General features: G+C 44.8%; 52 protein-coding genes and 1 riboswitch (1 of these 53 only partly in view). Of the genes, 34 read left to right on the top strand and 18 right to left on the bottom strand.

All coding sequences use genetic code 11. The features are described 5' to 3' along the window. From TTER_RS06150 to TTER_RS06135, 4 genes are all read left to right on the top strand, one after another. Window positions 1–346: the 3' end of a CapA family protein gene (locus TTER_RS06150; protein WP_012875153.1), read on the top strand. Its footprint begins 629 nt before the window's first position; the window shows 346 of its 975 coding nt (coding positions 630–975); the start codon falls outside the window, past its left edge; its stop codon occupies window positions 344–346. Window positions 347–439: 93 nt separating this feature from the next. Further along, window positions 440–1,189 carry a TerC family protein gene (locus TTER_RS06145; RefSeq protein WP_012875152.1) on the top strand — a complete coding sequence of 250 codons (750 nt, stop codon included), beginning with the start codon at window positions 440–442 and terminating at the stop codon, window positions 1,187–1,189. A 13-nt stretch (window positions 1,190–1,202) separates the two neighbouring features. Next, the gene (locus TTER_RS06140; RefSeq protein WP_012875151.1) at window positions 1,203–1,874 is read left to right on the top strand and encodes an alpha/beta hydrolase; all 672 of its coding nucleotides are present in this window, start codon (window positions 1,203–1,205) and stop codon (window positions 1,872–1,874) included. A gap of 110 nt (window positions 1,875–1,984) precedes the next feature. After that, a complete protein-coding gene (locus TTER_RS06135; protein WP_083768812.1) occupies window positions 1,985–3,838 on the top strand; it encodes a L,D-transpeptidase family protein in 1,854 nt (617 codons plus the stop codon). A 67-nt stretch (window positions 3,839–3,905) separates the two neighbouring features. Here the strand turns inward: TTER_RS06135 and cysS are convergent, their stop codons facing one another. Further along, on the bottom strand, window positions 3,906–5,084 hold the full coding sequence (gene cysS / locus TTER_RS06130; protein ID WP_012875149.1) for a cysteine--tRNA ligase: 1,179 nt from the start codon (window positions 5,082–5,084) through the stop codon (window positions 3,906–3,908). A 132-nt stretch (window positions 5,085–5,216) separates the two neighbouring features. Between cysS and TTER_RS06125 the strand changes: the two genes are divergently transcribed. Genes TTER_RS06125 through TTER_RS06115 form a run of 3 tightly spaced genes read left to right on the top strand, consistent with a single transcriptional unit; the run spans window position 5,217 to window position 6,946 of the window. Continuing rightward, complete coding sequence (locus TTER_RS06125) at window positions 5,217–5,849, top strand: cyclase family protein (RefSeq protein ID WP_012875148.1); 633 nt, start codon at window positions 5,217–5,219, stop codon at window positions 5,847–5,849. A gap of 29 nt (window positions 5,850–5,878) precedes the next feature. Continuing rightward, entirely contained in the window at window positions 5,879–6,490 is a 612-nt protein-coding gene (gene def, locus TTER_RS06120; protein WP_012875147.1) for a peptide deformylase, read from the top strand. A 6-nt stretch (window positions 6,491–6,496) separates the two neighbouring features. Continuing rightward, the gene (locus tag TTER_RS06115) at window positions 6,497–6,946 is read left to right on the top strand and encodes an NUDIX hydrolase (protein WP_012875146.1); all 450 of its coding nucleotides are present in this window, start codon (window positions 6,497–6,499) and stop codon (window positions 6,944–6,946) included. Here TTER_RS06115 and moaA read toward each other — a convergent pair. After that, window positions 6,943–7,950 carry a GTP 3',8-cyclase MoaA gene (moaA, locus tag TTER_RS06110; RefSeq protein ID WP_012875145.1) on the bottom strand — a complete coding sequence of 336 codons (1,008 nt, stop codon included), beginning with the start codon at window positions 7,948–7,950 and terminating at the stop codon, window positions 6,943–6,945. The genes TTER_RS06115 and moaA overlap by 4 nt on opposite strands. A gap of 108 nt (window positions 7,951–8,058) precedes the next feature. Further along, window positions 8,059–9,843: an ABC transporter ATP-binding protein gene (locus TTER_RS06105; protein WP_012875144.1), complete on the bottom strand. Its 1,785-nt coding sequence runs from the start codon at window positions 9,841–9,843 to the stop codon at window positions 8,059–8,061. Window positions 9,844–9,907: 64 nt separating this feature from the next. Here TTER_RS06105 and TTER_RS06100 point away from each other — a divergent pair, with 64 nt between their 5' ends. The 3 genes from TTER_RS06100 (at window position 9,908) to TTER_RS06085 (ending at window position 13,067) form a co-directional block, all read left to right on the top strand. Next, the gene (locus tag TTER_RS06100; RefSeq protein ID WP_012875143.1) at window positions 9,908–10,954 is read left to right on the top strand and encodes a hypothetical protein; all 1,047 of its coding nucleotides are present in this window, start codon (window positions 9,908–9,910) and stop codon (window positions 10,952–10,954) included. An 8-nt stretch (window positions 10,955–10,962) separates the two neighbouring features. Then, window positions 10,963–11,805, top strand: a complete 843-nt coding sequence (locus TTER_RS06095; RefSeq protein WP_012875142.1) for an alpha/beta fold hydrolase — start codon at window positions 10,963–10,965, stop codon at window positions 11,803–11,805. A gap of 317 nt (window positions 11,806–12,122) precedes the next feature. Beyond that, window positions 12,123–13,067, top strand: a complete 945-nt coding sequence (locus TTER_RS06085) for an ROK family protein (RefSeq protein WP_012875140.1) — start codon at window positions 12,123–12,125, stop codon at window positions 13,065–13,067. Between the two features lie 49 nt (window positions 13,068–13,116). Here TTER_RS06085 and TTER_RS06080 read toward each other — a convergent pair whose 3' ends face one another. After that, complete coding sequence (locus TTER_RS06080; protein WP_012875139.1) at window positions 13,117–13,986, bottom strand: Rieske (2Fe-2S) protein; 870 nt, start codon at window positions 13,984–13,986, stop codon at window positions 13,117–13,119. Window positions 13,987–14,094: 108 nt separating this feature from the next. Between TTER_RS06080 and TTER_RS06075 the strand changes: the two genes are divergently transcribed. Both TTER_RS06075 and TTER_RS06070 read left to right on the top strand, forming a co-directional pair. Continuing rightward, window positions 14,095–16,305 (top strand): MMPL family transporter, encoded by a 2,211-nt coding sequence (locus tag TTER_RS06075; RefSeq protein ID WP_169302639.1) that lies wholly within the window; start codon window positions 14,095–14,097, stop codon window positions 16,303–16,305. Further along, window positions 16,292–17,374, top strand: a complete 1,083-nt coding sequence (locus TTER_RS06070; protein WP_012875137.1) for a lipocalin family protein — start codon at window positions 16,292–16,294, stop codon at window positions 17,372–17,374. Before TTER_RS06075 ends, TTER_RS06070 begins: the two co-directional genes overlap by 14 nt. Before the next feature lie 3 nt (window positions 17,375–17,377). Here TTER_RS06070 and TTER_RS14690 read toward each other — a convergent pair whose 3' ends face one another. Next, window positions 17,378–17,956, bottom strand: a complete 579-nt coding sequence (locus TTER_RS14690; protein ID WP_012875136.1) for a phosphatase PAP2 family protein — start codon at window positions 17,954–17,956, stop codon at window positions 17,378–17,380. A 561-nt stretch (window positions 17,957–18,517) separates the two neighbouring features. Between TTER_RS14690 and purF the strand changes: the two genes are divergently transcribed. Further along, complete coding sequence (purF, locus tag TTER_RS06055; RefSeq protein ID WP_012875134.1) at window positions 18,518–19,975, top strand: amidophosphoribosyltransferase; 1,458 nt, start codon at window positions 18,518–18,520, stop codon at window positions 19,973–19,975. A gap of 24 nt (window positions 19,976–19,999) precedes the next feature. Here the strand turns inward: purF and TTER_RS06050 are convergent, their stop codons facing one another. Next, complete coding sequence (locus tag TTER_RS06050) at window positions 20,000–20,794, bottom strand: nucleotidyltransferase family protein (RefSeq protein WP_012875133.1); 795 nt, start codon at window positions 20,792–20,794, stop codon at window positions 20,000–20,002. Window positions 20,795–20,896: 102 nt separating this feature from the next. Here TTER_RS06050 and TTER_RS06045 point away from each other — a divergent pair, with 102 nt between their 5' ends. Then, window positions 20,897–22,084 (top strand): citrate synthase/methylcitrate synthase, encoded by a 1,188-nt coding sequence (locus tag TTER_RS06045; RefSeq protein ID WP_012875132.1) that lies wholly within the window; start codon window positions 20,897–20,899, stop codon window positions 22,082–22,084. 53 nt (window positions 22,085–22,137) lie between these two features. Here the strand turns inward: TTER_RS06045 and metE are convergent, their stop codons facing one another. After that, window positions 22,138–24,441: a 5-methyltetrahydropteroyltriglutamate--homocysteine S-methyltransferase gene (metE, locus tag TTER_RS06040; RefSeq protein WP_012875131.1), complete on the bottom strand. Its 2,304-nt coding sequence runs from the start codon at window positions 24,439–24,441 to the stop codon at window positions 22,138–22,140. A gap of 16 nt (window positions 24,442–24,457) precedes the next feature. Further along, entirely contained in the window at window positions 24,458–26,347 is a 1,890-nt protein-coding gene (locus tag TTER_RS06035; RefSeq protein ID WP_012875130.1) for a bifunctional homocysteine S-methyltransferase/methylenetetrahydrofolate reductase, read from the bottom strand. A gap of 82 nt (window positions 26,348–26,429) precedes the next feature. Further along, a riboswitch (SAM riboswitch) is annotated at window positions 26,430–26,531 on the bottom strand. Between the two features lie 141 nt (window positions 26,532–26,672). Here TTER_RS06035 and metK point away from each other — a divergent pair. The 3 genes from metK (at window position 26,673) to TTER_RS06020 (ending at window position 29,319) form a co-directional block, all read left to right on the top strand. Then, complete coding sequence (gene metK / locus TTER_RS06030; protein ID WP_012875129.1) at window positions 26,673–27,917, top strand: methionine adenosyltransferase; 1,245 nt, start codon at window positions 26,673–26,675, stop codon at window positions 27,915–27,917. A gap of 27 nt (window positions 27,918–27,944) precedes the next feature. Continuing rightward, window positions 27,945–28,271 carry a hypothetical protein gene (locus tag TTER_RS06025; RefSeq protein WP_012875128.1) on the top strand — a complete coding sequence of 109 codons (327 nt, stop codon included), beginning with the start codon at window positions 27,945–27,947 and terminating at the stop codon, window positions 28,269–28,271. A 109-nt stretch (window positions 28,272–28,380) separates the two neighbouring features. Next, window positions 28,381–29,319 (top strand): SIR2 family protein, encoded by a 939-nt coding sequence (locus tag TTER_RS06020; RefSeq protein ID WP_169302638.1) that lies wholly within the window; start codon window positions 28,381–28,383, stop codon window positions 29,317–29,319. Here the strand turns inward: TTER_RS06020 and TTER_RS06015 are convergent. Together TTER_RS06015 and TTER_RS06010 are read right to left on the bottom strand one after the other, a co-directional pair. Next, entirely contained in the window at window positions 29,316–30,488 is a 1,173-nt protein-coding gene (locus TTER_RS06015) for an acyl-CoA dehydrogenase family protein (RefSeq protein ID WP_012875126.1), read from the bottom strand. The two genes, TTER_RS06020 and TTER_RS06015, sit on opposite strands and share 4 nt — an antisense overlap. 24 nt (window positions 30,489–30,512) lie before the next feature. Beyond that, window positions 30,513–31,481: a UDP-glucuronic acid decarboxylase family protein gene (locus TTER_RS06010; RefSeq protein WP_012875125.1), complete on the bottom strand. Its 969-nt coding sequence runs from the start codon at window positions 31,479–31,481 to the stop codon at window positions 30,513–30,515. Window positions 31,482–31,670: 189 nt separating this feature from the next. Here TTER_RS06010 and TTER_RS06005 point away from each other — a divergent pair, with 189 nt between their 5' ends. From TTER_RS06005 to TTER_RS05990, 4 genes are all read left to right on the top strand, one after another. Then, window positions 31,671–32,408, top strand: a complete 738-nt coding sequence (locus TTER_RS06005) for a sugar transferase (RefSeq protein ID WP_012875124.1) — start codon at window positions 31,671–31,673, stop codon at window positions 32,406–32,408. A gap of 22 nt (window positions 32,409–32,430) precedes the next feature. Next, window positions 32,431–33,954 carry a Wzz/FepE/Etk N-terminal domain-containing protein gene (locus tag TTER_RS06000; protein ID WP_012875123.1) on the top strand — a complete coding sequence of 508 codons (1,524 nt, stop codon included), beginning with the start codon at window positions 32,431–32,433 and terminating at the stop codon, window positions 33,952–33,954. Window positions 33,955–34,538: 584 nt separating this feature from the next. Beyond that, window positions 34,539–35,309, top strand: a complete 771-nt coding sequence (locus TTER_RS15770; RefSeq protein WP_169302637.1) for an O-antigen ligase family protein — start codon at window positions 34,539–34,541, stop codon at window positions 35,307–35,309. A gap of 28 nt (window positions 35,310–35,337) precedes the next feature. Next, on the top strand, window positions 35,338–36,633 hold the full coding sequence (locus TTER_RS05990) for an MATE family efflux transporter (protein WP_041424394.1): 1,296 nt from the start codon (window positions 35,338–35,340) through the stop codon (window positions 36,631–36,633). Here TTER_RS05990 and TTER_RS14685 read toward each other — a convergent pair. Further along, window positions 36,602–37,579: a sulfotransferase family protein gene (locus TTER_RS14685; protein WP_012875120.1), complete on the bottom strand. Its 978-nt coding sequence runs from the start codon at window positions 37,577–37,579 to the stop codon at window positions 36,602–36,604. The genes TTER_RS05990 and TTER_RS14685 overlap by 32 nt on opposite strands. A gap of 36 nt (window positions 37,580–37,615) precedes the next feature. Between TTER_RS14685 and TTER_RS16365 the strand changes: the two genes are divergently transcribed. The 8 genes from TTER_RS16365 (at window position 37,616) to TTER_RS05945 (ending at window position 45,928) form a co-directional block, all read left to right on the top strand. Further along, window positions 37,616–38,917: an O-antigen ligase family protein gene (locus TTER_RS16365; RefSeq protein ID WP_012875119.1), complete on the top strand. Its 1,302-nt coding sequence runs from the start codon at window positions 37,616–37,618 to the stop codon at window positions 38,915–38,917. Between the two features lie 16 nt (window positions 38,918–38,933). Next, the gene (locus tag TTER_RS05975) at window positions 38,934–39,671 is read left to right on the top strand and encodes a class I SAM-dependent methyltransferase (RefSeq protein WP_012875118.1); all 738 of its coding nucleotides are present in this window, start codon (window positions 38,934–38,936) and stop codon (window positions 39,669–39,671) included. A gap of 35 nt (window positions 39,672–39,706) precedes the next feature. Next, window positions 39,707–41,095: a hypothetical protein gene (locus TTER_RS05970; protein WP_041424392.1), complete on the top strand. Its 1,389-nt coding sequence runs from the start codon at window positions 39,707–39,709 to the stop codon at window positions 41,093–41,095. After that, a complete protein-coding gene (locus tag TTER_RS05965) occupies window positions 41,095–42,270 on the top strand; it encodes a glycosyltransferase family 4 protein (protein WP_012875116.1) in 1,176 nt (391 codons plus the stop codon). Before TTER_RS05970 ends, TTER_RS05965 begins: the two co-directional genes overlap by 1 nt. 77 nt (window positions 42,271–42,347) lie before the next feature. Next, window positions 42,348–43,343, top strand: a complete 996-nt coding sequence (locus TTER_RS05960; protein ID WP_012875115.1) for an NAD-dependent epimerase/dehydratase family protein — start codon at window positions 42,348–42,350, stop codon at window positions 43,341–43,343. 10 nt (window positions 43,344–43,353) lie between these two features. Then, the gene (locus TTER_RS05955; protein ID WP_012875114.1) at window positions 43,354–44,139 is read left to right on the top strand and encodes a WecB/TagA/CpsF family glycosyltransferase; all 786 of its coding nucleotides are present in this window, start codon (window positions 43,354–43,356) and stop codon (window positions 44,137–44,139) included. Beyond that, on the top strand, window positions 44,129–44,779 hold the full coding sequence (locus TTER_RS05950) for a DNA-3-methyladenine glycosylase (protein ID WP_012875113.1): 651 nt from the start codon (window positions 44,129–44,131) through the stop codon (window positions 44,777–44,779). The genes TTER_RS05955 and TTER_RS05950 overlap by 11 nt, the downstream gene beginning before the upstream one ends. Window positions 44,780–44,893: 114 nt before the next feature. Then, complete coding sequence (locus TTER_RS05945) at window positions 44,894–45,928, top strand: magnesium transporter CorA family protein (RefSeq protein ID WP_012875112.1); 1,035 nt, start codon at window positions 44,894–44,896, stop codon at window positions 45,926–45,928. A gap of 2 nt (window positions 45,929–45,930) precedes the next feature. On the opposite strand, the gene TTER_RS05940 is transcribed toward TTER_RS05945, so the two are convergent. Further along, window positions 45,931–46,608, bottom strand: coding sequence for a transglutaminase-like domain-containing protein (locus TTER_RS05940; RefSeq protein ID WP_012875111.1), 678 nt, complete (start codon window positions 46,606–46,608; stop codon window positions 45,931–45,933). A 172-nt stretch (window positions 46,609–46,780) separates the two neighbouring features. On the opposite strand from TTER_RS05940, the gene TTER_RS05935 reads away from it, so the two are divergent. From TTER_RS05935 to TTER_RS05925, 3 genes are all read left to right on the top strand, one after another. Next, window positions 46,781–48,562, top strand: a complete 1,782-nt coding sequence (locus TTER_RS05935; protein WP_012875110.1) for a M3 family oligoendopeptidase — start codon at window positions 46,781–46,783, stop codon at window positions 48,560–48,562. 19 nt (window positions 48,563–48,581) lie between these two features. Further along, window positions 48,582–50,348 (top strand): ABC transporter ATP-binding protein, encoded by a 1,767-nt coding sequence (locus tag TTER_RS05930; RefSeq protein ID WP_012875109.1) that lies wholly within the window; start codon window positions 48,582–48,584, stop codon window positions 50,346–50,348. 147 nt (window positions 50,349–50,495) lie between these two features. Further along, window positions 50,496–51,809, top strand: coding sequence for an ATP-grasp domain-containing protein (locus TTER_RS05925; RefSeq protein ID WP_012875107.1), 1,314 nt, complete (start codon window positions 50,496–50,498; stop codon window positions 51,807–51,809). Here TTER_RS05925 and TTER_RS05920 read toward each other — a convergent pair. Further along, window positions 51,806–53,224: a CUAEP/CCAEP-tail radical SAM (seleno)protein gene (locus tag TTER_RS05920; protein ID WP_012875106.1), complete on the bottom strand. Its 1,419-nt coding sequence runs from the start codon at window positions 53,222–53,224 to the stop codon at window positions 51,806–51,808. The genes TTER_RS05925 and TTER_RS05920 overlap by 4 nt on opposite strands. Next, complete coding sequence (locus TTER_RS05915) at window positions 53,221–53,538, bottom strand: oxidative damage protection protein (protein ID WP_012875105.1); 318 nt, start codon at window positions 53,536–53,538, stop codon at window positions 53,221–53,223. Before TTER_RS05915 ends, TTER_RS05920 begins: the two co-directional genes overlap by 4 nt. Before the next feature lie 68 nt (window positions 53,539–53,606). On the opposite strand from TTER_RS05915, the gene TTER_RS14680 reads away from it, so the two are divergent. Next, window positions 53,607–54,485 (top strand): formyltransferase family protein, encoded by an 879-nt coding sequence (locus TTER_RS14680; RefSeq protein WP_012875104.1) that lies wholly within the window; start codon window positions 53,607–53,609, stop codon window positions 54,483–54,485. Window positions 54,486–55,404: 919 nt separating this feature from the next. On the opposite strand, the gene TTER_RS15760 is transcribed toward TTER_RS14680, so the two are convergent. Beyond that, on the bottom strand, window positions 55,405–55,974 hold the full coding sequence (locus TTER_RS15760) for a phytanoyl-CoA dioxygenase family protein (RefSeq protein WP_049822970.1): 570 nt from the start codon (window positions 55,972–55,974) through the stop codon (window positions 55,405–55,407). A 73-nt stretch (window positions 55,975–56,047) separates the two neighbouring features. Here TTER_RS15760 and TTER_RS05900 point away from each other — a divergent pair, with 73 nt between their 5' ends. Further along, the gene (locus tag TTER_RS05900) at window positions 56,048–56,335 is read left to right on the top strand and encodes an SRPBCC family protein (protein ID WP_012875102.1); all 288 of its coding nucleotides are present in this window, start codon (window positions 56,048–56,050) and stop codon (window positions 56,333–56,335) included. Between the two features lie 76 nt (window positions 56,336–56,411). Here TTER_RS05900 and TTER_RS05895 read toward each other — a convergent pair whose 3' ends face one another. From TTER_RS05895 to TTER_RS16360, 3 genes are all read right to left on the bottom strand, one after another. Further along, entirely contained in the window at window positions 56,412–57,032 is a 621-nt protein-coding gene (locus tag TTER_RS05895) for an MFS transporter (protein ID WP_148211900.1), read from the bottom strand. Beyond that, window positions 57,017–57,244, bottom strand: coding sequence for a hypothetical protein (locus TTER_RS16200; protein ID WP_338131986.1), 228 nt, complete (start codon window positions 57,242–57,244; stop codon window positions 57,017–57,019). The genes TTER_RS05895 and TTER_RS16200 overlap by 16 nt, the downstream gene beginning before the upstream one ends. A gap of 172 nt (window positions 57,245–57,416) precedes the next feature. Continuing rightward, the gene (locus TTER_RS16360) at window positions 57,417–57,611 is read right to left on the bottom strand and encodes an MFS transporter (protein WP_420894135.1); all 195 of its coding nucleotides are present in this window, start codon (window positions 57,609–57,611) and stop codon (window positions 57,417–57,419) included. Window positions 57,612–57,671 lie beyond the last annotated feature (60 nt).

The raw sequence follows: 57,671 nt of genomic DNA, 5'->3' as shown, positions 1-57,671 counted from the left end.
CGTCATCGAATTGGGCGCTGATGTTTTCTATGGCCACAGTGCTCACATATTTCAAGGTATAGAGATATATCAACATAAGCCAATACTCTACGATACAGGAGATTTTATTGATGATTATGCTGTTGATCCCGTTCTTCACAATGATTGGTCTTTTGTATTCGAATGCTCGTTTGATGGCTATAGCTTTTCATCCCTGACCCTTTATCCAGTTAAGCTTTCTTTTGCACGTGTGCAGAGGGCTAGGGGCCAGGAGTGCCAACAGATAATGCAAAGGATGTTAGAGCTATCTGCTGAGTTAGGAACCAAGTTAGAGGTACACGATGAGTTCATGATGTACCAAGCATAGCGTTGTTTTTACATAACATAGAGGAGTGATGGTTCTTCTACGGGTTAGGGGATTACAATAGGTTGTGACTTGTTATATCTGGAGTTGTGCTAAATGGATTTACTTGAGCTGTTAGGAAGGGTATTAGGGATAGTTGTCATCGATTTGGTTTTGAGTGGAGACAATGCAGTTGTCATTGGAATGGCTGCTCGAAAGCTCCACGGTAAGCAAAGAAGAAGAGCTATAGTTCTTGGGGGAGCTGCTGCCATAGTACTTAGGATGACATTTACTGCCTTGGCCGCCGTATTGCTCAATATTCGTCTTCTGATGGCTGTAGGCGGTGCTATCCTTGTATGGATAGCTTTTAATCTCTTGTCTCCTGAGTCCGAAGGTGTTGGCGAAGTAGAGGCAGCCCGAGGAATCTTGGATGCCATGAGGATAATCATTCTAGCTGATCTGATAATGAGCCTGGACAACATACTGGCTGTAGGGGGAGTATCTCATGGCCATATTGGGCTATTGATCTTTGGGCTCGCACTGAGCATCCCCATACTTATGACGGGAGCTGGCTTGGTTGCTCTACTTGTAGACAGGTTTCCATGGCTTGTCTGGCTTGGGGCAGTTATTCTTGCTTATACTGCTGGTCAGATGATTATAGAGGATCCCATAGTGCATGATTTGCTAGGGGGTATACCTCATATATCCAAGCTATTTCCCTTCGCTGTAATACTTTTCGTAGTGCTTATCTCAATTTCGAGAGGCCATATCCCGACGCTATATTCTCACAAGTCTCAACAGCACGACGAGGAAGACCCTTCGCCTGGCAAACCACCTGCTGATTCTCACGTCAGCGTAAAACACTAAGGAGTACTTAAGTATGAGTCAGTCTTATGAAGCTGCTAGCCTTGCTTTGCACCATATAGTAATAAGACCAGCTAAACGTACTTCAGGGCCAAACCCCTGTGTTGTTATGCTTCACGGTAGAGGTAGCAATGAGGAAGACCTGGTTAGCCTGGCACATGAGCTCGGAGAAGATCTATTTTACATTTCTGTCAGGGCTCCGTTTGAACTTGGCTTTGGCTATCATTGGTATGAATTCATAAGTGTTGGTACTCCTGAAAAGACGACGTTCATGAGGTCTATAGGGCTGCTCAGGGAGTTCCTAACTCAATTACCTCAATCGTATCCCATAGACCCAAGTAAGATCTACCTGCTTGGTTTTAGCCAAGGAGCTGTTATGGCTGGGTCTATCCTGCTTCAGGAACCAAGTGTTGCTGCAGGAGCAATTATGCTAAGCGGTTACGTAGTCACACCAGGACATGACATGGGAGATTCTTCACTTGCTAGCAAACATTGCTTTGTTGCCCATGGTCTGTACGACGATGTTATCCCCATAGATTTGGGAAGACAAGCATCGATAGTTCTTAAAGAGCATGGTGCAGACGTTACCTACAAAGAGTATCCCATAGCTCACTATGTATCAGACGAAGAAGCAGCTGATTTGAAATCATGGATCGCTCGTAACTTAAGTGCATCTTTCTCTGATTAGTTATTGAGTGAGTCATTAACATCATATAGCTTATGATAATCTACCCACAGTCTGATACACTGTCTAATTGTGAGGTGAATGTGGCGTTAGGTTAAGTGTTGTTAGGGGGGATGATGTTCATTCGGACTATTAGGGTAATACTTGCGTTTCTTATATCCGCAGGACTAATTCTTTCTTACATAAATACCTCCCAAGCTTCAGGGGACGAATATTACTTGGTAATAGTCAAGAATAGGCAAAGGCTCTACCTAGCCAGAGGCAATCCTGAGTCTCCGCTTTGGTCGGATGTCATAAAGGAAATCCCTGTCGCTACCGGAGCTCTTTGGACACAGAAGGGTCTGGAAACGCCCAGTGGATATTTCAAGGTTATAGAGAAATCTAACAGACCTAATCAAGGTGGTTATGATTTCTCTGACACAGGGGATGTTGTGCTCACCCCTTATTTCATGAGGTTAGCCATACCAAATAGAGGCGGGATAGGTATACACACCTACAAGGGTTATACGCTAAAGATATGGCGATTTGGTGTCCCTGGTGGAGAGAGTACTCACGGTTGTATTGCAGGTCCACCCAACGACATTCAGGATCTTTATAAGAATTACGTAATACCTGGAAAGACTAGGGTCTGGATAGTAGATGATGCTTCCGAGGCTTTCAAGGATGTAAAACCACCCGAACCGGCTAAAGTGACTGTGGTAAATGGTAAAACTTGGGAAACTGTGGAAAGTCCTACCAATGAGCAGTTCTACGCAATAGATATGCTATCCGATGATCTAGGTTGGGCCGTGTCAGGAGATGCTTATTATAATCCTCGCACTAACAAGTACGGCTGGAGAAGCCATATATGGAAGTGGGATGGTAGTAAGTGGACATTGGAACAGACCATACCTTATTGGATACACAGCATCTACATGTACAATCCTAATGAAGGATGGGCCGTAGGACAAAACTATATGGGTGGTTTTCACTATGACGGCACTAAATGGACCAAGGTAGATAGACCAATTCCCAGGGTACCATACATGAGCGATGTGGACATAATATCTCCAGATAATGCATGGATGGTAGGAGGGGGTGGAGAGATATTCCACTGGAATGGTCGTGGATGGAAGGTAGATGTAGAGCCTGACGTCATGAAGACTTTGAGGGCAGTGTCTATTCTCCCGAATGGTAATGGCTGGGCAGTTGGGGGAGGATGGGATACGGTTACAAAAGAGACAATTCCAATGGTGGCACGTGTTGTCAATGGGGATTGGAAAGCCGTTGATGTGCCCGTGAAGGAGCTGTTTTATGGAGTCGATACTCTAAGTGATGACGATGCATGGGCGGTGGGCTCCGGTGGAACGATAATCCATTGGAATGGACTTCAGTGGAAGCAAGTTTCGAGTCCTACCAAAGACAGACTTAGTGATGTGGTTATGCTGAGCTCCAATAACGGTTGGGCTGTAGGTGACGAGAAAGGAGTAGCCTTGCACTGGGATGGTAAATCCTGGTACAAGGTAAAGCTACCACTGAATGAAAAGTTCTATGAGCTGGATGCTTTACCTAGTGGTACTGTTTGGGCTGTGGGTAGTCATGGATCCATAATCAGGTTGACCAATGTCAGCGAGTCCTCTAGTTCAAAGAATATTGCTGGTAACCCTTCTTCATCGAATAAAGGACCAAGCAAAGATAATAATGTCGCTGATAATAATAGCGCTGAGAGTCCTAAGCCTTCGCCTGAACCCACACAGATCATACCTGATGATGGCAAGTCGAGTGGAAACAGCTCTGCTGCCGGTACAGAGGCTCAGGATGGTAATTCCTCTAAGGTAATCCCAACGCCACAATCAAGCGATAGTGGGTCGGATCCGGCATCGTCTACAGTATCTTCGGGGTCTGGGTTACCAGTCATGCCCGCTGTAGCCACTGGAGGGCTGTTGATAGCTTTGGTTGTTGGGTTAATCCTCAGAAGGCTGTTATAGAATAACTGGTCGGAGCCTTAGAAAACATGTAACTTTTGCTAGGCTCCGACCAGACTTTTTTATTTAGCTAACGCAGTGTGAGTCCCAAAGTTGTGGCTATTTGCCTAAGCACACATGCTTTGTTGTTGTCGTCGTTCTGAATGATCTCTTCCGATAAACTTCTTAGGAGCTCTACTGCCCTAGGGGTGTTCAAGTTATCTTCCATTGCTTGCCTGAAGAGATCAAACTCATATGTATCTTGAAACTCTGCATCATGTGCTGGTGCTAGGCTTGCGGCTATCCTAATCTTTTGTGCAAGCTTTTCTGCTTCTTCAATCATGCTGTCCTGGTATTCCCAGCTTTCTTGATAATGGTGAGATATTAGTACTAGCCTCACAGCATCGGGAGAATAATTCTGTAAAAGCCTATCTACAAGCACTAGATTGCCCAGGCTCTTGCTCATCTTTTCACCTTGATATCTCAGCATGCCCACATGCATCCAATGCTTTACAAAAGGTGAGATTCCGGTGTAGCACTCGGATTGTGCTCTCTCACACTCGTGATGAGGGAATATAAGGTCAGCCCCACCTCCATGAATAGTTAGAGAAGCTCCTAAATACTTTAGGGACATAGTTGAACACTCGATATGCCATCCTGGTCTCCCCTTGCTCCATGGGCTATCCCAGGCAGGCTCACCTTCCGCGCTCCTTTGCCAGAGTAAAAAGTCCAGAGGATCATCTCGCAGAGGATCCTCTGGATTTCCGCCCCGTTCGCGAGCTATAGCTATCATCTCTTCTCGGCTCAGCTTACTCAGCTGACCAAAGCCTTCATACGTGTCTATATCGAAGTATACGTTGCCGTCCCTGACGTAAGCATGCCCCTTATCTATTAGCTTTGAAACTATCTCCACCATACCATCTATTTCTTGGGTGGCATGAGGATAATGATCAGGCATCCTAACATTCAAAGCCCTAAGGTCAGAGAGAAATCTGTTAGTTTCTCTTTCTGCGAGGTCAAGATAGAACATATTAAGTTCTTTAGCTTTTCTTAGTATATCGTCGTCTATGTCTGTTACGTTTTGGGTATAGATGACTTGGTATCCTGTAGATTCCAGATATCTTATCAATACATCAAAAGTTACATACAGAAATGCATGTCCTAAGTGAGTAGTGTCATATGGTGTAATACCACAGACGTAGACGGACACCCTACCATCTTCGCCAGCTAAGGGTTTGATCTGATTTGTGAGTGTGTCATAAAGTTTCATACAGTAAGATAAAATCCTCCTCTCTTGGCGGATGGGTGTTGTGATTAACAACCTGCGGACCTATTATACACTTACGTACAACTAGTACTATTCTAGGTATCATGCAGCACTTTCGGCATGTTTGGAGGCGCTATGACAATCTATGATGTTACTGTGCCTATACAAGATGGACTTCCGGTATGGCCTGGTGAAGAAGGTCCAACAATTAAACGCACGTCTGACATAGATAGTGGTGACAAGGCCAATGTCAGCCTAATTAGAATGGTGACTCATACGGGCACTCATGTGGACGCGCCCCTGCATTTTTTTGCCAGGGCTAGAAGCGTTGATCGTATTCCGCTAAGCGTACTGTGTGGTCCGTGCCTTGTAATAGATAAGATAGGTAATGGTCATATATCTGCAGGTGATATACCAGAATTACCTTCTCATATAACACGGGTTTTGTTCAAAACCACAAATTCTACCTTATGGGAAAATCCAACCCATGATTTTGTCAACGAGTATGTGTGTCTTGAACCGGAGGCGGCTGAATTACTAGTTAGAAAGGGGATTCAGCTAGTTGGTATGGATTATATGTCTGTAGAGCCGCCCACAAACCAGGAAAATCCAATACATAGGCTGCTTTTAGGGAACGGTATAGTTATTATCGAAAACTTGGATTTACGTAATATTTCTCCCGGGGAATATAACTTAGTGTGTCTGCCATTAAAGCTATCAGGGGCAGATGGGGCACCTGCGAGAGTGATACTCATATCTGACAAGTGATAGAATTGTCGTGTAAGGAGTGTGTATCAATGGCTGTACGAAGAATATTACAAATGGAAAATCCCGATGATCTAAGCGTCCTTCGGAAGAGGTCCTCGCCTGTAACTAAATTTGATAGCGAGCTGAGGAAGCTTGTTGAGGACATGATTGAGACAATGCGCGAGGCCGATGGGGTGGGACTTTCCGCAGTTCAAGTTGGTGATCTACGCAGGGTCGTAGTGATGGAGATGCCGGGGAAATACGAGCAAGATGAAGATGGTAACCAGATTGAGGTATCTCCACCTAAGTTGTATGTAATGATAAATCCTGAGATTACAAAGGTGTCACATGATAGGATTCCTATGCAGGAGGGTTGCCTTAGTCTTCCAGGTAGGTATGCTGAAGTTCCCAGAGCCCCGTGGGTAGAGGTACGTTACAAAGACCTGAATGGCAAGGAACATAAGCTTCTAGCTGAAGAACAACTTCTTAGCCAGTGCATACAACATGAGGTGGACCACCTCGATGGTATCTTGTTTACCGAGAGGATAGTTGATTGGAGTACCTTTAGAGACGAGCGCCAAAAGCAGAAGAAGTCTCGCTTTCCTCTACCTAGAAGCAAGAAGATAGATCTACCGGATGAATTATTAGTTAGCAGGCGATAGTTTTCTATGCAGCATATGGAATCGAGAGGCCCCGTCGTAGCTATAGGGGCTATCGTACTTAAGGATGACCGGATACTTTTGATTCGTAGGGGTAATCCACCTAACCAGGGGCTATGGAGTGTGCCTGGGGGCAAAGTTAGGTTGGGTGAAAAGCTACAGGAAGCCGTCAGGAGGGAAATTAGAGAAGAATGCTCTATTGACTGCATCCCTCTAGATCTGTACGAAGTAGTTGAGCGCATTTATCACACTCCGGATGGTGAGATATCTTATCATTACGTTATTGTAGACTTTCTGGCGTTGTGGGCTGGTGGAGAACCAATTGCGAGGGATGATGCACTAGATGTTGGATGGTACGGATTAGAGGATCTTAACGGCATTCAAACTACTGAGGGATTATCAGAGGTAATTCACAAACTGCTACTGAGATACAAATCTCAATTAAAGGCGATATCCTAACCACCTATTTGGCTCATAGTCCTGCTAGCCCTCACGAAGCCTGGCTCATTTATCTTATGCTTCATTTCTTTCTTCTTGATAGCTTGCAGCATTATTTCCCCTATCTGATCATCTGACATGCCTGATCTTAATGGGGTACGTAGATCCGTCTCCCAGGTAGAAAACAGACAAGTCCTCAGTTGACCATCTGCAGTTATCCTAATTCTGTTACATGTAGAGCAGAAAGGCTCAGAGACTGGATTTATAAATCCTATCTCCCCTTTACCGTCAGCAAACCTGTATACCCTGCTGGTGGAGGATGGGTCCGTGTCAACTGGTACCAGGGGATAGACGGCATTAATCATCTCAAATATCTCTCTGCCGGTCAGGATCTTGTCCGGGGACCAGGTTTGATCCGCGTCCAAAGGCATAAACTCAATAAATCGGACTACATATGGCTTTCTTCTAGCAAGTCGAGCGAAATCGAGTACTTCTGGCTCTGTGAATCCTCTTATAGCTACTGTGTTGATCTTGATTGGTCTTATGCTAGGATACTTCTCAAGTTCTTCCAGCCCTGCCAGCACCTCAGAAAGGTGGTCCCGCCTCGTTATGTGCTGGAACTTCTCCCTTACCAGAGTGTCCAAACTTACATTTATGCGAGTGAGACCTGCTTCTGCCAGGTCTTTCGCCATCTTTCTAAGAAGGAAACCGTTCGTTGTCAAAGATACGTCTTCTAGGCCTGGGATGTTCACCAAGCGATGTATAAGCTCCGGTAGGCCAGCCCTCACCGTGGGCTCGCCCCCTGTGACACGTACAGACTTAATTCCTCTCTCTACAGATATTCTTACGAGGCGCTCTATCTCATCGAAGGTCAGCAGCTCAGATTTCTTCAACCACGGCAAACCCTCTGCTGGCATGCAATAAGTACACCTGAAGTTGCATTTATCTATGACGGATATTCGCAGGTCTTCTATATGTCTACCAAAGCTATCTATGAATTTTTGAGGATGATGATTGAAACTCATATCTTTATGCTCATTATACAACTGAGGGACTTTAAATTCTTCAGTTACTAAGAACTATTGCAAGGTTTGTCTAGGTATAGATGGACATCAAGTACGATGCCAAGAGTCCTAAGCTATAGCCTCTGAACGGTACTGGAGTTCGTAGAGTCTATAGTAATAACCTCTTTGGGCAAGTAACTCCTGATGATTGCCCTGCTCGACTATTCGACCTTTGTGCATTACTATAATGCGATCTACATTCTGTACAGTTGATAACCTATGAGCTATTACTATGCTCGTCCTACCCTTCATGATCTTAGCAAGAGCTTCTTGGATAAGCGCCTCCGTCTCAGTATCTATGCTTGAAGTTGCTTCATCTAATATCAGCAGCAACTCTGGATTGAAGGCTATAGCCCTAGCAAACGATATAAGCTGCCTTTGCCCGTGAGAGAGTCCCGCCCCCCTCTCGAGAACAGGTTCGTTATACTTCAGGGGCAGCTTTTCTATAAATGTGTGAGCATTTACATACCTGGCAGCTTCCTCGACCTGCTGATCACTAATACTGGACTCATGCAGGCGTATATTACTAGCTATAGTCCCCGTAAACAGAAATGGATCCTGTAAAACTAACCCTATGTGTCTTCTGAGATCTTTGATTGAGATCTCTTTGATATCAATACCATCTATAAGTATCTGCCCTTTCTGTATGTCGTAGAATCTACATAACAAGCTTATTATGCTAGTCTTGCCTGCTCCAGTGGCACCAACTAGAGCAACACTTTCTCCCGGCGATACTTTGAAACTCACGTCCTTAAGAACCCACTCTTCATCGTTATAGGCAAACCACACATTCTTAAACTCAATCTCTCCTCGAATATGCTGCAATGGTTTGGCATCGGAAGCATCCTTAATTGCTGGCTGCTCATCTAGCAGCTGGAAGATACGTTCGCAGGCAGCCATGGCACTTTGCAAGGCATTATATTTTTCCGACAGGTCTCTAATGGGTAAGAAGAATCTATCTACATACTGGAGGAATGCCACTAGGGACCCTATGGTAAGGGTTTCTGCTATTACGCTCCTTCCTCCGAACCATATAACTAACGCAGTGGCCGAAGCTGTAATTAGTGAGAGCAATGGTCCAAAAAGGGCAAAATAGAAGAGTGAGCGCAGTGCTGATTTCTTATAGTCCTGATTAAGGTCATTAAACTGTTGAAAGTTCTTATCCTCTCGATTGAATAGTTGAACTATATGCATACCACTAACATTTTCAGATATGAATGCGTTGATACGTGATAGCCTGACTCTTAATGCCCTGAAGGCTGCACGCATTCTCTTCTGAAGAAAATTAGTGATTACCACTAGTACGGGGACAACTAGCATAGTTACTATTGCTAGCTTCCAGTTAAGCCAAAATATAAGGACCGTGATCCCTAGCAATGTAAATGTGTCGCCGATAATCGTGACCATACCAGATGTCAGAAGCTCGTTGAGGGAGTCTACATCATTGGTAACCCTTGTTACGATCCTGCCTACTGGTGTCCTATCGAAGAAAGACAATGACAAGCTTTGGATTTTACTGAATAGCTCCATCCTCAGGTCATACATTATCTTTTGCCCGAGGACACCTGTTGCATAGCTCTGAAGGTAGCGAAACAAGAAGCTAAGCAAATTTATGATAAAGTAAACAACGGATATGAAAAGGAGCCCTCTAAAATTGCCTCGAGCTATATAGTTGTCAATAGCTATTTTGATAATATAGGGACCTGCTAGATCTGTTAGGGAGGTACTAATAAGTAGAAATACGCCTAAGATAACTAACCCCTTGTAGGGAACAACGTAGGTAAGCAGCCTCCTAATTAAATTCAGATCATACTGTTTGGCAACTATTTCCTCTTCTTGAATGACCTGACTCAACTTCAACTTCTCTTTCTAATTCTTTCTTCTAAGTATAACAGTACCTATATAACAGGAGGTATTGATGATAAGACAGCTCTGGAGGCTTACTTATGCCCTTAGCTTGGACGAAGTAAGCATGTGTGCTCCTGCTGTATATGCAGAGAGAAAAGGCAGAGCGTGGGTATTAGAAAGGGCGGATGAAAGCGGCTATGAAGGGGTTGCTTGTGTAGATGATGCTGCCAGATTAGCAGTTCTACTACTTAGAGCTTATAAGAGATTTGGACTACCTTGGGCTAGAGATTGGGCTCATGGATTGATCGAATTCGTCAAGTTTATGCAAGAAGATGATGGTAGTTTCGTGAACTTCATACTCGATTGGGATGGAAAGAAGAATTATCATGGGCCCACAAGTTATCCTGGTGGTCAACCTTGGTTAGCTCGAGGTTTATGGGCCTTAGCCTGGCATTACATCGTGTTTGAAGACATGGACTCTCTGGATCGTCTAAGGCGCGGTGTTGAGCTATACCTAAGCCAATCTCATAAGTTTATGGATGTAAATGCTCTGGTCGCCTATGCTCTCTTAGAATTATATGATCACACTCACAATCAAGACTTTCTTGGGGTTGCTCTGTCTATATGTGAGGAGATCGCTTCTCATCATAATCATGGACTACTGCTCATAAGTGAGCATGACGTTTATCCCCACTTGTGGGGTTACATTCAGCCAGGAGTACTTTTCAAGGCTTGTCAACACACCGCTAATGCGGAGTGGTTAGATCTTGCCAATTACAGCTTGAGATCATATTTGGCTCCGATGGTAAGAAGCGGCTTTGATAAAACTACCACTATTCCTTACGAGGTTAGCTCTGCTGTGCTTAACTTCCAACTTGCATACGAACATACGGCTGACGAAGAGTTTAGCACTCTATATACAAAGGCTAAATCCTGGTTCTATGGTGATAATCCTGCCAAATCACCGGTGTATGATCGTAACCTTGGCATGGTGTACGATGGGATCGATAACAAAGTAGTCAGTAAAAATTCAGGTGCAGAGAGCAATATCGAAGGTGCCATGGCGTTGTTTGATGATCTGCCCTGGCATCAATACAAGTTGAGTGAAATAGAGTAGAGATAACTGTGGAACCAATTTGGACGGAAAGATATATCCATGATATATGGGTGCGATCCTTAGAAACTAACCCTGAGAAGAAAGCAAGTCTAGTCTTTCTCCATGGTATCCCAGCTACTTCTTATATTTGGCACCCGATTATGTCAGAGATCGGGGGCCAATATCCTTCTAAGGCTCCCGATCTCCCAGGGATTGGCAGATCGGACCCTATTAACCCACCTACATTGTCTTCCTATCATTATTTTATCGATCGTTATCTTCAAATATTTGCATCTGAGAGTGTCGTCTTAGTAGGACACGACCTGGGAGCTCTATACGCCTTAACCTATGCTGCTTGGAAACGAAGGCGGCTATCAGGCTTGATACTAATGGATACTACCGCGTTCCTGCATCTTGATATCCTGGCATCTCTAGGACTTCTTGCATGGCCGATAGTAGGGGAATTATATCCTCATTTCATAAGTAACCCTAGGTATATGTCCTTGCTTCGAAAATATATCCGGTCTATCTATCCAGTTCAGACCGATGAACTAGTAATTAGGGACGTCATAAGTAATTACTCCAGGCTACTTCCTTGGCAACACATAGTTAAGTCCATTAGGGGCATAGACCCAATAAGATGCCTGATTGCTAGAAGGTTGGTCTGGAAATTGAATTTGCCTGTATTGATCCTTTGGGCGGCGGATGACCCTTATTTTCCTGCTACAGATGCCTACAAACTGAAAGCTTTGTTTCCCAACTCAAAGTTAAAGCTTATTGATGAAGGTGGGCATTTCTTGATGCTCTCTAAGAGTATGGAAGTTGCCGATGCCATATCCGATTTTTTGCAAGAGACAGATATCTTAACCTAGTTTCTGTTTTTGCAGATTTATTACCTGTGAGGTGCTGGATTTTCCTTCTTGTTTATCCTTGCCGTTTTATCCTCTTGTCGACTCGTGAATTTATTAGGAGGATTAGTATGAGTGCTAAATACTATGCAGATACTCTTACTGCTAGAGGATATACCAGACAGTACTCACTGCCAGCAACAAAGAAATCTACAAAAGTTCTGTGGCTTGTGCTGACATTGCTGGTGCTAATCTGCTCCACGATATTTCTCACTCTATTAACTCACTGGGGATATGATATCCTACTCCTGCTGGGTAAGTTTTTATCATAGGGGGATATTTTGGGTAAGACGAGAGCAGTCCTCGCTCTTGACATTGGCGGAAGCAAGCTAGCTTCCGCTGTGGTTACTTTGAAAGGTACTATCATCCAGAAATACGTTCAGCCTACCCATAATCCTAATGACGGCGTTAGCGTCTTTAATCAGCTTGTAGCACTGTCCCGCGCTTGCCTGGCAGCCACATCTGATGATATAGATGTAATTTCTGTCGGTGTCGGAGTGGGTGGGCCAATGATATTACCAGAAGGGGTCGTCTCTACCCTTAACATCCCGGGTTGGCGTGATTTCCCCCTAAAGTCTCGTCTACAGTCTGTACTGGGCTTACCGATCTATATGGATAATGACGCTAAAGCTTTCGCCTTAGGCCAGTATATGTTCGGTGAGGGCAAAGGCAGTAGCTACATGATGGGCATAATTCTTTCTACTGGAGTTGGAGGAGGGATTATAGCTTTAGGTAAGCTTCTGCATGGTAAATCTTACAATGCTGGACATATAGGCCATATGGTTGTCGAACAAGATGGGCCTCAATGTGCTTGCGGTGGTAGAGGTTGCCTTGAGGCCATAGCTTCCGGTCCCTCTATAGCTAAGCTTTACGTTGCAGCTTTACACCCAGGCTCATCTCAGGATACCTCTCAAATCACTTCTGAGGTAGTAGCCCGTAAAGCTTTGCAAGGTGACGAGGACGCTAGAAAAATATTTGAACGAGCAGGCACAGCTACGGGAAGAGCAATAGCTAGTGCCGCCTCTCTACTTGATGTAAACCTGTTTGTCCTTGGGGGAGGAGTCATGCGTTCTGGAGACTTGATACTTAATCCTCTGCTTAGGACAGTTAGAGCTCATGCTAAGCTCTCATTTCTAAATAACCTGGAGATAAGAGTGGCAACAGACCCAGGCGAGGCGGCGCTCATCGGTGCCGCCTCCTTAGCGATAAGTGAGATTATTAGCTAACATAAGGTACTGCTGGGAGTCCTAGGATATGAGCTAAAACGCACACGCTTTAGATCTCAGCAAGCCTCACTTCTACCTGACCGTTACTGATCCTAGTTTGAAATCTCTTGGCGGGGTAAGCTGTAGGCCCGTCTATTATGCTTCCATCAGTAACATCAAATTTAGAGCCATGCCAAGGACAGGTGATTATCCCAGAATCGAACTCCCCTTCACATAAAGGACCCCCTAAGTGCGGGCAGGTGTTAGCTAGTGCATAAATGTTTCCCTGCCATCTGACTAGCATCAATGGCACGCTATCTACGGTAACACACACAGGAGTATTATCTTCCAGCTTGGATTCTTCTATGACGGGCTTGAAATCTTTTGGCTCTTCTAAGGTGCCTACCCAATTGACTCCAGAATGATATTCCATTACTAATTCTCCTCCCAGGTAGGAGGAGGCAATGACAGTTGCATATCCCACAGTAGATAGTAGTTTGCCTGCACCTCTGTGTCCTTGAGATCTAAGCACCAGAGATAGAGAGTAAAGGGCTGTGCTAGATAGGTTCAACAGACCATGCATTAGTCCTACTCTCTTAGGCTTATCTATTAGATGCTGCCAGTCGGTTAGCCCGCTAAGAGAGGCTGGAACGCTTGCCAACAGACCAAGTAAGATCGCCCTATCAGAAGCTTTTGCTAGGGAATGGTCTCCATTTTCAACCATGTCGAGGAAGATAGAAGTTGTCCAAGCACCAATGGGTACATCTGATAGGGCTGGATGTAGAGCATGGCCTAGCCATGTGCCGTTTAGTAGATTTTGAGTTTCCTTTCCTATCCTGCCTGAGCTCTGGAAGGCTTTACCTATGGATTGCTGTATGGCGTCTCCTAAGCTATCCAGCCAGGCTTGCCGGTCTATTGCATCAACTAATTTCTTGAACATAATTGGGCCTCCTCAGGGGGACTTGCCAAGCATTTCAGCAAGAAATAAGCCAAGTAAAGTTTTGCAAAACTCTTCTAAGTGTTATCCTCAAATATGGGCGATCACATAATGAGCGTTGTAATCGAAAGGATCCTGCGTTACAGGTACATAGTTTGTTTGCTCTGGCTGTTGCTCGTTGTTATTTCTCTCCCATCTGCTGTTACTTTGCATGATAAACTCAAACTTGGCGGTTTCACTACCGATAATCTCGAGTCAGTACAGGTTGAGAAGATACTTCAGGAGGATTTTAAGCAATCACCTACTGCTCTAGCGATTGTATTTTACAGCCCAGACCTAACTGCAGATTCTCCTCAGTTCGTTTCGGAAGTAAAAAGGTCTCTTAGCAAGGTATCTAAGCTACCTTATGTAACCGAGATACTTTTTCACGATATATCGCCGCAACAAGTATCGCCAGATAGACATACTGCCATAGAAGTAGTGGGATTAAGTATACCTGCTGAAGAAAGTTACAAGGTTATTGATGAAATTAGAGACAGTATCCGACCAACCTCTCTAGAGGTACAAATAGGTGGTGCTCCTATATTCTATGCTGATATAGAACGCGCTAGCCAGAAGGATCTTCGTCGCGCAGAGCTATTAGCTATACCCATAGGTGCAATAGTTCTCTATTGGGTTTTCGGATCGATCGTTGCTGCAGCTCTACCCCTCATAGTAGGGGGTGTATCAGTGTTTATAGCTCTTGGTCTTCTCAGCCAAGTGGCAGACCACACTGATATATCTTTGTTGGCAGTTAATGCTGTCACCATACTAGGTTTGGGATTGGCCGTAGATTATTCGTTGTTTATTGTTACTAGGTTTAGAGAGGAGTACGAAAACTCAGAAGACGTAGAACAATCTGTCGCTATAGCTGTGACTACAGCTGGCAAAGCAGCGTTCTTCTCTGGGCTCACAGTAGGACTTGGGCTAACAGGCCTGATACTGTTTAAGTTCATGTTTCTAAGATCGGTTGGCATAGCTGCAACTGCCGTAGTCACCTTATCGATATTGGCATCCATTATTCTACTTCCCGCCTTGATAGCTATTCTAAGCAGGTTTGTTGTTAGAGGTACCCTTTCAAGATCTATAGCAGGCAGTTATATCTTCTGGCGATCCCTAGCTGAGAAAATGATGAGCAAACCACTACTAGTAGTATTCCTAGTAATGCCTGTGCTTGTGTCGATGGGGTTACCTTTTTTGAACGCACGCTTTAGCTCACCTGATCCTAGCATATTACCCACTCAATATGAGTCTCGGAGAGTATTCGACCTAGTTAACGAAAGCTTTGGCCCAGGTAGTTCTGCACCAATTACAGTTGTAGTGGAAGCGAATAAACCCCTTACTTCACCCAGTTCCCTGGATTTACTTTTTAGGCTCTCGCGTGCTGTTCAACAGGAAGCGGGAGTGACAAGAGTATTCAGTATAGTTGATATTGATCCAAGGTTAAGCTTAGAGCAATACAAGCTTATCTATGCTAATGCTCGTAACATAAGGGATCCATTTGCGGATACTTTCCTTCGATCCTTTCTCTCCGGGAACAAGACTTACATGCAAATATTTACTGAGTATGGATGGAATGATCCTAAATCTAAGGATATTGTTACTAAGTTGCGAAATACACAACTACCTGCGGGTTATAAGCTATTGGTGGGGGGCCCTACAGCTCAGGTAATGGATATATCTTCCGAGCTTTGGAGGGAATTTCCCCCTGTGTTCTTTTTTGTTATTGCTAGCACTTATATAGTGCTTCTGTATCTCCTTAGATCACTGCTACTTCCCCTGAAAGCGATAACTATGAATCTGTTGTCTATATGTGCAAGTTTTGGGGCACTTGTATGGATCTTCCAGGAAGGGCACCTAAGCAGGTTGTTTAGGTTCGACCCGCAAGGATATGTTGAATCCACGCTGCCTATCCTCATGTTTTGCATCTTATTTGGTTTGTCCATGGATTATGAGGTGCTATTACTAAGTCGTATCAAAGAAGAATGGGATAAGCATAAAGATAACAAGCAAGCTGTGATATCTGGCCTTGCAAGAAGTGCAAGAGTAGTTACATCAGCTGCTCTTATAGTGGTAGTAGTGGGGCTGTCTTTTATATCAGCTGAGATTATCCTTACAAAAGCCTTGGGTTTGGGTACTGCTCTGGCGGTTTTGATAGATGCGACTCTTGTACGGATGATCCTTGTGCCGGCACTGATGAGACTCTTGGGTGATTGGAACTGGTGGATGCCTAGATTAAGTGCGGTCTCACAGAGGGAGCATAGTATTGATGCTGAAATGTAGGTATCTTTTTATTATTTGTGTACTTATATTCCTTATGCCAGCATGCTCAGCCGGATTACAGACAGCACCGGAGGGACAAATTCAAGGATACAACCTGGATAGCATAAACACTACTCCAGTTCCCGATTCCTTACCTAGGCTGACTTTGCCAAAGGATGATCTTCCTCATGATTACCTAACTGAGTGGTGGTATTATACAGGACATTTGACAAGCCAAGATGGCCATAGACAGTATGGCTTTGAGTTCGTCATATTTCAGGTGGATCGAAAGAGTTTTCCCAAGATATATCTAGCCCACTTTGCTATCACCGACTTGAATCGAAGATCCTTTAGTTATGATCAGCGTAAGCAATTTGGAGGAAATACTAACACAACCCATAGGTTGAACTTAGCCTTAGGTTCCTGGACTCTGGAAGGCCTTGGTGGGAATTATAAGATCCGAGCAGACATGAAAGGCTATTCTATAGATTTAAACCTTAGCACTCAAAAGCCTCCTGTACTCCATGGGGACGATGGAGTAATATCTTTTGGCCCTGCTGGAGATTCGTATTATTACAGCTATACCAAGCTACTAGTTAGAGGAATCCTAATAGATCGTGGAGTAAAGTATGCCGTAAATGGGCGAGCATGGATGGATCATCAGTGGGGCAACTTCCTTACGAATCTAGGAGGGGGATGGGATTGGTTTAGCCTTCAATTAGACAATGATACTGAATATATGATCTTTGTTCTGCGTGATAATAGGGGCAGATGGCTGGGCCAATTTGGCACCTTTATCGATAAACTTGGCAGAAAGCGTGAACTAAAATCTAGTGATTTTTCCATACGAGTTACTGATTATTGGACTAGTTCACTTACAGGGGCAAAGTATCCTTCGGGCTGGCAAATACATATCCCAGGAGATAACAGGCAAATAAGGATAAAACCACTAATAAAAAACCAAGAACTGAATACTGAGCAAACTACCGGGGTAACATATTGGGAAGGTGCTGTAGGAGTCTTTGAAATATCAGGTACAGGATCAACAATTGGTAAAGGATATGTGGAACTAACAGGGTATGCTGATTAGCACTTACGCTAGACCTAAGTTCTTGGCAGCTAAGATCAATCTCTCTATAAATGGGCGCAGAAAATTAGTTATAAGAAGGGCTATGAAAGCTGCTAATGCGCCTACAATCCACCCAGCTAAGACGTCACTGGGGTAGTGAACTCCCGCCATAACACGAGCTATACCTATTGAAGCTGCCAGAGGCAACACCAAAGGTGCAAGCCTCTTATCATGTAAGGATATACCTATAGCTAGTGCCATTGCCACTGCGGCTGCGTTGCTGGGGAAAGACGAATCAGTGGGCCTATAAAACAAAAGGTTGACATCCAGATGCATGAAAGGTCGATCTCTGAAATAGAATATGTTGCTAGTAGCCACTATAATGTTAGCAATCCCAACTCCGATCGCAGCATTGATTGCGCCTAATTTCCATCTAAGGTTTTCTAATTCCTTAGCCCCAAACCACATAAATAGAAGCACCAGTGATAGGCTAACGGGAACGAAGTATTCGTTTACCAAAAGCTGAACCAATACATCAACTACTGGGTTCTTACCCACCATACTGTTTAGTTTGAGCAAGAGTTGAGTGTCTATGGAGTTCATTAGCTACCTCTGTAATTGCTCTCTTTCTTGTAAGTTCTGGGACTTATAGCAAGTTTAATCTCCTCATAGGCTTGTGAAATTCGTGAAGAGGCTAAGGATAGGATTTGTTCTTTGTTGCTGTGCCTGATCAGATTAATAAATAAACAAAAAATCACGGACAGTAAAGCGGAGAATAAAAACACACCGAATAGTTGTGCTCCCTCTAACCTTGGCCAAGGGCATTGATAGAAAGGCGACATGGGAGGATAGAATTTTGGATGCAATACTATGCCTTTTATGCTTTTGATGGCGTAACTGGCTTGTGTGAAGAAAAGCACATAAGAAATTAATACACACGCAAGTCCTACGAATATGTTAGCTGGTTTACTACCGAATAGCTGGAGATACTTCCTGCCTGCCCTTACTGCTGCCAGCTGTAAAATCCCTAGGCAGGAAAAGAAAGTCAACAAAAAATATTGCCAAGTTATCTCGTGAAACAAGAACGACATTTAGTTCTCCTCGCCAGAGACTAAGGCCATAACATTGCAATACTACGTTAGGAAACTCTATTATAGGATTGCAATGCTCTGTAAACCTGTTGATTATAACTTACTCCAGATGGATGCGCTCCATGAAGAGTGTGGAGTAATAGGGATATGGCAGCCTCGGGAGGTGTTCGATACAGCTAACTACTTAGTACTTGGTTTGACAGAGCTTCAGCACCGAGGACAAGAGAGCGCAGGGATAGCAGTATATGATGGGAACTCCATACATACCCATATAGGGATGGGTAAGGTAAGGGAGGTATTTAGGGACGGCCCCCCTCCCATCCAGGGCAAAACAGGTATTGGCCATGTAAGATACTCCACTACAGGATCCAGCTGTGTCGAAAACGCTGGTCCTTTTCTTGTGGGGCAGCATCCTCTGCAGATGGCGCTAGCTCATAACGGTAATATCTCAAATTCTGAGGAACTCAAGGCTTTAATGCCTGACGAGACATTCGTCTCTAACACTGATAGCGAAGTAGTTGCACGTCTCATAATTCGGGCGCCAGGTAGTAGTCTAGCAGAGAAGCTATGTAGTGTGGTGCCTATGCTGAGAGGCGCATACAGCTTTGTAATGCTTTATGACGGTAAACTTTATGCTCTACGCGATCCTCTTGGCATGAGGCCTCTTGCCTTCGGCAAGATAGGTGATGCTTGGATACTGGCTTCTGAGAGCGCTGCGATAGAGAAGTTGGGAGGCGAATATATACGCGATGTTCTCCCCGGGGAATTGGTAGAGATAGGACGTGATGGCGTCAGGAGTAAGATAATAGCTTCAAGTGATCGCCATGCATTCTGTGTTTTTGAGTACATTTATTTTGCTGGAGCCGCTACTACCATAGAAGGCAAATATGTATATTCAGTTCGGCAAGCCCTTGGCAGGAAGTTGGCTCAGGAGCACCCTGTATTTGATGCTGACCTGGTGGGCGGAGTCCCAGATTCGGCTATTCCCGCAGCTATTGCATACGCCAGTGAATGCGGTCTTCCCTACGAGGAAGTATTCATCAAGAGCCGCTACGCTGAGAGGTCATTTATAAAACCTGATCAAAGGCTAAGGCGTTTGGAAGTAGATCTGAAATTTTCTATAGTGAAGCCAAATGTAGAGGACAAAAAGATAGTTATTGTGGATGACTCCATCGTCAGAGGCAATACCATGAAGCGGGCAGTAAGTGCCCTAAGAAGATATGGCGCAAAGGAAGTTCACTTACGGATAACGTCTCCTCCACTCAAGCATCCATGTTACTACGGGATCGACATAAAGTCGGATGAAGATCTGATAGCTGCGCATTCTACTGTGCAGGAGATTGCCGATTACATAGGGGTTGATTCGTTAGGATATCTCAGCTTGCAAGGTCTGGCCGAAGTTATAACCGATAAGTTAGGTCAGGAGGCTTTGTCCTTATTCCATGCAACACACTGCTACGGCTGCTTTGATGCCGTAGGGTATCCATACAGCAAGCTGTCACCAGAACCAGCTTATAGCTCTTCTACATAGATGCATTCCTCTTGGTGCATCGGACTATATATTCCTTGCTATTTTTATTTTTCTGCAGTCGATAAGGCCCCAACTTTCTACGTCCACGTTGTAAGAGAAAGGGTCTATAAATACACCGTTACATGCTTTACTTTCATCTTGAGTCTCGAATAGCTCCTGAATCAGACTCCACATAATATCCTTTGGAATTAGATGTCGGTAGCCTGGATATACGTAAGAGAATAAGATTAGATGCCATAATAGCAGTGCTCTATGCCTTCCAAGCCTGTCTATAACCTTGTTCCAGTCAATATTTCCCTGAAGAGCAAGTATTATATGAGCAATATCATGCCCATCGAATCTGTGTCTTACTGCCACGAAACACTTGGAAGCGATAATCTCCTCAGGTGAAAGTATGCTAACCTTGTACCCTAGAAAATCAATACAGGAGCCTCCCTTTATGTGCTCCCTTTCGATTACTAGCTCCCCGTTGTCGTTGCCAAATATCAGATCTATGAATAAATCATCTATATAGGCTTTTATTAGCCAATGCGTAAATTCTACTTTGATGGTAAATCCTGCCTCTTCAAGAGCCTTAGTAGCTTGCTCTACATCTCTGTGAGATATAAAAATATCTATATCCTTTGTTCCTCTCCAGAGGCCAGTGTAAGCGTTTAGCGCTATTGCCCCTCCAAGAGCAAAAGGTAAGCTGGACCTGGTTAGGGCACTTACCGCTTTACGGTATACTTCTTGCTCACGCTCACTAAATGAAATAGCTTTTTGGTGAGAGGTAGATTGTAATTCTTGTTTGCTTATAGTGTGAGTTTTGGGTGTGCTCATAGGTAAATGCTGCCTATATAACCAAGGAAAATATAGTATCATCTTGAAGAGCATAAATCGTGCCGGAATATCTATCAAAGACAAAGATGCGGGAGGTTCTTGATGTCAAATAGCGGTGCTACTAATAGCGATGCCTCTGACCGTAGCCATCATGCTGTTGCTAGTGGCTTGGAAGGCATCGTAGTGGCGCAGACCGAGCTTAGCGATGTGGATGGATTACATGGAAAGCTATGTATCAGGGGGTATGATGTAGAGGAGATAGCGACTAAGGCAATTTTTGAGGAAGTAGCCTTCCTGCTTTGGCATGGCAGACTTCCTAAGAAGCCTGAACTGGAGGAATTACACTCAAACCTTGCAGTAGCCAGAAGACTTCCAGAGGAAACTATCGCAGCATTGAACTTTGCTGCTAAACGTATGCATCCTATGGATGCTCTTCGCTTCGCAGTTGCATCTCTTACAGCTGATGATCCGAACATAGAAGATGACTCACGTGAAAATAACCTCCATAGAGCTATAACGCTCACGGCAAGAGTGCCAGTAATAGTGGCGACCTATCACCGGTTAAGGAGCGGCTTGTCAGTCCCTGAGCCGAAGGATGACTGGGGAATAGCCGCCAACTTTCTTTATCAACTCAAGGGTAGCGAGCCTGATCCGGCTGAGGTCAGAGCATTAAATACCTACCTGGTTACAGTGGCAGATCATGGCATGAACGCTTCTACATTTACTGCCAGGGTGATAGCTTCCACACAGTCAGATATGGTTTCTGCTATAACTGGAGCGATAGGTGCTTTGAAGGGTCCATTACATGGTGGTGCTCCGGAGGGAGCACTAGAGATGATAGAGGCCATAGGCACCCCGGATAGGGCTGAGTCTTGGATGAGAGAAGCTATCTCTCAAGGCAAGCGCCTCATGGGGTTTGGGCATAGAATCTATAAAGTCAGGGATCCAAGAGCTGAAGTGCTCTATAGAGCTGCAGAGGCTCTAGCTGATGAAACTGGAGAAAAGGAGGCACTGGCTCTAGCCAGAGAAGTTGAGAGAGTAGGGGTACGCATCTTGGCTGAATATAAGCCGGGTCGGAACCTGAACACCAATGTGGAGTTTTACACTGCCCTCCTACTAAGAGAGCTTGGCCTAACCAAGGACTTGTTTACTCCTACCTTTGCGATAGGTAGAACCGCTGGTTGGACTGCTCATATCCTCGAGCAGAAATCCTCTGGGCGTCTGATAAGGCCAGAATCTGAGTATATTGGTCCCAGGGATTTGAAGTACGTGCCTCTAGAGATGCGGTAACATCAGGAATACGCTACAGCCAAAGATAATGTGATATTGGGAGCCGCATCTCCCTAGGAGATGCGGCTCAGCATTTCTTCTCTTACTTGGTTGGCTGCTTGCACCATATTTCTTAATGAAGGTGTTGCTTCTTCCGGCCTCCTAGTCTTCAAACCACAGTCTGGGTTGACCCAGACCTGCTCGGGTCTAAGGACAGTAAGGGTTGCCCTGATGTTGTCTGCCATCTCTTCAACTGTTGGCACTCTGGGGGAGTGCACGTCATATACCCCTGGCCCAACACCTTTATCGTAACCGTGCTGCCTGAACACCTCCAGCATTTCCAGATCTGAGCGGGCGTTCTCTATGTAGAGCACGTCAGCGTCCATATCGGATATGGCTTCTATTATGTCTCCGAATTCGCTGTAACACATATGAGTGTGAATCTGAGTCTCCGGCCTCACCCCGGAAGATGAATATCTAAAGCATTTGACTGCCCAATCTAGATATTCTTTCCATTCCGACTTCCTGAGTGGTAGCCCCTCTCTAATCGCTGGTTCGTCTATCTGAATGATCTTGATACCTGCTGATTCCAGATCCAGTACTTCCTCTCTGATAGCTCTAGCTATCTGCAGGCAGGTTTCGGATCTTGGCTGATCATCGCGTACGAAGGACCAGTTGAGAATTGTGACAGGTCCGGTAAGCATACCTTTGACAGGCTTTTCCGTCAGAGATTGGGCGAATGTTATCCATCTTACCGTCATGGGTGCTGGCCTGTTGACATCCCCATAGATAATAGGAGGCCTAACGTACCTTGACCCGTAGCTCTGTACCCATCCGTGACGTGTAAAAGCAAAACCATCAAGCTGCTCTCCGAAGTACTGGACCATATCGTTTCTCTCGTACTCTCCATGTACGAATACATCTAGGCCCAGATCTTCCTGCAGCTCTATGAGCTCCCTGATCTTGTTCTCGAGATATCCCTCATACTCCTGTTGAGAGATATCACCGTTCTCGAATTTTCTCCTTATCTGTCTTAGTTCAGGAATTTGAGGGAACGAGCCTATGGTCGTAGTGGGTAGTAATGGTAGCGGTAAAGTGTTTCTCTGCGTTTCTATCCTGGATTTATAATCAGGATATCGAGTGTAATCAGATTCCTTTATAGATGTGATCTTCTCTCTCACCTCTGGATTGAATCTTCTTATGGATGCATTCCTCTTTTGGATGACCTCAGCATTTGCCTCTAGCTTGTCCTTTATAGCATCTCTACCAAGGTTGATTCCATCTCGTAGAAGCACTATCTCTTCGAGCTTCTGCTCAGCAAAAGCAAGCCAGGATTTGAGTTCATCGTCGATGTGAGTCTCCAAATTGACGTCGATAGGTACATGTAGGAGCGAGCAGCTGGAAGACACCATAAGCTTGTCACTTCCAACCTCGGTAGCGAGGAATTCAAGCTGCTCTAATTTTGCATGCAGGTCCGTAGTCCAAACATTTCTGCCATCCACCACCCCAGCAACGAGATACTTATCCTGGGGAAATCCCAACTTGCGAATATATTCAAGATTCTGATGACCCCTGACCAAATCCAGCCCGATTGCGCTAACTGGTAGATTTACTACTTGCTGATAGGAATCACCTAAATGACCGAAGTATGTAGAAAGTATTATTTGGATGCTTGTATTCGAAGCTATTCGGTCATATATCCTGCGTATCGCATCTAGCTCTTCCTGGGTACGGTCCTCTACGAGTACAGGCTCATCGAGTTGAATCCACTCTGCTCCAAGATTTGCCAGCTGGTTGATAACTTCTATGTAGATAGGCGTTATCTTGTCAGAAAGAGTGAGTAAGGGATTAAAATGTCCTCCTTCAGACCTGCTCAGTAGCAGATATGTTGCTGGGCCAACTAACACAGGTTTTGTGCTGATACCTATATCCTTGGCAAGCTGGAAGTCGTCATAAAACTTACTGGATGATAATTTGAATTCCTGATCGGGATAAAGTTCAGGGACTATGTAATGGTAATTAGTGTCGAACCACTTGGTCATATCCATAGCATTTGCAGCTTTGTCCCCAGATCTACCCCTAGCCATAGCAAAGTAGGTATCTAAATCGACGCTTTGGGTATCATGTCTAAATCTGGGAGGAATAGTCCCAAGCAGAGCTGTAGTATCGAGTACATGGTCGTAGAGGGAGAAATCTCCGGAAGGTATCAGGTCTATACCTACAGACTTCTGAGTCTGCCAGTTATTTACTTGAATCTCCTTGGCTGTTTTCAACAGATCTTCTTTGGATATCTTGCCAGCCCAATAAGATTCCAGTGCCTTCTTTAACTCTCTGTTCTTACCAATCCTTGGATAACCGTGTATCGTAGCTAGAGCCATGCTTTACTCCTCTATTTCACTTATTTGCTGCTTGAGCTTCAGAACTATTGCTAGCAGTTGGACGCTTGTCTATATCCAGCGCTTCAAAGACCTGTGCACATACATCGTATCTACCAAAAGATGGCATGAGGTAAATGCCTTGTACGAGATGCTGTGCCTGATGAACCAACTCCTGTGCGAGACGTACTCCCTCCTGTAGCCCATTGGAGCCGGCACGCCTCATAGCATCAAGTATATGCTCAGGTACATATATTCCCGGTACCTCGTTATGCATAAACTCCGCGTGCTTATAGCTTTGCAATGGTAGCACACCAAGTATGAAAGGAACCGGGATATTACCCACTCTATCAAGGAACTTTTGAAGATCCTCTACATCATATAGAGGTTGGCTCATAATGAGGTGAGCACCAGCCTCTATCTTTTGCCACATCCTATCGATTTGGAACTCGATGTCCTTGGCTGTCGGATCAACTGCAGCTGCTATACAGAAGCCAGCTTTAGCTCCTATCTGCTTGCCTGCCAGATCAAATCCTTCGTTCATTCTAGAAAGAGCTTTAATTAATCCAACAGAATCTATGTCCCAAACACCTGTTGCATCTGGATAGTCGCCGAGACTAGGGGGGTCACCTGTAAGGGCTATGACATTCCTTATGCCCATAGCATGAGCGCCTATGAGATCGCTCTGTATGGCCATGACGTTCCTGTCTCGGGTAGTGAAATGTATTATCGCCTCGATGGGAGTGGTTTCTTGAATAAGCTTGGCTAGTGCTATACAACTCATTCTGACCCTCGCCATCGGGCTGTCGCCAATATTGATCCACTTGACCCCCTTCTCGGCCAACATTTTCGCCCCTTCAAGAGTTTTGCGAGCACTTAACCCCTTTGGAGGATCTACCTCAACGCTAACTATGAACTCACCCCTCTTGATTGCCTGTGCAAGCTTGGTAGGTTCCGGCTCTCCAGAGGGTATTGCAGTTATATGCGGGGACTTCTGTTCAATGTTAACGGTGACTGTAGTAGCACGATTACCATCCTTGATTGCTGCAGCCATGGCAGATATATGCGCAGGCGTAGTACCACAGCAACCACCTACGATTACCGCACCAGCTGAAACAAATTTCTTTGCATATTCCGCAAAATATTCTGGAGTACTTATGTATACGAAGTGTTGACCTCTACGAGATGGTAACCCAGCATTAGGCTGAGCTGATACTCTATGTGCTCCTGCAGCGATTAATCTCATTACAACGTCTAGCGTGCCTTGTGGCCCGACTGAGCAGTTGACACCAATTACATCTACATCTGAATCTTTCAACGCCCTGACGAAATCCTCGGGGGTATCACCGCCGTGAGTGAGTTCGTCTTCACCAAAAGACATCTGAGCTATGATTGGTAGCTCACATACTTCCTTTGCAACTTCTATTGCAATCAATAGCTCTTCAAGCTCTGAGAAGGTCTCGAACATTATGACATCAGCACCCCCTTCAAGGAGTGCCTCTATCTGCTCACGGAAAGTATCGCCAATTACCCTGTCTGTCAGAGAATTGTATTCGGTTGCGGGCCTGCCTATTGGGCCCACCGAACCCGCAATGAATGCTGGTACTCCGACTATCTCACGGGCCTCTCTAGCTATCTTTACTCCTCTTAGGTTTATATCCCTGACTTTTTTCTCTAGCCCGAATTCCTTTAGCCTGATTCTATTAGCTCCAAAGGTGTTAGTGGTTATGATCTCTGCTCCAGCCCTTAGATAATCTATATGTACACCACTAACAAGGCTTGGATCCACTATATTGAGTTCATCAAAGGATTTACCGTAAGGTACACCCCTCTCGTAGAGCTGCGTACCGATAGCTCCATCCGAAAGTATTGGACCTTTTTCTAGTCGCTCTACAAAAGGATCTTTCATGATTCTTTATCTTACCCTCTCTATGTTATCAGGAGACAGCAACAGGCCCCTTGCGCAATGACAAGGGGCCTGTAATGGTTGTCCCTTATCTTGCGACTTGGTCGCCGGAATTGGCACCTGGCGCTCCTGGGCGCTGGTTGCCGGGCTTCACAGGGCCGTCTCCCTCCACCTCTCTTGATAAGGTTGCTTATATATTCTTTTATTGGAATAAGAATATGTGTTGGACCCCTTACATGTCAAGTCATATTACCCGTGTGATATTATAAGCTAATAAGTAAGAATTAAACTTCCCTGATGGGTTCTACCAAGAATAGGAGGTACCTTAGTGGCTGACAACTTCATGGAGGCCGAAAGACTATTATTTACTAGCGAATCCGTGACACAAGGGCATCCAGATAAAATCTGTGACCAGATTTCTGATGCTGTACTGGATGCTTTCCTTGCAATTGATCCTAATGCACGGGTAGCCTGCGAAGCAGCCGTGACGACTGGTTTGGTGATGGTTTTTGGTGAGATCACTCTGCGTGAGGGTTATGTGGATATACCCTCTATAGTTAGAGATACCGTGAAGGAGATAGGCTACACATCCTCCGAGTACGGCTTTGACTACGAGACTTGTGGAGTTGTGACTTCCATCAAAGAGCAGAGCTCTGATATTGCTATTGGAGTAGATTCCTCGCTCGAGGTGAAGACATCTCATGACGTTGACCCTTATGACCAGTTAGGCGCCGGTGATCAGGGCATGATGATAGGCTTTGCTTGTGACGAGACTCCTGAGCTCATGCCCATGCCTATATATCTGGCACACGCTCTTACAAAGCGCTTGGACTATGTTCGCAAGTCGGGCATAGTGCCCTATTTCAGGCCGGATGGTAAATCTCAGGTAACAGTAGAGTATAGTAAGGGCAGGCCAGTGAGGGTTGATACAGTTGTTGTTTCTATTCAGCATGATCCTGACGTTACCCTCGAGCAGATACGCAAGGATGTGAGGGAGCACGTAGTTGAAGCGGTAATTCCTTCTGAGCTAATAGATAAGGACCTCAAGTTGTATGTGAATCCTACAGGAAGGTTCGTATCTGGTGGCCCGAAAGCAGATGCTGGGCTTACGGGGAGAAAGATAATAGTTGATACCTATGGTGGTATGGCGAGACACGGAGGTGGTGCTTTCTCTGGCAAAGATCCCACCAAGGTAGATAGGTCTGCATCCTATATGGCTAGATATATAGCTAAGAATATAGTAGCTGCTGGACTTGCGCGTAGGTGCGAACTTCAGGTTAGCTACGCTATTGGAGTGGCTCACCCAATATCTATCATGGTTGAGACCTTTGGTACTTGTGCCCCTGGCATTACAGATGCCAAGATAGAGCAGCTTATCAGGGAGCATTTCGATCTCAGGCCCAAGGCTATATTGGATAATCTTAGACTCCAGAGGCCTATTTATAAGCCAACGGCTACTTATGGGCATTTCGGAAGATCAGATATAGATGCACCATGGGAGCAAACTGATAAGGCTGATGCCTTGAGAAGGGCTGCTGGTATAGAATTGGTTGAACAAGGTGTACGTAATTAGTTTTTGTAGGTAGTACGGTTTTGCGCTATGAGAAGATTCATATCTGAAGATGAGCCATTGACTCCAGAAGAAGAGGAAGTTGGACGGCTTCTAGCTGAGAGGTATCCGGACGTGGCTCGTCTGCTATTGGCAGCAGCAGATATAACTCATCTTTCTTATGATCAAAAGAAGAACACGGATTTCCTTATGAAACTCTCGGGTATAGCTGCCGATGTGTTGGTTTCGAATATGCCTGCTGCTGAGGCTAACGAGTACGTACTTCGAAAGATAGAAGTTCTAAAGGCTGAACTACGAGAGAATATGTTTGGGCCTCAGACTGGACCCTGGGCTCAAGGAAAACCACCTAGGATCTAGGATTATCAAATTGGCTAAGGTTTATTTTTTGGGAGCAGGCGCATCGCATGAAGCAGGAGTGCCCTTATCAAATCAAATCTTAGCTGCTGGCTTGCAAATATTAGAAGGCTTGAGCTCTCGACAGATTGTCGAGAGCTCAAGCTACTTAAGTGCACTTTCTGACCAAGATCTAGAATTAATATCAAGCGTATATGATTGGATCGGAAGAGTCTTTCATGGTGGTAAGCTCGATACTTCTCACTTGCCTCCTTTAGACATAATTTGGGGGCTGGCAGATATAGCTATCAGCAGAAAGTCTAAGTTAGTTCCGAAAGACTTTGATATATCTGAAGCGCTAATCAACCTAATTCAGCACGTGGTTGCAGGATGTCGAGTTATCTACGATCAAGAAGGTAAACCCACTTACGATTTCTCCACGAGATATGACAATCCATTTACGAGGTTTGTAGATATTGTGGAGGAAGATGCTATTTTTATAACCACTAACTACGATCTGCTGCTGGAGAGAGCGATAAAAGAAGCTGGCAAGGATTTCTGGTATGGATTGGAGGGCAATATTCCACCCAGTGGTTATTCGGTAATAAAGCTTCACGGGTCCTTTAATTGGAGGTATTGTCCGGAGTGCGATGAGATCTACGTACTAGATAGGAGCCTTCAAGATGATAAACCTATCCATTCACCAAATGCTAGAACTTGCCCCAGAGATGGTAGTGATCTACATGCGGTCATGATCCCGCCAAGCTTGGTACAGATAAATATGATTCGTAGTCTGCAGAATGTATGGAAACTAGCTCATAACGCTATCCGTATGGCCGATGGAATAGCAATTATTGGGTATTCTATGCCTGATGCAGACCTGGAGATAATCTATCTTTTACGCCATGCTATGTGTCTTAATAAGCGTATTAGCAAAGGTGGTATAGAGGTAGTTGATTCTCGCCCTGAGACTATCGATAGGTACAAAGATCTGCTCGGACCTCATCTTATCTCCGAGTACCCTATGAGTTTTGCTGAGTATTTGGAGGTTCGCAGGGAACGAGGTAGCTAGGTAAGCCTTATTGCTAGACCTAACGATTCCATGCCAAGCATTCTAAGGGTTTCATGATCTGCTGGGGGGTTATATAGGCCAGCTCTGGCATCCCTAAAATACCTCTCTAGAGGCAGCTTCTTAGATAATGCACTACCACCAGCAATTCTCATAGCCTTATCCGTTACCTTTACGGCACAGTTGGTACAGGTGTATTTGGTCAAGGCTACATCCCCTGATATTTTGTCTCTGATCGGGATATTCTGAGTCCAGCGTTTTGCTGTCGTTTCTAGCGTTATCTCAGCAATGCGAATATCTGCTGCAATCTCTCCTAAGGCATGTTGCACGTGTTCCAATTCTGCTATGGGCTTGCCCAAAGCACTTGGGATCCTGTTTTTACAAAAGTCGACTATAAACTCTTGAGCTGCTTTAGCTATGCCTAGGTATATAGCGGAAAGGGTCAGTGCGGACCACACTCTTCCACTATTTGCAGGGGCTTGGCTTTCTTTAGGAATTATCAGAAATTCATCTGGGACAAACACCTCTTCCAATAAGAGATCGTGTGAACCCGACGCTCTCATACCTAATGTATTCCAAGTCTCCTCTATAGACAATCCATCGGAATCTCTAGGGACCAAGAAACTAGCTCTTCGATCATCTATGGCTGCTAGCACTATAAAGTAATCTAGGATAGGCGCTCCAGTAACAAAACTCTTCCTGCCACTGAGAACCCATCCATCGTTCTTCTTCTCTGCCCTTGTTTGAGGTAAACCTCCGCGGCTTGGAGAACCCATCTGTGGTTCGGTCGCCGCCGAGTTGATTATTGCTCCTTTTTCAACTATTTCCCTGCAGATGAATTCAAAAAAACTTTCTTCCCAATCTCTGCTCTCAGCCTGCCTACCAATTAGGGACAAGTGCATACCGAGTACCAGAGCGGTACTGGCATCTCCCTTAGCTATCTCTTGTTGAATAGCCACAAGCTGCTCTATGTCAAACCCTAGGCCGCCGTATTCTTGAGGCACTGTGAGTTTATGAAAACCCTTATCCCTGATAACTTGAAAGTTCTTGAATGGGAAAGAGGCTTCTTCATCATGTGTAGCTGCCTTAGATGCAATTTGTGTACGGATCTGACTCGCTACGTTTAGAAGCTTATCAACAGAAGATAGTGTTTCAGTTTGCTGATTTATCATGCCTAATCTCCAACCTTCTATCAGCTAAGTAGCGGCTAGGACTCCAAGCTCTGCAAGCTCGGTACGAAAGTATTCTATGGTACGTGGGAGTCCTTCCGATAACGGAATGCATGGTGCCCAATCTAACAAACGCTTGGCTTTAGATATATCAGGACACCTTCTGTGAGGGTCGTCTCCCACTACAGGTCCCTGGAAGTGTATCTCTGAAGAGCTCCCAGTTAGCTCTATTATCAGCCTTGCATAATCCAGCACTGAATGTTCATCTGGATTTCCCAGGTTAACCACTTCTCCAGATGTTTTTTCAGACTCCATCATGCGTATCATGCCTTCGATTGTGTCATCAATATAGCACAAGGCTCTAGTTTGCCTTCCGTCGCCATAGACTGTGATAGGCCTGTTCAATAGAGCTTGGGTGATAAAGCTAGGAACTATTCTCCCATCGTAGGGATCTGATTTGGGGCCATAGGTATTGAATATTCTCACTATGCGCACATCCACCTGCCTTACCCTGTAAAAGGCCATGCACAGGGCTTCTCCATACCTCTTGCCTTCGTCGTACATGGATCTTGGGCCTGTGCTGCTTACGTTCCCTCTATATTCCTCACTCTGGGGGTGCTCTAGCGGGTCCCCATAAACCTCCGAAGTTGAAGCGTAAAGTAAACGGGCGCCGTGTTTTTCGGCAAGCTCGAGAAGGTGAAGAGTGCCCTCACTATTCACTCTAAGCGTCTCTATCTGGCGAGATTGATATCCTGGAGGACTGGCAGGACTAGCTAGGTGGTATATGCGGTCAACTGGATACTTCGTGTCTGGAACACCTTTTATAACATCGTGTTCTATAAAACAAAACCTGGAGTGTGTTAGTAAGTTAGCTAGGTTCCGTATCCGACCTGTGCTAAGGTTATCTATGCACAGTACCTCGTGTCCTTGATCAACTAGCCTCTCACATAGATTAGAGCCAACAAAGCCAGCTCCGCCAGCAACTAGAATGCGCATAGACTGCTCCCGGATCTGCCTTCCAAAACTTATAAAGCCCGATCAACGTTCGAGATATGATACCCTATTACCGATCGCATTACTAAATTCTGTATTATGATAAACAATAAACTTTGAAATTATTAACTTTTGATAATTACTAATTAGGTCCAATAATTAACCTACGCTCATGCCTAGGTAAGAGGTTCGATGCTTGAAAGAACATCTGACAAGTTGGTTAGAGAAGAATATACTTTACCTCCTATAGTGATAGAGATTGCGAATCTTGAAGGGCCGAGAGGCCTGTTCGGCTTCATTAGGCATTATGGTATTAGCAATAGGTATACCACTAGGGTTATTTACACCACTTTATTCAAACCGTTATTAGATCGAAGTGTTGCATTAGTGTTTCTAATATTGCTTAGTCCACTCTTGTTATTGATAGGACTTGCAATTTATCTTGACAGTGGAAGGCCAATCATACTGTCACAAGATAGGGTAGGAAGAGGAGGATCAGTAATCAAGATATACAAGTTCCGGACAATGCTCCAACCTGAAAAGTGGTCCGATGTTGGATATGACCCTGATTCTATGCCTCACAAGATGAGGGACGATCCAAGGGTTACCAAAGTTGGGCGCATACTAAGAAAAACCAGCTTGGATGAAATCCCTCAATTGCTCAATGTCTTAAAGGGCGATATGAGCTTGGTTGGCCCTAGGCCGGAACTACCAGAGATAGTTGAGCGTTATCAAGATTGGCAACACTCTAGGCATTTAGTAAAACCTGGAATAACTGGTTGGTGGCAAGTTATGGGTAGAAGTGAGCTGCCCATGCATGAGAATACTGACCTTGATATTTATTATGTACTTCATCAGAGTCTAAAGTTAGACGTTGAGATATTGCTAAGGACTATTTTGGTGGTGTTTTCAGGTAAGGGCGCTTTTTAGAGTTTAGTCTAAGGGTGAAGCTATGAGTGAATCTCCAAGATGGGTATCTCCCAGACAGGAACCTGCGATTGGCCTGGGAGAGTATTTGTGGATGCTAATTAGGAACTGGTGGATACTGCTTGTTATAGCTGCGCTTCTTTCTGCTGCAGGCTATACTTGGGCTACTTATCAGTATCCCTCTTATTCGGCAAGTGCAGTCCTGATGGTTAACCCCAGTTCGACCCCGGGACAGATAGATCCTCGTTACCTTCAAGTCGCCAACTCAATGATTGGCACATATCAGGAGATCATTACATCCCAACCTGTGCTTTCTAACGTCGCCAAAGAGATAGGATGGAAAGGGAGGATATCGGCGCTCAAGGATCATTTTGATGCTAAGAATCCTATAAATACTCAGCTATTAGAAATAAATGCAACTTTTAACGATCCACAGACTAGTGTCAAAGCTTTGAATGCGCTTATACAGGGTTTTTACTCGTGGTACAGCCAAAGACTACGGGCTGATATACAGTCTGACCTGCAACAGCTTAATCGTGAGATAGCACAGGCCTCTGCACAGGTAGATGATGCCAGAGCTGTATATAGGGAGGCTCTTAGGTCGGCTGATAGTTCCACACCAGCTGGTAGGCAAGAAGTTAGACAGGCGCAACTTGCGCTAGCTCAAGCCAACAATACTTATCAGGGATTGCTCCAGCAGAGGCGTGATTTACAGGTTCAAATTCTGTCTCCAGATCTGGGTATCACTACCATCATACCTGCTCATCTCTCCGGTTCTCCTTCAAGGAGCTCCAAGATTCTAAACACCCTCGCCGGGCTCCTTATTGGCCTGGGATTGGGTAGTGTCCTGTCTGTAGTCAAGGAAAGGGCCAGGCGTAGAGTATTCTCTAAGTCTCAAGTTGAGCAATACCTTGGAGTTCAAGTTTTGGGGGATGTTAAACTGAGTAGGTTCCGAAGGCTGGATGTAGAAAGTCTATCCAGGACACCGAGTGTTAGATTGATCGCTGCCAAGATCAGGCGTGATTTACTAGGCTCTGAGGATCGTGTAGGTACTGTATCCACTACTGAAGACACAGACCAACAAGTCAAAGTCGCAGCAGCAATCGCTAAGGCTATGTCCTATACTGCCAGCCGTGTGCTATTAGTAGAGTGCGCAACAAAGAAACCCGCTCTAACTAAGGTCTTCGATCAGGATAATGATAAGCATCTTCGAGTAGGAGATTCCTCCCCTGCGGTTGTATCCTCTATTGAAAATCTTGACCTTATGCTTGTACCTCCTGCTTCCAACTCTCGGGATTTTTCCGACCTGGCTTTACACAACCTGATAAGTGACACTAAGGATGTTGCCAGCTTTGCGTTACTTTATATTGCTGATCCAATAAACAACACTAACTCTGATCTTCTTGCTGGTAATAAGGTAGACTGTTGTGTAATAGTTACACAGCGCAACAAGACTCTTTTATCTAAGTTGGAAGAAACCGCAAGGTACTTAGACATAATGGGATGTTACGTGGCTGGTATCGTACTGGTAAGGGAAACACTTTTGTGAGATGTTGGTGATGCATGGTTATACCACAAGATGCCACAGAGCTCGCTAACCGCCAGCAAGATCACAAATACTTGCGGTTTTTGTTCTGGATTGAATCTGTAGTATCAGTAGTAGGTTTATTAATTGTCACAGATCCCAGGCTAAGAGGATGGTCCGGATTAGCCCAAACCGTTAGTAGTGGTAGTTCTGCGCCTGATCCTAGTCATAATCTATTGTTTGCCACTTACATGCTAGTTCTTCTTTTTTCTCTAATACACTACAAGCAGATATTGAGAGTTACGAGGAAAGCTCTACCTCTGTTAGTCCTTGTTGGCGTAGCGTTTTTGTCCGTCCAGTGGTCAATTCAACCCTCAGCTACAAAATCAGCTGCTCTCTGGCTGGCTGGTACTACCCTGTTTGGGATTTATCTGGGATCTCGTTTCACTCCCCGCCAGCAAATTAATATCTTGTGTGTGGTTGTCATCTGTGCTGCTGTTCTTAGCATAGTCGCCGTAAGGTTCTTTCCAGATATCGCCATTGGAACTGGCTCTTTCGCTGGTGATTGGCAGGGCATATATCTACACAAGAACAGGCTGGGGAGAGTCATGTCGCTTGGAGTTATGTTATTTGCCATTAGAATCGGTCGTTATAATGCAAGAGATCTGCTTTATCTAGCTGGCTTACTTTTGTGTGCTTTCTTGCTTGTCAAGTCTGATTCCTCTTCTGGACTAGTCGTTGCGCTAGCCGTTATTCTGACTAGATTAGGATTGGATTTCTTGTCCATGGATAGAGCACTCTACAAATCCTTGCTTATTTCTGCTTCCATAACTGCTGCTGGGCTGATTTTAGCTGTATTAGCTAATCCTTCTGAAGCTGCTGCATTGGTAGGAAGAACCGGAACACTTACAGGTCGCACTACTTTATGGGCTTATTTAATGAATTTTGTTCAAGACAGGTTTTGGAACGGCTATGGATTTGAAGCTTTCTGGAGTAAGGGTAGTGCTACTCTTGAGGTAGTGCAAAGGTCTGTATATTGGGCACCTACCCATGCTCATAATGGTGTGCTAGAAGTGCTGCTTGACTTAGGATTGATAGGACTGATTTTACTAGGTACGGTGTGGGCAATAACCTTCATAAGAGCTGTAAGGCTAGCACTAACCGGGAATAGTATGGAAGATCGGTGGCCTCTGATGTACGTAATCTTTTACACTCTTTGGATAATACCGGAAGCAGCTGCTCTAGGATCCGCACAGATAAATTTCGTTCTCCTAGTCGCGGTTTTCTCGTGTTTGATAATTCGAGGACCTGAACGCGTAAGATATTTTGCGGATGATCGATTAGGTCAATACATCGGCCTAACATCTGTAGAAAGATAATAAGTGAAAAGCTTTCAAGATGAGGGCTATGTCTTTGGTTATAGAGAAAAATCTATGGCATAAGATGCTATCTATATACAAAAGTTATATTCTAGGGAAGAATGCGCTTGGTCTTATCGACCAAGCTTTGATATCTGCAGGCAATTTTACTGTAATGGTCTTGCTGGCCAGGCAGCTGCATCCACATGACTTTGGAGTATTTACCCTTATTTACACTGCCTTACTCTTAGCTAATAACATTCAGACTGGTCTTATAACTCAAGCTCATAATGTGCTTGCTGTCACTAAGAAGGGTAGAGAATACAATATATATACAACTACTACTGCCGTCTTTCAGCTTGCTTTTATACTGCTTGCAGTATTGCTAGGTATCATAGCCTTAGCTTTATCTAGCATATTTTCTCCTGGAATAAATGCGCTAGTATTATCTACAATTTGCGCTTTAGTGGCTTGGCAGGCGCAAGAATTTGTAAGACGCATACTGTATACGGAAGACAGGCTGTGTGGGGTACTACTTAATGACTTTGTGAGCTATGGGGGCCAGATTGTATTGTTGGTGCTGCTGTGGCTAACAAGCAGCTTGACCAGCGTTACAGCTTTGTACTCTCTGGCAGTTACGTCTGCAGCTGCGTCCGTGTTAGGAGCTTTGCAGATACGGCATGCAATATGTTCTGAAATAAGCTCTGCTATAGTTAGGGAGATATGGGACTACGGTAAATGGGTGGCAGCCGGTAGAATTGGCTACTGGATGTCAGTGCAGATATATGTTTACATAACTGCTGTGCTTGTAGGGCCTTTTGCAGCAGGAGTTATAAAGGCTGTACAGGTCATACTTGGTCCATTAAATGTCCCGCTCATATTTCTTGATACTATACTTCCTATCAGGTTTAGCAGGGCACTTGATACACAAGGTATTGCAGGCTTCAAACGTCAGATAAAGTTGTCTTTTGCCGCTACATCACCATTGCTAATCATGTACTGCAGCTTAGTGGCTATATTCTCAACTGAAATTCTTCGACTTGTATATGGACCTAAGTATGAACAGTATGGCCTAACTCTCGCGCTTTTTGCCTTGTACTATTTTGTTACCTATATCGGCAGAATAATATCTTCTGGATTGCGAGCTATTAGAGAGACAAAGTCCTTCTTTACGATATTTGTTTCTTCCACCATCATGGCACTGATCCCTGGGATTCTTCTGGTCCTGAGCCTAAAGGTAAATGGAGCAATCTTGGCAATGAACCTAGGCTATTCTCTTGTGGACTTGTTCTGGTTCAGGAAGCTAGTAAATGCTATGCGCTCGCATACATTAATACAAGCATAATCACTAAGATTACCAGGTTTAGGTATCCATAGTGATGCATCATAGGCATAGCAAGGGATGTAATCAGTAGCTTAGATCTAGCGTCTAGTTTTTCTTTCCATTCATCATCGGGCTTTATCTCGACCTCCCCAGTGCTGAATCTGCTCGGATTACCTGACACAGTATGGGTCGGAGACAATTTAACAGTGTTTTGGTCTACAAAAGGTGTGTTCTCTTGAGTGCTCACTCCTACCATGTCAAGTATATGCTCAGTAGTGCCCTTAGGGTCTTGTACGAAATCTTCATATCTTAATAAGATATATTTCTCTGGACCGTTCTTCTTCCAAAGAGCCTCTATGGTCGAGTTCCACAGAAGCCAAAAGAAAGTGCTTTCTATAGGGCTATGTCCTCTCATGTATTTGTTGCTTCCCCGGTCTTTCATTTCTTTCTTTCTAATCCACGAATAGGCTACGGCCCTTGGGTCTCTGACCATATGAACTACATAGAGATCTATATTAGGGATGCTATCCAGGATGTAGCCGTATGTAGGAAACTTGGATGAGTCCACTATGACTTGTGATTCCGACCTCTTTTTTACTTCTTGGTACAAGGAAGCTAACGTATACCTATAGGTATCCATTCTTGATATAAGCCTATTACCCGCTCCTGGAAGTACCAACATAGGGATATGCCTGGATCTTAGCCCGTTTTCGGTCCAGTACGCCATATACTCTATCTTGGCCTGATCATTACCTACTACCGGATCTAAAACGTTTCGCCAGAAGGTGCATTCTCGAAGAGGTGTCCCACAACCACAAAGTCTGTTCTCTAAGAGACCTCTTTGCCAGATGTATCTTATCTCCCCAGTAGAGAGTAAGCCACTATACTGTCCTAGTATGTTGTCCAGGATGGTCGTGCCACTTCTTCCCCATCCAGCAATGTATAGTACTTTGATTTGATCAGACATTCACTCCCGCTCAATTCGTTATTATATTTACTTTTTATGATAACTGCCCATCGCTTTATAATGGAAGTGTTATGGTCTCTTCGGGAGGAAGTTGATATAGCTAACTCGAATCAAAGATTTCATAAACCATTTTTTGTTGAATACTGTTTGGTAATTTATACCTATTTGGTGACTTCTGGAGCCTTTATACCTCTGTTTTATTCAATGAGGCATCCAAGCGCTGATTTCATAAGTATTGTGTATTCCATGATTCCTTTCTTCTATGTATCCTATGTTGCAACTTTGATCCTAATGATACTCCGAGTAAAATTGATCCTTTCAAAAATACGGCATGTGTGGCCGATATCGATGTTCTTAATTTGGAGTTGTATATCTCTTCTTTGGGCAGTTGATCCCTCTGTTACCCTGACTAAGCTGATTATTCTTTTGGGGGCTACTGTAGTAGGTATATATATCGGATCCGTATTTAATCAAAGAGAACAGATAAATTTACTATTCATCACCTTGATGATAGCTTTAGCATGTAGCGTAGTATTTGTTTTGATTAGCCCTGAGTACGGAATTATGACTGGTTATCATGCTGGAAACTGGAGGGGCGTGTTTTATCATAAGAATACATTTGGGAAACTTGTTGTATTGTTTGCTGTGCTAGGAGCTATATTAATCTGCCAAGCAGAAACCTTGAGAAAGAGACTTGCTCTAACGATAGCGTTGATTTCCTCAGCGCTATTGGTTTGGTTATCTGACTCTGCTGTCTCGAAAGTAATAACTATTGCAATGCTATTCTTATTCATCCTTTTGATGTTCCAAATCAAAAACAAACAAGTATTAGTTCCTATATGGTCTAGTGCTACGGCTTTAGTGCTAGGGATGGGTTTACTCCTGGCTGGCAACCTACATGTTGTGTTCGCGGCACTTGGTAGATCTCCTAACCTTACTGGCAGAGTCCCTTTGTGGGAAGCGCTTATACCGATGATACAAAGTAGGCTGTGGTTAGGATATGGTTACGGTAGCTTCTGGTTAGGTAATAGATGGCCTTCTAGCGCTATATGGAATCAGATTGGTTGGTACCCTTTCCATGCCCATAACGGCTTTTTGGAAATACTAATTGATTTAGGCTTAGTTGGATTAGCATTCTTTTTGATTAGCTATTCAATTATCTCTCTAACTGCGGTTCGTAGACTTTTTGTAGTTAGGTACATTGGTCATATATATCGTCTCTGGCCCTTGTTGTACTTATGCTTTCTATTTCTTGCTAACCTAACCGAATCCACGCTTATTTGGTATTATCCTTTCTATTGGATTTTGTATGTTGCTCTTTTCCTAACCAAAGACTAAAAGAGGTAAGTTATCTATGTCTTCTGGCTACGCTACTAGGTTTCAAACTGAAGAGGCTGTTAAGGAATACGAACAAGTTGAGTATTCGCCCAATAGCTATTCTGCAAAAATATGGTCTTTACAAAAGCCTATAGTACTAAGGTTGATCGAGGATTTTGCCTCTACTAGGAAAGAGTCAAGATTGCTAGATTTTGCTTGTGGTACCGGAAGAATCCTATCTACAGTTGAGCCGCTGGTAAGTGAGAGTGTAGGACTGGATATATCGCCCTCGATGATTAAGATAGCTGCTTCCAAGTGTAAAAGATCAGAGCTTATAGTTGGAGATATCCTACAAAATCCAGATTTGGTGGACGACCAATTTGATATCATTACCTGCTTTCGATTCCTTCTCAACGCTGAATCTCAAACAAGGATCGATGTCCTTAGGGTTTTGCGATCAAAACTTGTCTCGCGCAATGGTATTCTAGTTGCCAATGTACATGGTAATTCTTGGTCTGCTAGACATCTGGCGCTACTCTACAGGAAGTGGGTGAAAGGAGAAATTCATAACGAGATGTCTCCTCCTGAAATCACTAGAATGTTCCATGCAGCTGGTTTCAAGATAGTTAGGTACTATGGGTTTGGAATAATACCTCCGACTTTATATCGAACCCCGCTTGCTCCAATGGCTTTCAAGGTAGATTCGATAGCGAGAGACATACATATACTTAGGTCTATATCGGTAGATCTGCTATATGTCTGTGTTCCTGCATAACCTACTAAAGCATATCATCCAGGAGGTATATCTCTGTGGACGCTAGATCATCCTCCTGGAGGTATCTATTGCACCCACAAATTAGGCTTCTTCCTGTGTATATCCCCATGGGTCTTTACCCGTTTCTCTCTTCCGATATTCATCCTGACGGTGATACAGTCATCAAAATTGGTAAATCATCTCTCTGTATCGATGGTCATGCTCATAATGATGTCTTAAGGTCTGCAGTGATCCTAAATCCGAATAGATCTGATTGGGATTATGTTCGTAGGCGGGGATTCAAATTTATTAGAACCTATGGGGTGTTCCCAAATATTAGAGATGCCAGATGGTATATTCCTCTCGATAATCCCCTAGTCACTTTCAGGGCATGGGATATATACAAGCCCTTTGCTCTGAAAGGCAAGGTCTATAAGTGGGTATGCAGGTCTTTATCTCTCGCAAAATTGTCTAAGCACTTTGGTGACACTCTGCTTATAGCTCAGGACGAAGTACCAATCTTGACCGAGATAGCTTCTAAATATGTGGAAATCGATCCTGCCAAACACTTTATCACACTATCGTCTGGTACACCTGGGCCATCCAGGAAAGTAACGGCATGCCTAACAGATGGAGCTGGATACCCGATAGTTTTTGTTAAGCTTGGCGACACGGGTAGAGCCATAGCTTCATTGCAACACGAGTTCGATATGATGAATTATGTTGGTTGTCGAGGATATGAGTCTTTTGAGATACCCTTTGTTCTGGGATATGAAGCGGGTGAAGCATTTACTTACATAATAACCAGGCCTATTGGTAACCTCAGGCCATCTGGCTATACCCTCTTACCTTTACACATAAACTTCCTGAAGGAGACTTATGAATCTTCTGCTGGACAACATTTAGTGGATGATCTTGTGTACGAGCTTGCGTCCAGACACGATGATATCAGAGACTCATTGCCTCAAGAATTTAATGCCGCTTTAGCTGAATCTATCGTGTACATCGAAGACGCGATTCTCCAGAAAGGTATACATACCCAGCTGTCCCATGGGGATTTTGCTCCGTGGAACGTATACCTCACTCCAAAGCGATTAGTTCTTCTTGATTGGGAAAGCGGAAAGATTTCTCAGTTTCCACTTGCTGACGCATTTCACTTTGTCATGCAAGTAGACTTATTAGTAAAAAATATGTCTGGAGAATCTAGTGCTGCTCGGAGCCTTGCTGAGGGGCAACGTGTGGCTAAGCTGATTGGCGCCGATCTTTCTTACAGACAGATAGTAGGACTTTATATGGCATATCTTGTAGACGTAATTTTGAGGTGGTTTGAAGATAGATCAGGGCAAGATAGCTATGACCTGGATGCCCTACAACGAGGTCGATTGCAAGCTTTGCTTGCAGCATCTCACCTCTATAGTGATGCTCGATCGGGAATTACGAGATAATGCGTATCTTGGTAGTACATAACTACTATAAGCAACCTGGTGGAGAGGACCAGGTATTTAGATCGGAAGTCGAGCTGCTACGAAGTAGGGGGCATGAGGTCTTTACTCTAGAGGCAACTAACGATGAGATCCCAGATGAGCCCTCCATAAAGGATTCTTTGACCATAGCACGTGACACAGTTTGGTCATCTAAGGGATATAGATTAGTATACGAAGCTGTAACTAGGAACAGCATCGATATAGTGCACTTTCACAACACATTCACTAGAGTCTCTCCAGCAGCTTACTGGGCAGCGAAGAGAGCGGGTGCTCGAGTAGTTCAAACATTACATAACTATAGATTATTTTGCCTCAATGCACAGTTCTATAGGGATCATAGAGTTTGCGAAGACTGCCTGCACAAACCAGTTCCCTGGCCTGGAGTATTACATAAGTGTTACAGGCAGAGTAGACTGGGAAGTACGACTGTAGCGGTAATGCTTACCCTTCATAGAAGTTTGCGCACCTTTTCTACCTACGTGGATGCCTATATAGCACTTACCGAATTCGCACGGTTAAAGGTGATCGAGGGCGGATTATCCCCCCAAAAGGTGTATGTAAAACCCAACTTCTTGCTAGATGACCCGGGTAAGGGCTCACATCTAGGTGGATACGCTCTGTTTGTAGGTAGATTATCTGAGGAGAAGGGAGTATCGGTCTTATTAGAAGCATGGCATCTTCTTGACCTTAACTTACCGTTAAGAATTGTTGGTGATGGCCCGTTGATCGAGAAAGTTGCAACTGCAGCTCAGCATGATAGACGCATTGAGTACTTGGGTAGATTGGCTCAGGACGAAGTAAGGCATCAAATGCGAGAGGCGACCCTATTGATTGTCCCTTCTGTATGGTACGAAGCTTTCCCAATGGTAATCGTGGAGGCCTATGCTTGCGGATTGCCAGTAGTAGGTAGTAAGATTGGCAGTCTTGATTCTCTAATTGAAGACGACATTCAGGGCATAAAATATCCCCCTGGGAACCCTGAGTCCTTAGCAGAGAGTATAAATTATTTAGTATCTCGTCCTAACAAACTGGCAGAGATGAGCGTCAATGCAAGGAGAACTTACGAAGATAATTATAATGCCGATGCTAACTATAATTCTCTGATGCATATCTATAGTGAAGTTTTATCGAAATAAAGCTTCATTATGTACTTGGGCACTATTCTTGATAAGTAAAATATATTGGCTTCTATGAGTTGTTAGGAGGTTGACGCTTGAGCAAGATATTAGTAACCGGAGCTGGAGGCTTTATAGGTCACCATCTAGTCAAAAGCCTCAAGGAGCAAGGCCACTGGGTTAGAGGAGTAGATATAAAGCATCCAGAATATGAACCATCGCCTGCAGATGAGTTCTTAATCCTGGATCTAAGACGTTGGGAAAACTGCCTTACGGCTACCAAGGATGTAGAATATGTCTACAACTTGTCTGCGGATATGGGAGGGATGGGTTTTATCTCCTCCAACCATGCAAGGATTCTCCATAACAACATCCTGATTAGCACCCACATGATAGAGGCTTCTAGGGTAAATGGAGTTGATAGATATCTCTTCACATCCTCTGCTTGTGTTTATCCTGAGTATAGGCAGCAGGAAGCTAATATCGCTCCTTTGAAGGAGGAGGATGCTTATCCTGCGGATCCTCAAGATGCCTATGGTTGGGAAAAGTTAGTATCGGAGCGTTTGTGCATACACTACCACGACGAGTACGGCTTCAACACAAGGATAGTGCGATTCCATAACATATACGGACCTCTAGGGACATGGGATGGTGGCCGAGAGAAAGCCCCCGCAGCAATATGCAGAAAGGTCGCTATAGCTAAGCTTACTGGTAACCCTGAGGTCGAGATATGGGGGGATGGTGAACAGACCAGGAGCTTTTGCTATATAGACGATTGTATAGTAGGTATGCAAAAGATAATGATGAGTGATTATCATCTCCCCCTCAATTTAGGCACAGATAGGTTAGTGACTATCAATCAGCTTGTGGACATAGTAGCCGATATAGCTGGAATAAAGGTGATCAAGAAGCACGTGCCTGGTCCTCAAGGGGTAAGAGGTAGAAACTCCGACAATACCCGTATAAGGCAAGTTCTAGGCTGGGAGCCTCAGATATCTCTGGAAGAGGGGCTAAGGCGTACCTATGAGTGGATTGAGGATCAAGTCAGGCAGAAGCTTGCTAGAGAAAGTAGCAAAGTATCAGTGAGTTCTTAGGATCTGCAAGTTGAGAAATCTTCCGACCTATAAAGGACGCCTTAACATATTAGGGGTAGGTATAAGTTCTATAGATATGAAAGGAGCCTTATCCAGGATAGATACATGGATAAGGCTCCGGGACAGGCAGTATGTGTGTGTTACTGGTGTACATGGCGTTATGGAAAGCCAAATCAATCCCAGGTTGAAAAAAATACATAACCATGCTGGGCTAGTTACTCCAGATGGCATGCCGCTAGTGTGGCTAAATAAACTTGCGGGTAACAAATGGGTAACTAGAGTATACGGTCCAGATCTTATGCTTGCCGTTTTTTCTCAAGGAATAGAAAGGGGCTACAAGCACTTTCTATACGGGGGAGGCCCGGGTGTTGCAGAAAAGCTAGCGAAGTCCCTTCAGGAGAAGTTCCCCGGAGCCCAAATAGTGGGGTGCTACACTCCTCCTTTTGGCCCTTTGTCTGAAGATGAAGACCAAAAGATAGTTGAGACTATAAATTCAGCTAACCCCGATATAGTTTGGGTTGGCTTAAGCACTCCTAAACAAGAGATGTGGATGTACGACCACCGCGATAAACTCGATGCTCCTGTTCTGATAGGTGTTGGGGCTGCTTTCGACTTTCATGCTGGTCTGAAGGCACAAGCGCCAGAATGGATGAGGCAGGCGGGGCTGGAGTGGCTGTTCAGGCTTGTCACCGAGCCTAGAAGGCTGTGGAAGCGGTATCTAAGAAATAACCCACTTTTTATCTGGAGCATATCTCTTCAGATTCTAGGACTTAGGAAGTATCCGTGTGAATGGTAAGAGCGTGCTTACCATATCCCTGGAAGATATTTCCGTTCTCTTAGATGCTTTCCTCCCTGATTACGATTTCTATGCTCGTAATCCATGTAAGGTAGCTATTGACCTTATAGGTTCATACCTTGTAAGTACAGACCACGAAGGAGTCACGGCAATAAGGATAGTAGAGGTAGAAGCGTATGGGGGAGAGGACGATCCCGCATCCCATGCATTTAGGGGATTGACTAAGAGAAATGCGCCTATGTGGGATAGTCCAGGGAGATCCTATGTCTACTTTACTTATGGTATGCATTACTGCTTCAACGTAGTAACGTCTCCGAAAGGTGTTGCTGGGGCGGTACTGGTTAGGGCTGGTCAGCCGATTCAAGGCGTTGACATAATGACGCGAAGGCGTGGCAGAAGCTTCCTAAGAGATCTCTGTAGTGGTCCTGCTAAGCTTTGTCAAGCTATGGGGATAGACTCGACCTTAAGCAATGTTATCTTGGATACTCCAAGGCTTTGTATACTTATACCTCGAAACAGGAAACAAATAGAGATAGAGCGTAGTGCGAGGATTGGTATACGTAATGGCCTGAATTTGCCCTGGAGATTTTACGAGAAGGATTCGGTGTGGATATCTGCTAAAACTTTAAATCCAGCCTAGTTCTCTATTGTCCACAAGGCTTATTTATATATTCCTCACCTTGCCTGTTGCCTTTATAGGTAGTACCCTTTATCTGGCTACAGAACTTTTTACTCAGCTGTTAGGGGACTTTAGGTGTCTAACATCCGCAGAACTGACAGAATAAGAAGCTTTGCAGGTCCGCTTAGAAATATAGCAAAGCGTGGTGAAACTGCGTCTCCACCTATAGGCTTTGATTTACGTGAGAAAAGGAGGGAGATCAAATACAAGGGTTTGCGGTGGATAGATATCCATAGACCTACCTTAGAAGACATTACTTACCTTGAGCAAGAGTTTGGCTTTCATCCTTTGGCATTGGATGATGTAATGAGTAAAATTCAAAGGCCAAAACTGGATGACTACACTACCTATATCTTCTTGGTGTTGCATTTCCCCATATATGACCCCTCGGAGAGAGTAGCAGTACCTAGTGAAGTTGATTTCTTTATGGGTAAAGACTATGTGGTTTCAGTGCACGATGGTCAGTTGAAGCCGCTTTTGTCGATGTGGGCCAGAGCAGAGGAGGACGAAGAAAGCAGGGAACACTATATGTCTCAAGGTGCAGAAATGCTACTCTATCACATCATAGACAGGCTCACCAACTACTTATTCCCAATGATGACTCGAATAGATCAAAAACTAGACCTGCTTGACGAAAGGATATTCCGGGGCGACCCTAGAAGGGCAGTGCGCGATCTTGCAGACTACAGGCATGATATCATCAGCATTAGGAGGATCATTCGTCCCGATATGTTGGTGATATCTCAACTGGAAAACGGGCGAGCTGCTGTTCTGGCAGAGAGTATGCAGCCTTACTGGGGTGATGTACTCGATCATTTTCAAAAAGTATGGGACATGCTGGGGGAGTTTAGGGAGTTAGTAGAGACATTTGATGATACGTTTAATACCCTGTATAGCTATAGGACGAATGAAACACTTCGTATATTGACGATCATAAGCGTCCTGCTGTTGCCGCTTACTCTCATATCCGGCATCTGGGGCATGAACATACCACTGCCTTTTCAACCCGAGTTTGGAGATAACCCATATTCATTCTTGGCGATAATAGTTCTAATGCTAATTACTGTTCTAGCTCTGATCTTGGCTTTTAGGCGAAAAGGGTTGTGGTAATCTTAGTACCGTACTTCCCACCCACGGACTTTTGTTGTTTTCACCTTTTCTAATAGTCTTTCGATGGCGATTAGCCATAAGCGTCTTGCTGCTATAACTAATATTCCACCGAACAGAATAATCTTTCTGTTTGTGGGCATTGGATCCCAGAAGTACTCTTTTTCTATCCTGTAACTCTCTTTCCAGTCCCAGCGCTTGGGCATTTCTACTTTTAGAGTGCCTAGGTTTCTCCTGGCTATTACTATCGAGTCGTTTTCTAGAGGATTAGGCAACTTCTTGGGATATTGCACCCATATATGATCAAGTGAGCCCTCTATGCTATACGGTATACCCTTGGCCTTTAGTATGCTAGCTAATACCAGCATTCGCCCTTGACAGTCGCCTTTTCCAAGCCTCAATACCTCTTCAGTAGTAGGGAAGTACCAAGGGACTCCATATAGTTCCCAAGGAACGGCATACTTCACATATTCGGTATTCACCTTTTTTTCTATAAAAGTGGGATCATCAGGAAGATCTTTAGCAATAGATGCCACAGCTTGCGTGTCTATATCGGGATTCATGGCGTTGGGGATAGATCTCATTAACATCATCGGATCTGGGTATAGTACCAGCAGCACCCACAGGAAGTAAGCAAAGAAAGCAATAACCCTTCGGTGAATGTAAGATATAACAGGTATCATGGTATGGTTCCTAGTTGTGCGTGTTTACCGAATTATAAACCTACTACCATAAACTTCAACCTGGTCGATCGCCCCAGCCTTCGTTTACATATCCCATGAGATAAAAAATTGCCACAAACAAAGAAAAAGATCTATCCTAGCAGAGAGAGATAAGAAAAGGGAGAAAAGCAGTATGCAGGAAAAACAAGTAAAGGATATGCGCTGGGACCTAGAAAGCATATTCCCCTCTCTAAACTCAGCACAATATGGAGACACATTAAAGGCGGTCAAAACACATATAGATAGCCTAAGACAAACACTAGAAGACATAGAAAAGATAGATTCTCACGAAGAGCAGGTACAGGTCCTAGATAAGATAATAGAGACCTCTAACACACTAGGCGAGAACTATCATAAGCTCTACTCCTATGTCTATTGCATGGTAACAGCAGACTCACGCAATATAGAAGCACAAAGGAAGCTAAGCGAGCTGGATAGGTATGGCGCCCAAATACAACAAATCAACTCAAGGATTACCGCATGGATAGGTAAACTTAATCTAGAAGAAGTCATCCAGCGCTCAGAGATAGCAAAAAACCACGAATTCTATCTTAGGGAAACCCAGATTCGTGCCAAGCACCTAATGCATCCAGAACAAGAAGATTTATACTCGGATCTTGCTCTAACTGGATCCACTGCATGGGAAAAGCTATACAGCAACCTCACATCTCAGATCACTGCCACTGTATCTCTCCCAGAAGGTGAAAAAGAGTTACCTATAAGCGCAGTTAGAAATCTAGCACTACACAGTGATAGAAAAGTAAGGGAAAACGCTTATAAAGCGGAAATCTCAGCTTGGGAGCGGTGGGCACTACCTATAGCATCTGCTCTAAACAGCATCAAAGGAGAGAGCCTAACAATATCACAGAGAAGAGGGTGGAGCTCTCCACTAGATCAGGCATTGTTCAGGAATAGAATAGACTTTGAAACACTCAATGCTATGATGGAAGCTGCTCAAGAATCATTCCCAAGCTTCAGAGAATACTTGCAGACAAAAGCCAGTATCATTGGAGTCGACAAATTAGCTTGGTATGACATATTTGCTCCAGTAGGAAGATCAAGCCGCAGCTGGACACCACAAGACGCAAAAGAATTCATAGTTGAGCAATTTCGCAAGTTCTCACAGAAGCTAGGAGAATTCGCACAGAGAGCTTTTGATAGCAGGTGGATAGATCTAGAACCAAGAGTAGGCAAGGTAGGAGGGGCATATTGTATCTCCATACAGGGGGAAGAATCGAGAATTCTTGCAAACTATGAATCATCTTTTGATAGCGTAAGTACTCTAGCCCATGAGCTTGGACACGCATATCATAACCTCAATAAAAGCCATAGAACTTACTTACAAAAGTCAACACCAATGACATTAGCTGAAACCGCTAGTACATTTTGTGAGACAATAATACAAAAAGCTGCCCTGGAGAATGCTGATAAGGAAGAACAGATACTCATTCTTGAGGGATCACTACAAAATAGCTGTCAGATAGTCGTAGATATAACATCTAGATTCCTCTTCGAGAAAGAGGTCATAGATAGGAGGAAAGATACGGAGCTATCAATAGAAGACTTAAAGTCCATCATGACTGAGGCTCAAAAAGCTACGTATGGGGACGCACTAGATAGCGATAAGCTTCATCCCTACATGTGGGCAGCTAAACCCCATTACTACGGATCCGATTTCTATAACTTCCCGTATATGTTTGGCTTACTGTTCGGGCTAGGCCTGTATGCAGCTTATGAGGAATCTCCAGAAGAGTTCAAAGCTAAGTACGACGAGCTTTTATCATCAACTGGTATGTTCAGTGCCGCAGACCTAGCATTAAAGTTCGGCATAAATATAAGATATAAAAGCTTCTGGAGATCAAGCTTGGAAGTTATCAAGCAAGACATAGCCAGATTCAAGGATCTAGTAACCTAGTTATATTCAAGGCAATGAAGTGAACTATATATCTAAGCTAGCAAGGTTAATATATCCATACAAACGATTCTTCATTATAAGCATCATATCCACTATTGCTGCCAACGTAGCATCATTGTTCGGGCCATATATCATAAGGCTGTCTATAGACTACGTGCAGAGTAGTAGATCACTTAGGATGATTGGGGTGTATGCCTTGCTACTACTGTTGGCAGCGGCAGTTGAAGGCTACTTTAGATTCAGCACGAGATACTTCGGTGGCAGGGTTGCCAGAGAGATAGAGTACGAGCTCAGAAACAAGCTATTTAGACACCTGCAGTTCCAAGATAGACAATTTTTCCAGTCCTGGCACACTGGTGACCTTATGGCAAGGGCCACTAATGATTTGAATGCTATCCAGAGATCGGTATCACCAGGTATAACGAACTTATTTAATACTTTGGCGGCATTCGTGAGCGTAGTATCAGTCATGCTTAGTATAAGCGTAGTGTTGACCCTTTACTCTGTCTTCATACTACCTTTGATGAGTATTATCTTCATAGTTTCCAGCAGAGTTATAGAGAGAAGGTTTGAATACGTTCAGTCTAGCTTTGGGGATATGTCTACTAAGGTGCAGGAGAACGCCTCCGGCGTAAGAGTGATTAAAGCTTATGCCCAGGAGGATAATGAAATCAAGGACTTTGAACGAATAAACAAACAATATCTAGATGCCAGTGTCTCATTCATCAAGATCCAGTCTCTTTTGTGGCCATCCATGTACGTAGTCGCAGGCATAGCCACGGTAATACTCCTCTTTATAGGCGGCAGACAAGTAATTCAAGGACGTATGTCAATAGGTGAACTCACTCAATTCTTGCTTTATATCGGCTCACTGCGCTGGCCCATGATCTCTATAGGATGGGTGGTTAACCTGATACAGCAGGGTGCGGCATCAATGAACAGAATAGAGCAGATAATCTCCAAGCTGCCATCCATAAGAGATGAAGAACCTGGCCTAAGAGAGATATCTAGTATAGAAGGAGAGATCGAATTTCGAAACGTCTCGTTAACTATTGGGTCTCACAAGATCTTGAAAAACATAAATCTCAAAGTTCCCGCAGGTAGTACATTAGGTATCATCGGACCTACGGGATCAGGAAAAAGTATGCTAGTAAGCCTGGTACCAAGGTTGTGGGATCCAACAGAGGGGCAAATCCTGATAGATGGAATTAACATAAGACAAATACCTCTCAAGGTTCTTAGAAAGAACATAGGGTTCGTTACTCAGGATACTTTTCTGTTCTCAGATACGTTGAAAGAGAACATAACATTCGGAACAAACAACAAGGATGAGTCCCTAGTCCGTTGGGCAGCTGAGGTCAGCCAGCTAAGTAAGGATGTAGAACAGTTCCCCAAGGGATACGAGACAATAGTAGGGGAAAGAGGAGTGACTCTTTCCGGCGGTCAGAAACAAAGGACAACTATAGCACGTGCTATAGCAAGAGATCCTAAGATATTGATACTGGATGATGCGCTGTCCAGCGTAGATACGAACACAGAGAGTGAAATACTAAAGAGGCTAAAGACAGTCATGCAACAAAGGACGAGTATAATCGTTGCCCACAGAATATCAGCAATACAGAATGCTGATCAGATAATCGTGCTATCAGATGGGGAGATAGTCGAGCAAGGAAAACATTCAGAGCTACTGGAGTTAGATGGGCTATATGCATCAATATACAGGAGACAGCTAATAGCGGAAGAGCTAGGAGTAGATGAAGCAGACTCATCAGTCGAAAACACATAAGGACAAATTGCCAGCAGAACAATACTATGATCAGAGAGGGGATGTAGGGCTAACAGTATCTCTGCTAATTATACTAATAGTGGCGCTTATTACTGTAATCCTCCAGATAACCGGCATAGTGAAGTTGATGTAAACAAGAAAAAAGCAATGGACGAGAAAAAGATTTCCATAATACTTGTATACCCATCAGGATCATACCGAGTTCTACCTTATTTGAAAGCTGCCAAATCACTTGATGTGAAGGTACTACACGTTATTGATCATATGCCCCCTAATATTAATAGACAAATGCCGTATGACGTAGTAGCAGTAGACTTCGGGAAAGTTGAAGACGCTGCAGACTCGGTAGTAAAAGCGTTCGCAGGAAAAAGACCATCCGCAGTAATAGGTATAGATGACAGCTCCGTTGTATTGGCATCGGTTATAGCCCAAAAAATGGGGCTCCCTGGGAATACCCCCCAGAGCGTTGGTATTTCAAGAGACAAGTCCAAGTTAAGAGAGACACTAACTAAGGCAGGACTATCAAATATACGCTTCTATTCATCAAGGCTAGATGCGGATGAACACACTTTAGCCACAAGATCATTTTATCCGTGCGTAATAAAACCTGTAAGTCTCGCAGCTAGCCGTGGGGTCATTAAAGCTAATAACCCTACAGAGTTCATAGAGGCTTTCTCCAGGATAAGGAACATGCTTCTAGAAGACGGATCGGATCCATCCACACAGATACTGGTGGAAGAATATGTACCTGGATTTGAAATAGCAGTTGATGGATTACTAACAAATGGAGAACTAACACTTATAGCTATATTTGATAAACCAGATCCAATGGAAGGGCCCTTCTTTGAAGAGACTATATATGTGACTCCATCTAGGCTGTCACCAAATATACAAGGGAGAGTAGTAAATCTTATCCAGCTAGCTAGCAAGGCAATAGGTTTGAAGCATGGCCCCATACACGCGGAATTACGTGTGAACGATGACAGCATCCATCTAATAGAGATAGCGGCTAGGGCTATTGGGGGTAAGTGCTCTACCATATTGGAGTACAAGCTAGGAATGTCACTTGAGGAACTTATAATACGGCACAGCCTAGGTAACACGGCTAGTATAAATTGGCTCACAATCAAAGATAACAATATAGCTACAGGCGTGATGATGATCCCCATTCCGCGTAGCGGCATACTAAACAAAGTAAGCGGGATGGAAGAAGCCCTCTCGATCGAGGGTATTGAGAACATAGACATAAATATACCACTCAAATCCCATGTGACACCACTTCCCGAAGGGGCAACCTATCTAGGTTTTATATTCGCTAAAGGTCCAACGCCAGAAAAGGTAGAGTACTCCTTGAGGAAAGCGCATTCGCTCTTGAAGATAGAGATAACTCCTGAAATTCCCATTATCAACCGGCACTTCCATCTCAAGAGCGAAGAAGGGCTGACTTCAAACGTGCACTAACAACGCAAGTTATTGTTCAAGGGTTCGGCACAGCAATACCAAGGCTCTGTAAGACCTGGTGCTTCTCTATAAGAATTCCTAACGGGAGCATCAGGTATCGGTAATCCTGCCTTTGCGTAGGCTACAGCTTTCAATCGATCAAATATCTCATAATTAGTCTTATTCTGGGATACCATCTCCTGAACCAGCACCGATATCTCATGGTAGAGTTCGTCCATTCTTGTATCAGGGTGGGACCATACGTAAGTAAACGATTCCTCATCCAGGGCACCCAATACTCCCATCTGTTCCAGCTTGGGAAGCACAAGAGACCCAGGAGGAACCAATAGCCTTATGGAGTAGTGCACAGGAGAAACATTAGGAATAAGATCGTGATCTTCCACAAAGTGGAGCAGTTCAATAAAGCTGTCCAATGTCTCCCAAGGAGTGAATGGTAATAAGGAAGGGTTCATCTCTATATCATTCTGCCTGAGAATGGACAATGCCTCTTCAACATCCTGTCGAGTATGACCTTTCTCTAGATTTCTAAGTACATCCTCGTTGACGGATTCCACAGCTGAGACCACAAAAATACATCCCAGCTCACGCAATTCCGTAAATAAATCTCTCTTCTCGATTATGTGCTCGATCTTGATAGTCGCATCAAAGGTGAGAAATGGAAACTCCTCATGTACAGCTCTCAAAATCTTTAGAACATGCCCAGGACCATTAAGAAAATCAGGATCTCCAAAGGTAATATGTGTAGCCCCTGCATTAACCTGCTGTCTTATATCCTCTACTACTACGTCTTTAGGAACAACGAAGAATCTTCCCCCATACACCGGAGGAATAGGACAGTGAGTACATGTATGGAGGCAGCCACGAGTAGCTTCAACATACCCAGCCTTTCTAAGTCGACCTTCATGCCTAAGAGCAGCATACATTTCTATAGGAGGCAAACTTTCTCTGTGAGGCAGCATAAAATTCAGCTTGGTTAATATAGGACTTGGTGGACCAGAGGTGAAAATTCCCGATCTATCATGCTGAGCGGAATCTTGTGCCTCAAGCCTCAAGGCCAGATCCACAAGAGCTTGCTCGTATTCACCAGCTAAGACGGAATCCGCAACGCTAGATAAGAGATAGTTGGCGTTAAGGTAAGCATAAAGACCATAGAAACATATATGAGCATTGGGATTGATGCTCCGTATCTCCCTGGCTACTGGGACGGCAAGCCTCATGGCAGTATGCATAGGAGTAGATATCGCGACGAGCTTGGCATTAGATACTCTAGAAAGATCCAAGTTCTCAATACTAAGGTCAATAGCTACGGGGGAAAACCCAGCTCGCTTTAGGAAGGCAACAGGAGATGCTAGGGATAGAGGCTGGTGCCCAAGCTCGTATACAGCTAAGAGGACTATATCTCCAGCGGCCCTCACTTCCTTGGAGCTGCTCCTCCCTTAGCTCCGCCCTTGGGGGAGGATGCCCCCACTGGTATCCATCCTTCAGGCATCTGAGCGTTCTCGCCGAAGAAGAACTCTTCCATCTGTTCCCTAAGGAACGCCCTAGCCTCGGGGTCAGCCATATTCAAACCATAGTGATTGATTATAAGTTTTGCCTGCTCCTCCCAAAGTTGGTAGGCTTGAGCAGATACGTTTTCATAGATGCGCTGACCAAGCTCACCAGGAAATGGGGGTTCATCTAGACCTGGAAGCTCTTTGCCAAGTTTTACACAGAAGACTGTTCTAGGCATGTTATAGAAAACCTCCAAACACCGTCATACAAGTATATCTGCTATAGGTAAGTTATAGGAATACTTAGGTGGAATCAAAGAGCAAAATAAACATTGCAATACTATGTTCCATATGTAAGTTCGCCACTTACCCTCTGTACAGGTTATTATCAAATAGACTATTCAATCCCGTAGTGATAGCTATACACACTAAGCAACTTCCTAGAAGAGATAAGAAATTATCTCCTATTGACATAAATTATGCAGACTTACTGAGGCTTATAGACAAGGACAGAGTAAGAATCATTAATGAAAAAAAGCAGCTTTACCAAATAGAGCAGGAGCTTGCAGCCTCCAAACCAGATATAGGTGTATTACTCTGCTTCCCGTACAGGGTAAAAAAGAATATTATCTCGATACCGAACAAGGGTTTTATTAATCTACATCCATCTCTGCTACCTGCCAATAGGGGACCAGACCCCATCTTTTGGACCCTATACTATGGTGATAGAGAAACTGGTGTCACCGTGCACAAGGTAACAGAGGAACTAGACGAAGGGCCTATAATCTTACAGCAAAAGGTAAATATACCAGTAGGTACAAGTTATTTGGAGCTTGAAGACTTATGTGCCAGAATCGGAGCTGATCTGCTAGAGGCAGCTATAGCAAATATTGATACCCTAATACCAATGGAGCAAAACGAAGAGCTAGCTACTTATAATCCCTTCCCAAAGTCAGAGAATTTGGTTGTGAGTCCTGACTGGACAGCAGAGAGAGCATTTAGATTCCTTAGGGGTATAGAGGGTGTTTGGCTTCCTAGCATATCAGGCGTTTTCGGCAGTATTCCTGTTTTGAAGGCACTGGAATACACACAAGAGCCTATGGGAGAAGAAATAAGATCAGAAGATAGTACTGTCTTGGTAAGATTTCGAGATGGCGCGGTCAGAATCATCCCAGCTAATCAATAACTTGTCAACACGAACATTACTTCGCAGAACGTGCCTTCTGCGAAGTCACTTCCTGATGCTTGCTGTTGTGTGTCCTATCAGAGGTTATAAGCCGGTCAACGCCTTTGTGAGCTTCACTCTTTCCTCTATATAGCCCAGATGGGTCCCAGAGGAGTATAGAAGCCTCCTTCCTGGCCAGTCTTCGACGACCCCATGGTCCTCCGCTTCCCTGGCGACCGTAAGCTCACCCATATAAGTCTATGGGTCTATCATGAAGTGGATCTGGCATGCGGTGCTCTCGAAACCTACAACGTGACCATCGGAGCCATCCAAATCTTTGGCAATGAACACTGCCGATCCAGACCTATGGCATCTATACAACAGCTTTTCATACGAATTATGGCCCGCGTGTGAATTATCTGTGATCTGTAGATGCCATCTCCCACGACGGAGTACGCGGATCGAAATTGGTACTGGACCTGGGGAGTGAACATGTCGCTCCGAGCTTATCCCCAATCACAACTACTCTACAGCAATTTTATTGTTATGTAAATTTATATTGTTCATGTGAGCATAGTGCTTGGTCGAGAAACGCAGGAATACCTTCCATTACAGTGCAGTCCGTGGTGTCTAGGAGTTGTGTGCTGCGAAGCGATAATCGCGCATGGTCCATAGCAAAACACCAACAGAGACGATGATCGCCAAGAACAGTGTTGTATTTAGCACTGGCTGATACCCTATCGGCAGATCAGTCCGCGCTTGGCCGCAGGCCCGTGCCCTACCGGGGCTTCTCCTATCCAGCGCTTGTCGATTGGCAGGCTTGCAAGCTGGTAACGCGAGTCCGAGGAGAGCCGTATGCAGTTGGTATGGTTGTCCAGACTGGCATGCAGAGTATACGAGGTGAAGGTCAGCAGGTCACCTGCCCGGTATTCGCATGCAGTCAGCCACCTGCTTCCGAACTGGTCGCGCAGTTCCCTGGGTTGTCTGATATGGTGCCATCCCACACCCAGCCACCTTGCAGAGCGCGCTCTCTTTGCTCGGGGATGTTCTCGCAGTATGAGTCCACATCCCTCTGAGTGTACTCCTCCCTGACGTAACCAACCCGATGCGAGCCCTCGAGCACCATCAATCCTTCCATCTGTATGGGGATATCTCCTAGAGGAACCCACGCCGTATACAGGTCATGCGTACCGCGGCCCATAAATACGATGTCACCGTGAGGTTTGGTGTACCTGCCCGGGGCTATCGCCCTCATCCATGTAAAGTCGAAGTGGCGCACCTCACCGCCAAGCAGGCTCTCATAGAACTCCATCATCTTGCCACTGTAGAGCAGGCGGTGCAGTGGCTCGTTGTCGTGGGCGAGGTCGGGCTTGAACGCAAGATCAAGTCCTGGTGCGGCCACAGCCTCCTCCGCAGGATAGTTGGGATCGATCAACCCCTCCTGAGCTAGCCTCTCGGTGATGTTGTGCCTGGCCTCGAGTACCAGATCGCGCTCGAGGAATTCAGGCAAATAGAGATATCCCTCTTCACTCTTGAGTCCGCTATACATGTCAGCATGATACCCTGAACAAGGAGGTCTGCTGGTGGCCAACTACTTGTTCTTATCCGTCTGGCAAGTTGAGGCACCCATCGAGCGCGTATGGGATGAACTCAGCAGAGTGGACCGTTATCCTGATTGGTGGACCTATGTGGTGCAGATCGAACAGCTAAATTCCGGGAACGACCACGGAAGAATCAAGCAATCCGTTAGTGCCTATATTCACGACAATGGGCTACGTAGTGGCGCTCGCCATGGTCGCACGCTGGATGCGTCGCCTGTGGTAGTGAGATCACACCTGCAAGTGGTTAGCCACTCCATAGTTGCGGCATGATGTGGATCGCCACCTAGAATTGGGTGGAGCATGAGGAGTTTCTTTGCCTACCTGATGGTAAGAATAGCACCTCGGGTTATGTTGGCAGTTGCCTAACTAACTTGTCCGGCCGGACCGTGCTCTCCTGCAGTTGAGCGGTAACGAGCGATGGTTTCTCCACATCACCTTCGGACAGCAGTCTCATGCTCAGCAAAAGCACTACTAGAGCCAGCAGCATGACACCAGATGCTAACCTATAGATACCCACTGTGCCTACTATATCGAGCAGCGCACCCCCAACGATCGAGCCCATGATGCTCCCAAAGCCCATTGACACCGACGCAAGCATTGCCTGGGCTGTTGCCGCAAGCTCCCTCCCCACCAGCGATGGGCTAGCGTCCCGTGGACACAGATATCCCCCAGAGCACAACCCATGCATCAGTTGAACCAGAATTACCCGCCTCGGATCAGGCAGGAAACCGTAAACCCCTAGCCGTACTGCGTAGGAGATAACCGCTATTAGCAGGAGCTTCCTAGGTCCCAGCCAGCGAAGCAGCAAGCCGCTGAAAGCGATGATTGGCATATCACTTATAGCAGAGAGCGAGAAGGCAGTGCCCAGCAGAGAAGTTGTTCCCTCGATATCCCGGATGTAGATCCCGAAGAAGGAGTACATCGTGCTCGTCGCTACCGTGATCATGTAAGCTAACAAAAGAAACACACAAGCGGCTTCCGCCCCACTACCTGTCGGAAGCTCGACCACATCGCGTGCACCGCCTGATCTCGGAGCCTCGGCAACCCCCAGGTAGATACTATCGTCAACAGGAGGAACGCAGCATAGCAGTAGATGAACAGCCGCGACACCTCCACGCGCATCCAGTGCCCAATGATCCATGGGGTGATGATATAGTTTATCGAGCCCCAGAACCTCATCGCCCCATACGACACTCCATACCTCTCGCTGATACTCACAGCGTACGAGTCGAGAAACGATGCTATCGGCGCCACGCGCGCGGAGAGCAGCGCCACGGCAAGCAGTATGGGGGGAATTCATGCCCACGCGAGAGCAGCAGTGCTCCCGCGCTGCCCCCAAGCAAGAGCATCCTCAGCAACTGTTTGTGCACCGCGTACTTGTCGCCGAGTGCGCCCACATAGGTGCCAGGAACGCAGTCCCCATGGCGGTCATCGCCGTCAGCAGGCCTATCTCTATCCCGCTCAGCCCCAGGTCACGACAGTACAACGATACGAACGGCGTGAATGACCCAATCGCCGCAAACCACCACCAGTAGCTCAGCCGCATGGTACGTAGAACGGCAATCCCCAAGAACTCTCACCCTCCGGACAACTTCTCAGCCTGATC

The sequence above is a fragment of the Thermobaculum terrenum ATCC BAA-798 genome (genome assembly GCF_000025005.1).
GTDB lineage: Bacteria > Chloroflexota > Chloroflexia > Thermobaculales > Thermobaculaceae > Thermobaculum > Thermobaculum terrenum.
Note: the sequence above shows the minus strand (reverse complement) of the source record. Positions and strands in the feature narration are given on the sequence as shown.

Excerpts from the sequence above, each read along its gene's own strand:
- TTER_RS06145 (WP_012875152.1), top strand. The coding sequence starts at position 440 with ATGGATTTACTTGAGCTGTTAGGAAGGGTATTAGGGATAGTTGTCATC.
- TTER_RS06140 (WP_012875151.1), top strand. The coding sequence starts at position 1,203 with ATGAGTCAGTCTTATGAAGCTGCTAGCCTTGCTTTGCACCATATAGTA.
- TTER_RS06135 (WP_083768812.1), top strand. The coding sequence starts at position 1,985 with ATGATGTTCATTCGGACTATTAGGGTAATACTTGCGTTTCTTATATCC.
- cysS (WP_012875149.1), bottom strand. The coding sequence starts at position 5,084 with ATGAAACTTTATGACACACTCACAAATCAGATCAAACCCTTAGCTGGC.
- TTER_RS06125 (WP_012875148.1), top strand. The coding sequence starts at position 5,217 with ATGACAATCTATGATGTTACTGTGCCTATACAAGATGGACTTCCGGTA.
- def (WP_012875147.1), top strand. The coding sequence starts at position 5,879 with ATGGCTGTACGAAGAATATTACAAATGGAAAATCCCGATGATCTAAGC.
- TTER_RS06115 (WP_012875146.1), top strand. The coding sequence starts at position 6,497 with ATGCAGCATATGGAATCGAGAGGCCCCGTCGTAGCTATAGGGGCTATC.
- moaA (WP_012875145.1), bottom strand. The coding sequence starts at position 7,950 with ATGAGTTTCAATCATCATCCTCAAAAATTCATAGATAGCTTTGGTAGA.
- TTER_RS06100 (WP_012875143.1), top strand. The coding sequence starts at position 9,908 with ATGATAAGACAGCTCTGGAGGCTTACTTATGCCCTTAGCTTGGACGAA.
- TTER_RS06080 (WP_012875139.1), bottom strand. The coding sequence starts at position 13,986 with ATGTTCAAGAAATTAGTTGATGCAATAGACCGGCAAGCCTGGCTGGAT.
- TTER_RS06075 (WP_169302639.1), top strand. The coding sequence starts at position 14,095 with ATGAGCGTTGTAATCGAAAGGATCCTGCGTTACAGGTACATAGTTTGT.
- TTER_RS06070 (WP_012875137.1), top strand. The coding sequence starts at position 16,292 with ATGCTGAAATGTAGGTATCTTTTTATTATTTGTGTACTTATATTCCTT.
- TTER_RS14690 (WP_012875136.1), bottom strand. The coding sequence starts at position 17,956 with ATGAACTCCATAGACACTCAACTCTTGCTCAAACTAAACAGTATGGTG.
- purF (WP_012875134.1), top strand. The coding sequence starts at position 18,518 with ATGCTCTGTAAACCTGTTGATTATAACTTACTCCAGATGGATGCGCTC.
- TTER_RS06050 (WP_012875133.1), bottom strand. The coding sequence starts at position 20,794 with ATGAGCACACCCAAAACTCACACTATAAGCAAACAAGAATTACAATCT.
- TTER_RS06045 (WP_012875132.1), top strand. The coding sequence starts at position 20,897 with ATGTCAAATAGCGGTGCTACTAATAGCGATGCCTCTGACCGTAGCCAT.
- metE (WP_012875131.1), bottom strand. The coding sequence starts at position 24,441 with ATGGCTCTAGCTACGATACACGGTTATCCAAGGATTGGTAAGAACAGA.
- TTER_RS06035 (WP_012875130.1), bottom strand. The coding sequence starts at position 26,347 with ATGAAAGATCCTTTTGTAGAGCGACTAGAAAAAGGTCCAATACTTTCG.
- TTER_RS06025 (WP_012875128.1), top strand. The coding sequence starts at position 27,945 with ATGAGAAGATTCATATCTGAAGATGAGCCATTGACTCCAGAAGAAGAG.
- TTER_RS06015 (WP_012875126.1), bottom strand. The coding sequence starts at position 30,488 with ATGATAAATCAGCAAACTGAAACACTATCTTCTGTTGATAAGCTTCTA.
- TTER_RS06010 (WP_012875125.1), bottom strand. The coding sequence starts at position 31,481 with ATGCGCATTCTAGTTGCTGGCGGAGCTGGCTTTGTTGGCTCTAATCTA.
- TTER_RS06005 (WP_012875124.1), top strand. The coding sequence starts at position 31,671 with ATGCTTGAAAGAACATCTGACAAGTTGGTTAGAGAAGAATATACTTTA.
- TTER_RS06000 (WP_012875123.1), top strand. The coding sequence starts at position 32,431 with ATGAGTGAATCTCCAAGATGGGTATCTCCCAGACAGGAACCTGCGATT.
- TTER_RS15770 (WP_169302637.1), top strand. The coding sequence starts at position 34,539 with ATGTCGCTTGGAGTTATGTTATTTGCCATTAGAATCGGTCGTTATAAT.
- TTER_RS05990 (WP_041424394.1), top strand. The coding sequence starts at position 35,338 with ATGTCTTTGGTTATAGAGAAAAATCTATGGCATAAGATGCTATCTATA.
- TTER_RS14685 (WP_012875120.1), bottom strand. The coding sequence starts at position 37,579 with ATGTCTGATCAAATCAAAGTACTATACATTGCTGGATGGGGAAGAAGT.
- TTER_RS16365 (WP_012875119.1), top strand. The coding sequence starts at position 37,616 with ATGATAACTGCCCATCGCTTTATAATGGAAGTGTTATGGTCTCTTCGG.
- TTER_RS05975 (WP_012875118.1), top strand. The coding sequence starts at position 38,934 with ATGTCTTCTGGCTACGCTACTAGGTTTCAAACTGAAGAGGCTGTTAAG.
- TTER_RS05965 (WP_012875116.1), top strand. The coding sequence starts at position 41,095 with ATGCGTATCTTGGTAGTACATAACTACTATAAGCAACCTGGTGGAGAG.
- TTER_RS05940 (WP_012875111.1), bottom strand. The coding sequence starts at position 46,608 with ATGATACCTGTTATATCTTACATTCACCGAAGGGTTATTGCTTTCTTT.
- TTER_RS05935 (WP_012875110.1), top strand. The coding sequence starts at position 46,781 with ATGCAGGAAAAACAAGTAAAGGATATGCGCTGGGACCTAGAAAGCATA.
- TTER_RS05925 (WP_012875107.1), top strand. The coding sequence starts at position 50,496 with ATGGACGAGAAAAAGATTTCCATAATACTTGTATACCCATCAGGATCA.
- TTER_RS05915 (WP_012875105.1), bottom strand. The coding sequence starts at position 53,538 with ATGCCTAGAACAGTCTTCTGTGTAAAACTTGGCAAAGAGCTTCCAGGT.
- TTER_RS16200 (WP_338131986.1), bottom strand. The coding sequence starts at position 57,244 with ATGAGGTTCTGGGGCTCGATAAACTATATCATCACCCCATGGATCATT.
- TTER_RS16360 (WP_420894135.1), bottom strand. The coding sequence starts at position 57,611 with ATGCGGCTGAGCTACTGGTGGTGGTTTGCGGCGATTGGGTCATTCACG.